Consider the following 56,750-nt stretch of genomic DNA (forward strand, 5'->3'; position numbering starts at 1 on the left):
CACCGAACTCCACGACGCCTTCGTCTCCCTCGCCTGCAGCCTCATCTGCTGGCGACGCCTCAACAAACCCGAATCATGATCGTGTTACGAGCTCTATGGGGCGCCCCTTGCGATGCACAGCATCTGACGCCGTGCGCCTCGTGCATGGTTAGCGTGACGGGTAGCCGTCCCGCTCTTGGGGCTGCTCGTGGTGGGGGTTGGAGCACGCAGGATTCCCGCGTCCGATCACGGGACTCTCAATGTCCGTGATCGCTGACCTGGTGGCGGAGTTGGGGCTCGTCTCGCAGCCCCAAGGAAGGCTGAGCTCTCGACCATCCACGCCGGCGGGCGGTTGGTGCGAGCGCGGAGTGCAGGCTGGTCTTCGTTGACCGGCTCCTCGCCAGGATGGTTCACCGGCGTCCCGGCGTGACACATGACGTCCTGGCCTGCTGGTTCCAGGTGGACCGCTCCACGATCACCCGCGGTCGCCGGGATCCGGCCTCTGCGCCGCCAACCGCGGCTGCCGCATCTAAGCAGGTCTGAGGCTTCGCACGCTTGCCAACGTCGTCACGCATCTCGGCGCCATAGGTCAAACCCCATTGATGGACGCCACCGAGATCCGGGCCCGCAGACCCTCGGCTCCGCAGCGGCCGGAGTCGATTCGGTCGGGAAGAGCCGTATCAAGGCGATGAGACTCCTGGTCATCAACGTTGGACGCGGCCAGCTACTGTTCTGCGAGGGCCGCCCCGCTCGAAGGACCTTCCGGCCTCGCTGGGCTGCTGACCGAAGGCGGGCTCGGCATCCACATGCAAACTCTGGAGTCGGTACTGGCGCGGCCACCTGATCCACCTCTGCTCGAACGGGTCCTGGCCGACCTCGTCGGCAACCGGTCCGCCACGCGCCCGCAGACCACCGGTGCTGGTGACGGCAAGCGCGCTTGCCGGGGCGCTCGGCGATCAGTAATCGCATCCCTGATGAACAGCCCTGCTCGCCATGGACGCGGACTTCAGCGCTGTCGACACAACACGCGGCGCCCTCTGGACCGACCTGGACGCCCTCGTCGTCGTGATCAGGCTGCCGCCACGCGTCTCCGCAAGCCTCTGCCTGCTGAGCGCCTGCGGACTACTCGTGGAGCACACCCGTCCGTACGAACTCCCTCGTCACGCTTTGGTGGTCCGCCGGGGTAGCCCAGCAGCTGCCCCTCCGAGACGAGACACGGGAGGGAAGCCAGGGCGAGATCGACCCGACCGTGCTGGTGCGCAATCCCGCGCTGTGAAGCCGCCCCGACAAGGACACGCCCACATCGTTGTGACTTCCGCATGCCCGGACATGGCCGCAGCGTGCTCGAGGTCAGCAACGCCGGGACACAATCGCGACCGATGCTGACTACTTGCTGACCCGGCCCCTGACAGCACGGCGCTGACCTGCGAAAATACCCAAATACTAGGTGTTGGACTTGAACATGGTACGAAACATGAAGAAGCTCCCGAAATGTCTGCTCCCTGCCTGCTTCCCGCAGGTCAAGGGCGTTCTCCGGAGCCTACAACGATTCGCATGTCCGGTCAGCTGTCCTCAAGTCTTTCAGGACCGATGCTGACCTACTGCTGACTGTTACGACGCATCGTCAGGCCGGTACCGTAGCTCTCCCGCAGCCTCCGACCCGCTGCCGGACGACGACCAGTCGAGATACTCGCGGCTGCGCGCCGAGTCCAAGACCCTCTCCTTCCTCGACGCCCTCCCTTAACGCCTCCGCGAGACCTTCGCCATGGACTCCGTGGCACTCCTGGAACGCAGCAGCGCGGTCGACTCCTGGACCACGGCGGCATCCGTGGGCGCCACCCCGCTTCGCCGTCCCGAGGACGCGGACGCCGACCTGCCCATCTACGTACGGCCCTGCTCGTCGGCATCAAGACTTCCGTCATCTCCCCGCGCTCCGACGAGTCGAAAGGTCCAAGACCGACAAGGCCGAGCTTCTCGCTCGAAGGCACAGAGGACGGCGCCGACCGCCTCGCCGCCTTGATCGGCATCGTCCCGAACATGTCCCGTCGGCGCCGCATCGGTGGGGGCGGGTGTCGCGATCACAGTGGCCGCCGCGGACACAGCCGGCATGCTCGGCCGGTCGACACGGCGGCACACGGCCGCTGTCATCTGCGTCGGGTGCGCGCCGCCGCGGATCCGGAACGGATCGTGATCTGCTCGGGCTACGCGCAGGACCTCGGTCGCCGCCTCGGCGAGCGTGTCCGCGATCCCCGTGCAGGCGTCGTACGACGATGCCAACGCTGTGCCTGCAGAGGCGTCCTCGCTCCAGGGCACGCACGGCCCTGGAGGCGGCGGAGGCCAGAGCTGGACGCCATGAACAGCAAGCTGCTGGATGCAGTCGATTCCATCCATTTGCAGTGTGCGTCATGGCGGTGATCGATCAACTATGGATCCAGATCGATCAACGGAGATTTCCGTTCCAGTCAAGGCCACCTGGCGTACCCGAACTGACTATGCTCGCCCCGCGTGTTGCGCTGCACTCACCGCGAGTCGAACGTCGCATTGCGCGCAGACGAAGCCCGGCCGCACTGTGGAGAGGCGTGACCACCAATGCGATCTCGAACCGGCCCGTCGGGCGCACCCATTGGAACATCTTTGCCCAGCCGAGCGAAGTCCCGACCGTTCTTGTCGTCGCACCGCATCACGCCCAGTCCACTAATTCCAGACTGTTTAGGGACCCTTCGATGGTTCGTGCAGGTTCAACCCCTAGAGCGCTGCCACGTGCAGTGGCTCCGGCATGGCTAATCCCCCCTGGTGTCCTGGCTGGGGCCTGCGTCGTGGCGCTGATCTGTGTTTCCGCGCAGATACGCACGCCGGTTGCCTGGTGCGGCCTCGTCGCGGTCGTCCTGACAGCCATCACTTCGGCTGAGACGGCGCGCCGGGCGCGCTCGGCAGAGGAGGCCCGCTACGCGCGGGCGAATGCCGAAGTACAGCGGTACTACGCGCAACGCGAGACCGTGCTGCTCGCGCGCCTGTCCGATCAGCGGGCCACCACTGTATGGCTCGCCGAAGAGCTCCTCCCCGCGGCTGTCGCCCGCTTGCAGAAGGGTGAGCCCCCTTCGGAGATCCTGCAGTCCGTCCCGTTCGGGGAACATCTCGACAGCGAGTTCGCCGAAGCGCTCCGGGCAGCTCTGCGGACGCTCCTGGAAGCCGTGGATGCCGAGGAACGCACACGGGACTCGTCGCAGCGGGCACTGGTGGCGATCGCCCGGCGGGTCCAGGCGATCGTGCATCAGCTCGCCAAGGACCTGCGCGACATGCAGATCCTGCATAGTACGGATGTAGTGGTCTCCCATGGCCTGCAGGACATCGACCATCGCAATGCCCTGATCGGGCGCCTTGCGGCCAGCATCGCGGTACTGGGTGACGCCCGGCCCGGTCGTCAGTGGTCGAAGGCGATCCCGCTCTACGACGTCGTGCGAGGAGCCATGTCCCGCATCGTGGACTACCCCCGCGTGAAGCTGCAGTCGGTGACAGAGGTGGCTGTGATCGGCCCGGGAGCCGAGCCGCTGATCCACCTGCTCGCCGAGTTGCTCGACAACGCCACGACCTTCTCACCGCCGCACGCCCCGGTCGAGGTGACCGCGAGCGAGGTGCCCTCTGGTGTCGCGATCGAGATCGAGGACCGTGGGGTCGGGCTCACCGAAGAGGCCCGCCAGCGCATCGACCGCGTCATGGCTCAGGCATCATCCGGCATGGATCTGGCCGACCTGGGCGAGGCAACGCAGCTCGGCCTGCCCGTCGTCAGCAGGCTGGCCCGCGAGCACGGCCTCGACGTCGACTTGCGCACCTCCGCGTACGGAGGCGTGCGGGCCGTCGTGCTCGTTCCGCGGCGCCTGATCACCACAGTTCAGCAGCCTGCCTCGAAAGTCCAACCGTTCGCGCCGAGGCCCACGGGCGCACCGGCCGTGCCGAGGCCGAGGCCGACGATGACGCGCGATGCCGCAGCAGATTCTGTCGAGGCCGAAAAGACGGTGAACGGACTGCCTCAACGACGACGCGAGTCGCCCGTCCCGACACCGGTCGTCCGCACGACCCCCCATCCCCCGGCCGCTCCGGCCGCCACCCCGGGAACGGCCGACGCACCTCGGCTGCCGGGCCTGATGTGGGAGGCGTTCAGCGGCGAAAAGAGACCGAGTACGGGCCCTTCCATTCGAACCAACGAGCCATCAGACGAGGGTGAGTAACCGTGCCGCCACTGCCCAACATGGACTGGATGCTCAAGGAGCTCGCAGCCAGCGTCCCGTACGTGCGACACGTGGTCGTGTTGTCGTCGGACGGTCTGTGCATCGGTCAAGCGAACACGGAGTCCGACACCGCTGACGCGATCGCCGCTGCCTGCTCGGGCATCCAAAGCCTGGCGAAGGCCATCGCACAGAAGTTCCCGCACGGAGACGGCTCGACCCACATGGTCGGGATCGAAGTCGACGGCGGGTACTTCTCCCTCATGGCGGCCGGTCCCGGGGCCTATCTCGCGGTGCTGGCCGATGCGGAGGTGGACGCGGGGTTGCTGGGCGACCGCATGCGTACGCTGGTGGTCCGGATCGGCCAGCACATGACCAGCCCGCCTCGTGAGGACGTCGGGCAGGCGATGTGACGTCACAGAACCAGGACGCATGGGACGAAGGCAGTCCCGTGCCGCTTTATGTCATCTCCGGTGGCCCAGGTTCCTCAGCCAAAGCCTTCAACCTGGTCACCCTCATCGCATCGAGGTCCGCACCCGAACCCGGTATGCAGCCCGAGCAGGCAGCCATCCTCACCATGTGCCAATACCCGCTGTCGGTGGCCGAGATTTCCGCGTATCTCAGCCTGCCGTTCAGCGTCATCACGGTGCTGCTCTCCAAGCTCGTGGACAACGAGCGAGTTCAGGCTACTGCTCCCGTTCCTGTCGCGGCGGTCCCCGAACTTGGCCTTCTGGAGGCGGTGATCCATGGACTACGTAGGCTCTGATGCACCCGCCGTCAGCCCCCGCCGCTCGGACGTGCTGCTGCCGCACGGCGCCAGGGGAGTCAAGGTCGTGATTGTCGGCGGCTTCGGGGTGGGCAAGACGACCATGGTCGGGGCGGTGAGCGAGATCCCGCCCCTGACCACCGAAGAAACCATGACTCAGGCCGGCGTCGGGATCGACCACAATCCCGGTGCGGACGGTAAGAACACCACGACCGTTGCTCTGGACTTCGGCCGCATCAGCATCAACGAGGAGCTGATCCTCTATCTCTTCGGGACGCCGGGACAGGAGCGCTTCTGGTTCCTGTGGAACGGCATCTTCGAAGGCGCGCTCGGTGCCGTGGTCCTCGTCGACACCCGGAGGATCGAAGTCTGTTTCGAGATCATCACCCGTCTGGAAGACCGCCGCGTCCCCTTCGTCGTGGCCGTCAACACCTTCCCCGAGGCGCCGCAGCACCCGGTACCAGCCCTGCGTACTGCTCTGGCGCTCAACGAATCGGTGCCCATCATCACCTGTGACGCACGCGACCGGTCGTCCAGCCGCGACGCCCTGCTCTCGCTGATGGGCTACCTGTGCACCCTCGCCGCCGCTCAGGAGACCGTATGACCGTCCCACCCGCTGACCACACCACCACGGAACCAGGGCTCACCCCGCCCCCGGGTTGTCCGGCCCACACCGCCACGGGACTCGACGCAGCGACCCCGCTCTGGGGCGCCGCTGCCGAGACCGACCCCATGGGCCTGTACGAAAAGTTGCGTGCCGCCCATGGTCCGGTGGCGCCCGTCCTGCTCGACGGGGACGTACGGGCCTGGCTCGTCCTGGGATACCTCGAGAACCGTGATGTGGCCAGCCGCTCCACCCAGTTCTCCCGCGACCCCCGCACCTGGCACGGCTGGAAGAGTGGCGAGATCGACGCCACCACCTCGCCGCTGGTGCCGATGATCGGCTGGCGACCCGACTGCGTATGTGCGGACGGCGAAGAGCACCAGCGCCTGCGCGGCGCGGTCACGGCCGGCCTCAACCAGTTCGACCAACGGGGAATCCGCCGCCACATCACCCGCTTCGCGCACCAGCTGGTCGATGAGTTCTGCGAAACGGGCAACGCGGAGCTGGTCGGTCAGTTCACCGAGCACCTGCCCATGCTCGTTCTCACCCACCTGCTCGGAATGCCGGACGAGTACGGCCCCAAGCTCGTGCACGCCGCCCGGGACCTCTTCAAGGGCACTGAAACGTCGCTCGCGAGCAACGCCTATGTGCTGGAGACCCTCGAACAGCTTGTCGTCGCCAAGCGCGCCCTGCCCGGGCAGGACATCGCATCCGTACTGATGGCCCACCCGGCCGGCCTCACGGACGAGGAGGTTCAGCACCACCTGCGTCTCATCCTGCTCGCGGGCTATGAGACGACCGCCAACCTCATGTCCAACGTGCTGCGGATGGTGGTCACCGACCCGCGGTTCCGCGGGTCGTTGGCCGGCGGACAGATGACCTTGCCGGAAGCAGTGGAGCAAGTGCTCTGGGACGAGCCACCGCTGATGGTGTGCCCGGGCCGCTGGGCTACCGGTGACACCTCCCTCGGCGGACAGGAGATCAAGGCGGGAGACATGCTCCTGTTGGGCCTGGCCGCCGGGAACGTAGATCAGGCGGTCCGCCCGGAACCCTCGACACGGGTGCACCACAACCGCGCGCACCTGTCCTTCAGCGCCGGCGCCCATGAGTGCCCCGGCCAGGACATTGGTCGTGTCATTGCCGACACCGGCATCGACATCCTGCTCACCCGGCTTCCCGACATCAGCCTGGCCGTGCCCGAAGGAGAGCTCACCTGGCGCTCCTCCACCTGGTCGCGGCATCTGACGGCACTACCCGTGAAGTTCGCGTCCCGCAGTCCGGAAGCCCATGATGTGCTGCCACCGCTTCCGGCCGCGCCCCCGCCGAGTACCGGCATGCCGGCCGTGCCCCAATGGCCGCTATCCGAACCGGAATTGTTGCGCCCGACCGAACCCCGCGTCTCGTGGCGAGCGCGGCTTAAGCAGTTTCTGCGGAGGCTGTAGTCCTCGCAGCTCACATCAAGAGCCGAGCACTACAGCCGAGGAGGCTGCCGGACGGCACGGGTCGGCAGCCTCCCCACAGCTGGGCGGGCACCAACCGAGTGCTCGTACCGTCGGGTGTGACTCCTGAGTCGGCAGGCTGTGCAGGAAGAGCAGGTCGTCCGCGGCCCCCGACCCAGGCGTTCGGCGTCTGCAGCCGGGCCGGGCTCGTCGTAGGGCGCCCATCACTCGTGCGTCGGGGGTCGTGAGGCCTCATGACGCTGAGACGCACTGCTCGCCGACGGGCACGGCGGCGGTGGAAGTCCGTTGCTCTTGAAACGGACCGTCTGCGCGGGCGTAGCGGGGCGCTCCGGTGTACCACGCATGGAGGCCGGACAGGAAACTGCAAGCTCCCCGGAGCCACGCCTCCAGCTCGATCCGTTCGTCGTGGTTCAAACCGGCTCGTCGGACGACCGCGGGCAGTTCGCTCCGCGTGAGGTGCTCGAAGTGGCGCAGTCGGGCGGTCACCAGATCGGCGGCCGCATGCATCGCTTCCTGGACGGTGATGCGCAGGGATGTTTGGAGGACTATGACGAGGTTGTTGACGTCGTGTTCGTCATGGATTTCCCGCTGATAGGAAGCAATGTCGTTCGCCATTCCCATGTAGTCCATGAAGGCGTCGAGCAATGCGCAGAAGGCTCGGCTGTGCCGGATTTGCTCAGGGATCCGTGCACCAGTGGAGAGTTCGACGGAGTACGGGGCGGTATAGGCGGCAAAGCTTTCACGGCGGAACTGGGCATATTCTATGAGGTCCGGGACACGCCCGGCACGGCTGTTGGCCAGTTCCTGAACTCCCGCGTCGATGTACCTTGCCAGGGCACGGTTGAGTCCCTGCTGCCAGTGCGCCATTCTCGGGGGGAACAGCCGTTGCTGGAGGTCGGCCATGCCCCTTTCGACGGCATTGGTCGGCTCCGGCAACCGAGCGCCCGGCTCCGACGGCAGGAAGGCATGGAGGCGGGCGGTGAAGGCTTTTGCGCCTGTGAGGTCGCCCGTCCGTTTGAAGGCGGAGGCGAAGTAGTCGTCCCAGGCCAGAGCCCAGAGGTTGAACCGGTGATTGAGCCGGAGGCCGGTGAATGAGGCGTCAGGAAGAGCCCAGGCGGTCAGCTGGTCAACGGCCATGGCGTGGAACTGGGACCGGCTCCAGATCGCCCGGCGAGCCGACGGCGCTTCCTCGCTGTCCAGCATGCCCATCTCTCGCGCCCACGTCTCGGTCTCCTGACGCAGGGCCAGGAGGTACGGGTTCACCCGCACCGGGTACGGCATCCGCAGTATGGGCAGCTTGATGGCCTGCACTGTCATGAGATCCCCGCTTCCCTTCCGGCGTGCATCGGTGCTGCGTGTCGCCCCCGCGCACCCTGAGCAGATGCAGGGGCCGGCAGAACCCGCGTGCAGTGGGCGAGGAAGCGAACGTGCAGCAAGAGCACGGCGAGCAGACCACCAGAGTCCCGACATCGCGCCATGCGAACCGGTGACGCCCCGTCACGAGCTCGAGATCAACCCGTGGCGGGTCTCTGGCGCGTCCGGGCCATACCCCTTGATCAGGGACGGGACGAGGATCGCGAATGGCGGTTCCTGGGGCATGGTTTCTCCCTCCGAGACGGCCTACAGGCTGACGATCCACTACTGAGACGGGGACGGACGCCGAACCGTTCCCACCCTTTGGTGCTCCAAAACGTGCGCCCACCCCGGCCAATCCGCAACCCCGCGTAGCCGTCCTCGGCCTGCGATTGAGGCCGGTTCGCGTGGAATGAAACGATCCTTCCGGGTCAACTTGGCTCAAATTCGATCCCAAAGCAAGCCATGATCAACCAACGCTCGTCAGTCGGCCAGCGCGAGCGTGCAGTCCCGAGATGGATCCGCGCGGTATGGGGGCCCGCCGCTCGTCCGTTCGCGGCGACCCATTTCGGCACAAAGTGGCTGCGCGAATGGGAGCAGCTTCGCGTCGACTCTGCGTTCCCATCGGATGGCGAGTCGTTTTGAACTGGTGGATCAGGGCAAAGGTCTGCTCCACGACGCAGCGGGGCTGGCCCTTCCCCCTTCGCGTTTGCCAGTGCCGTGCGCACAACGCACACGAGGGTCTGCGTCGGAGAGGGACGGACGTACGTTCCGTCAAGCCACTGCGGTGCCAACGTCCTGGACGGTGGGTGGGGACACCGACAGCCGGCGTCGCACTGCGGGAGCAACCCCATCTCACCCGTGGGCTCTCTTGGGCATCATGAGGGGTGCACGGCGGCAACCTTCGGAACGGAACGGGAAGGACGAGGCTTCATGGCGCGAAAGCCGCGGAAGTCTGGAACGCAGCACCCGGTGGACAGAATCATCCTGCCCGTCGAGCGTGGAGCCACGCCGTCGGGCGGCGGCTCGCCCGCCACCCCCGCGTCGCCGGGCCCCCGGCCCCGTACCGAGGTGCCGGCGCCGCAGAAGATCCGGCCCCCGCAGGAGAAACCGCTCCCACCGGGCAGGCCACTCCAGAAGCAGACGGAAGGCGTCCGCCCGAAGAAGGAGACGCCGCGCCCGCCCGCACCCAAGGCACCTTCGAGCGTACCCGTCCATCGCACACCCCTCCCGGGCTCGGCCATCGACCAGGCGGAGCACCTGCGGAGCGTCATGCGGGAGGGCAATCGGCAACTGCTGCGGCGTGACATCTCGCGACTCTTCAGAAGCGGGCCCGCGCGGACCGCGAAGGTCATGAAGAACCTCCGGACCCGGCAGGACCGCCAACTGCTCGTATCGACCGTCCACCAGGCCGCCGAAGACCTCGACGGGGCGCTGGACCTCTACGACCATCTCCGCGTGCGCCGCCTGGAACACTGCGCCGTCGCGGTGCTCTTCGCCGCCGTGGAAGGGCGCCCCGGACGCCTGCCGGACATCCTCCGGCAGCTGCGGCGGAAACAGCGGAGCAGGGACGCCGAGCTGCTCCGCTCCGCGACCGCTGTCCTTCCGTACGGTCACGCGACTGCCCGGATGGACGAGCAGGTGGCCCGAGTCCTGCAGTACACCTCGTACAAGGTGGCAGCGGACAGGGAGTTGTACCGCGCCAGGCGGCTGAGGAGGACGGAGCGGGCACAGCGGGAGACCGCCGCGACGTCTCCCGTGCTCGGCGCGGAAGACGGACGGTCGACGTGGCGGCGGCTCCTGCGCTGGGTCGTGGCGCTGTTCCGGCAGCGAGCCTAGGCGAGTCCGCTCGACCGGTGGCGGTCGGTCAAGTCACCAGCCCTGCTGTACGACACCAAGCACGCCCGCTGGCGCGGACGACGCAGGGGCGGCAGGGGCGGCCGGCCCGACGGGGGAGGGAGCGGGCTCCCCCTGGCCGGGCGGCGGGGAGATCAGCAGTTCGAGGACTTCGCTCAGCATCCCCTCCAGGTTGCCGAGGAGGCCTCCCTGCAGCCGCTGCCAGCCCTCAGCGTCCTCCTCGCCCACCGCGTACATCCCTGTGTGTTTCAAGAGCACTTCGCCGACCTGGCGGTTCTTCTCCTCAGTCCGCTTCTCGTGTTCCGGGGTGTGGAGGAAGAAGTTGCGCAGTCCGTGCACCTCTCCCAACCGCCCGTCCCACAAAGGCTCCGCGAGGGCGGGCAAGGGGAGTTTCGCCACGTACTTCGGGTCCTGCCTGGGGAAACGGACGGATGTGTGGATGCGCTCGTGGAACACCTTGTCGGCGGCCGCCAGCCAAGCGGTGAAGTCCATGTGGCTCACGGTGATCCGGCGCAGCCGCTGCAGATCGACCGGCGGCGCCGCGTCGAACAGCGCGTAACCGAGCCGGGGCACCGACGCCGCGCAGATCTCCGAGTAGAGCCCGAGGACGGTCTCCACCCGCGCCTCCCAGCGCTCCCGCCGGGAGGGGTCGACCATCGGCCGGCCGGGCGCGGCGACGGCGCCGGGGTCGAGCTGTAGCGTGGGCAGCCGTCTCTGCGCCGGGGAGCCGACCGACCTGACGACGCCGCTGCCCAGCTCCGCGAAGTACTCCTCCAGCACTTCCACCCCGCCGATGCGGTGCCGGTCGCCGCCGGCGACGTCGGCCAGCTGCTGGAGCAGTTCGTGGTTGGGGACCAGGTGCTGGGGCGGCTCGACACGTACCTTCTGCTGCTTGCAGTAGTCCTCCCACCAACGGCCGAAGAGCGTCTGGTCGCTGATCCCCACCGCGTGGAGCCGGATACCGAGCTCCGTGTGGAGTTCCTCCATCGTCGACACCGGGTCTTCCGTACCGACGACCGACTCGCCGCTGCGGTCCTCGCTCATCGGCGCCCAGTGCGCACCGTCGCTCACGAGGACGATGAGCTTGTCGTTGTCGGGGACGCCGTGCCGGTAGAGCAGCTCCCCGGCCCGGTGCAGGGCCTTTCCGATGTCGGTGGGCTGGTCACCGTGTTTGAGTAGGGTGACGGCACCGCGCAGCTGCTCCAGACTCCGGTCGCCGGAAGCGGTCGTCACCTCGGCCATGCCGTCCCGGCCGGGGAAGAGCACCTGGGTGGTGAGGTCGAACCGCACGAGGGCGAACCGCGTGACCAGGCCGTCCACCTGAGCCCGCGCGTCGATCATGGTGCGCAGGGCCCTCTTGAGTGCTTCCATCCGGGTCACTCGGAGGTCTCTGCGGATGCGGAAGCCTTCCCGCGCATCGGGGATGTCGTTGGCCCCCATGGAGCCGCTGCAGTCGGCCAGCACCACGATGTCGACAGCGCTCCGCACCCCCGGGGCGAACACGCTGATCCTCGTCTGCGCGCCGATGCTGACCAGTCCGTTCAGCGCCTGGCCGGACCGATCGGCAACGGAGCGCACCCGGAAGGGGTGCCCGTCGACGTCGATCCACTCGTCCGCGTGTCCCTGACCGTCCCCGTGTACGAAGACGTGGCCGGACAGCAGCGTCGAATTCTGTACGCGTCGGGTGGCCTCGTCCAGGGAGAGTTCGGCCGGTGACTCCAGCTCCACCGTCGCCGGCACCGCCGCTTCCACCGGCCTCAGTTTCCACGGCGCCTCTGCCAGCCCGTACTCCAGGGCCAGCTGTTCCGGAACGACCAGCACGTCCTCGGGCAGCTGGGGTACGGGGACCAGCCGTACGGCCACGGACCGGTCGGAGCCGACGCCGCGCGCCAGGAGCACACCCGCGGTCTCCGCCGGGAGCCGGCGCACGGACAGGGCCAGCCGGTTGCCTGCCACGAGCCCCTGCCCGGTCGCCGTGATCAGCCGCGTGTTGTCCGGCGCAAAACCAGGGAGACTCATTCCCGCTCCAATTGGATGTTGATACCGAGCCGCGTCCGCAGTTCCTGCACCACCGCGCCGCCGGTGCCGATGAACCGGCTGCGCATTTCCTGGGGGACCCGTACGAAGAGGATGTTGCTCTTGCGCCTGTAGTCGGAGAACGTGACGGCATCCGCGAGCTCGTGCTTCCCGGACTGCTGTAGCAGCGTCCGCAGCCGTGCGAAGTGCCCCCGTCCTTCTTCGTGGCTGTCGCGGAACCGCTGCACGTCCTCGCGGCGTGACGCCGCCTGTTCGTCGAGCAGGCGCAGAGCCGTCTGTACGAGGTTGCCGCCGTCCCGGCCGCCGCGGCGCCGCAGATCGTCCTGGAGCCGTACGAACAGGGCGTCAACGGCCCCCATGTCGAGGACGCGCTGGCAGGTGTTGATGAAGATGTGCCGGACGATGCCGATCCGCGGCAGGAACGCCGCCCTGCGTCCGCCGAACCGGTTGCCACGGCGAGCCTGGGAACGCGCCACGGTACCCGCCACGACGAGGGCGACCAGGGCCTCGGGAGCGGAACCGCGCAAGTCCCTGTGGTGCCGGCCGCACAGCGCGAGCCCCTTGCTCCGCGATCCGTAGATCTGCCACCGCATGACGTGCTCGCCACAGACGCGACGGCCGCAGGCGCGCGCGTCGTCCAGGCCGAGGTGCTCGCAGCGGATGTGACCCGTGGCCGGGCAACCGGGCCGTTCGCAGGCGGGGAAGCGGTCGGCGTGGCAGTCCACGCAGTAGGCCAGCGAGGCATCCCCGGGGTGCGGCACGAGGTGGTCGTCGCACCACGCCCGCCCCGAACGGCAGCGCGGGCCCCCGCACCAGCCGCGGCCCGGCCGGCCGCACCGGCAGGTGGGTTCGTGCCGGACGCAGGACGCCCGGAGGCTGCCTTCCAGGAAGACCGCGTGAGCGTCGCACACCCGGCCGGGCTTCTCCTTGGTGCCGCAGCCGGTGCAGGTGAAAGGGGCATAGGTGGTCGTTCCGGAGGCCCGGCACGTGTCGCAGACGTACCTGACCCTCGGCGGCTCCAGAACTCCGCGTACGGCGAAGGGGGTCGCCGCGCTGAACGGCACGGGCGCCGTGGCCGGGCTGAGGAACCAGACCCCGACCTCTCCCTCCTCCCCGAGGTCGAGCCGCACCCGCGGTCCCGACCGGGGGTCGAGCGTCACCAGGACGGGCTCCAGCAGCTCCCACAACGCCATGTAGCCATCGGGCGATCCGGGCACCTTCCGGTAGGCGCGCAGATCCAGCATGACGGGCACGGCGGCCGCGACATGTGCCGTGGTCATCGGGTGGCCTCCTCGGTGGCGTCGGTCCTGTCGTCTCCCGCCGGTGCGACCAGCAGGAGCTCCACCGTGCCGCGGCGTTCCTTCGCCTTTCCGGTGTACGTGGTGTCGGTGAGCAGGACGGATCTGATGCCGCCCGGCGGCCGGCCGAGAGCCCGGAGTCCCGCCCGTACCCGCGGACGGTCGGCTTCGGACACGTCCCAGTGCAGGAGCGCGAGACCCGACTCGCCTGCGCTGTTCAGCGCACGACCGGCCGCGGGTTCGTCCCACGACGACAACGGGGTGTCGCAGCTGACCTGCTGGGCGCGCCGCGGGCGCAGCACACGACGCAGGGCCTTCGCCTCCTCGCGGTCCCGCTGCCGCAAGGGCCGGGTGAGGTCGGCCTCGGTGGCCGAGCGGCAGTACGCGCGCAGCGCCTCGACGATCTCGGCGGGTGTCCTGTCCACACCCGCCACCAGGTCGAGGAGCCGGTCGGCGGACAGACCGGGGTGGGGCCCGCGGCGTCCGTCCGAACGGGGTGCCGGGCGGCCGGCCGCCGCGGCCGGCCGGCGCTGCCCCGGCGTCCCGGTGGCGTTCTGCCGGTCCGGCACGGCCCGTGCGGGGGCCAGCTGTCCGGCCAGCCAGACGCGGGCGGCCGAGGTACTGCCCGCCGCACGCTCCAGGTTGGCGGCGCTGACATGGTCCTTGATCAGCCACTCGGGTGACCTCAGCCCCTGCGCCAGCCGGTCGGCCGCGAGCAGGCCGGTGTCCTGCTCGTGCCACCTGGCGAGGAGGTCGTTCTCGTTGCGCACGAAGCCGTCGGAAGACGCGTCGGCGGTGAGTTCCAGACCCAGGAAGATCTGGGAGAGCTCCTGGGGGTGCGTGTCGAGCTGGCGGAAGTACGGCAGGAGTTCGGCGAGCATCGCCGACGCCGCCTGCCCTGCCGTGACCATGGCGGTCGTGCTCGTCCGAGCACCGTTCGGCTTCGCCGGTCCGCCGGCCGACGACCGCTGCTCGACGTCGAACTGTGCCGCCAGACCGTGGGCGATCGCCCGTGAGCGGTTGCGCTCCAGTACGGGCTGCGGGACGGAGCGCACCCGCTGGCCCGTTCGTTCCAGGTCCCGGACCCGCATGGCGATCGCCTGCACGACGAGCGCGTGTGTCATGGCCGAGGAGATGGACATCTGGGCGTCGAAGAGGCGGAGGGCCACGTCGCCCTCCGCCGCCAGGCTCGCCTCACCCAGCGGGTTGACGTCCATCGCCTCAAGCCGGGCCAGCCGCTCGTTGCGCTTCAGCCCCGCCCGCACACGGTCGAGGTGCTGAGGGGAGAAGGAGGCGATGTAGCGCGTCGCGACCTGGTCGGTGGCCCGGGAGAGGCGGGCGGAACCCCGGGCCGAGGCGTACGCGGGACCGTGGAGCTGGCGTGCGGTCAGGGAGATCAAGGAAGGCGAGTACTCACGGATCAGGTTGCAGAGGAGTTCGCGCTGCACGTCACTGACCACCTCAAGGGAATGCAGGTCCGCACACAGCCCTCCCGCCGGATCGTCACCTCCGCCGGGAACCCATCCGCTCGGCACCAGGACACCGCCGGCCTTCTGCGTCTCTCCGGCCACGACGGCGACGGCCTCGGCCAACGCCCCGGCCACGGCCCTGCGCATGGCCTGGTCGTGCAGCACGACCTGCCCCGTGTCGATCCACAGCGCGGCCGGGGCCCGGGGGATGCCACGCAGCGTCAAGGGCACACCGGTGGGCAGGACGGGTAAGCGTGGCGGCTTGGCCAGCAGCCGTGCCATGATCGCCGCCCGGGTCTCCAGGCCGTAACGGTCCCGGTCGCGGGACCGGCCGATCACCGTGTACCCCTTGGCCAACCGCTGCCTGAGCGGTCCCGAACGGTAAAGCGTGACGAGCACGGGAAATCAGTCCTCCGGCCTTCGAAGTTCGGCGGACGCGAGCCCGCGTACGGCAGGGATCGCGAGGAACAGCACGACCGTTATCACGAGCGCCGCGAGCGTGCTGAACAGCAGCGTCTTCGGCCCGGGCTCCCCCCATAGCGCCCCTGCCGCATAGGCGACGGCGAACGGTAGCCCGATGGTGGACAGCAGCCCGACGGCGAGGCCGCTGCGCCGGGCACGGGCGGTCTCCACGTAGCGGGCGGCATCGGCGAGCGCCGTCCCGGCCTGTGCGAGGAGTCCGGGGAGCTGGTGCTGTTCCTGGAAGCGCTCCAGGAGCGTGTTGGCGTTGCCGTGCACGGTGATGTGTGAGGACCACAGCGCCCGCCGCAGTTCGATCTGCTTGCGCTCCAGGTCGAGCAGGCGACGGGCCTCCGCCGGCCGCGCTGGCAGCCGGGCCAGGGAATTGGCCAGGAAGTTGACGCCCAGCACCTGCCAACGCCCGAGGAGGAACGCATCGAGGTAGATGGTGTGGACGAGCGACGCGGCCGTGGGGTGGAAGCTGGCGTCGTCGCCTGAGTCCGGTGAGGTGCCGACGAAGGCCGCGCCGTCCCGTAAAATCAGCGCCTGCCAGTCCGCGGAGAGCCGGACCCTCCCGGCGAACAGCCCGTCGTCCTCCGGATCGGGCGGGAAGCGATCGACCGGCGTAGCGGACGCCGACAGCCACAGCCATTGGTCACGGGCGCCCCACCCCCCGTACGGCGGCGGCATCACTTCGGGCAGGGCTCCGTCGTCGAACGTGACGTGCGACAGGACCCATGCCTTGCGCGCGGATTCGAGGGGCCGGACCCCGGCGGGCAGCAGTCCCGCGTACTCTGCGCGCATCGCCGTCAGGTCGCGGAGCCGCGGAAGGTCGTTCAGCGGATCGCCGGACAGCCGCATGTGCAGGACGACGACGGCCCGCCGTGGCGCGTCCGAGGCCAGGACCGGAGGCAGGCGCAGCATCTCCATCGCCTCCACCACCGGCGCGGCGGGCGTCCCGCCGGGGGTATGAGGGAGAGGGGCAATGGAACGGTGCCAGCGGGAAGGGTGGCCGGTCGCCCCGTAGAGGGACTCTCCGACGCGAGGCTCGAAGTACGTCATCCGCCGGTCCCGATCGGCCACTCCTGCGGCTAAGCGCACCGGCAGGGGACCCTCCGCCCAGTCAGTCGGCGGTGGTCCGTCCCCTAGCCCCTCGACATCGAAAACGACACACGCCGTTCCCCGTTGTACGGACATGTACCCCCCACCGTCGGTCGCGGCTCCTGTGAGGCATGCTACTGCCGTTCCTGACATCTGTTCTGCGGATCAGATCAGAGGCGGTCAGTGCGAATCGTTACGCCAACGGCGCGGCCAACCACACGGGTTGGGACCCTCGGCTGTCCGGCTGCGATCCGCCGGTCAGGACCTGGGCCGGGGCAGAGCTTGGGCGGGACCGTTCGGCACGGTGTAGGAGATGTGGACGCGGGTCAAGTCCTTCGCGGCTGGAGACCATCGATCTGCGCGCCGCCCTGTCCGTGGCCGCCAACGCGTTGCACCTCGCCAACCACCATGCCGACGTCTGACCCAATGACGCGCCTCACACACCGAGGTACAGCCGCAGCCGCACCACGCCAAAGTCGCTCGGACCCGCGCTTCCCGGCCCGGCCAGGCAGGGCGAGGGGGCGGCCGACGTCGTCGGCGTGCCAGCAGTGTCGGTGGCTCTCACAGACGGCCCCTTTGACAGTGCGCGGCACTTCACTTGCGATTCCGGGGGATCCCGTAGATTTCCGACGTGCCCATGCCACGAGCGAGCTGTCGAGCCACGGCCGGGAACATTCCGGTAAGGCCGGGGGCCACGGGCCCGGCGCCCGTGGTCGCGTCTGGAGTCAGCATCATCGGGACGCGATCCGGACCCATGCTGAGCGCTTGCTGACCCGGCCCTGGACACCACGACTCCGACCTGCACAGTTGTTCAGGTGCTGGATCTAGGACTTGAACATGGTACGAAGCATCGGAAAACTCCCGGTTTGTCTGCTCCCTGCCTGCTCATTGCAGGTCAAGGGCGTTCTCGGCAGCGTACAACGTTCGCATGTTCGGTCAGCTGTCCTCAGGTGTTTCAGGACTCACCCTGGCGCCGCCCTACGAAGTCTTCGGTCAGACCGCGAGCACGGTTCCATGGTCAGGCGGGAGCTCGATGTGGCGGGAAAGGCCTGAGTATGCCGAGGCGCTGCAGTTCGACGATGTGCTCTGCCGCGCGCCGCGGTGCTTCACCGCCGGTCACCAGTACACCCGCCTCGATATTGCGCCGAGCAGCGGATTCGGTCAGGTTGGCGCTGCCGAGCAAGAGCGTGCGACGGTCGGCGACCGCCAGCTTGGCGTGCTGGCGTGAGCGGCCCCGATCGGCCGGGTCCCGTGCCCACGCCCACAGCAGCAGGCCGGGCACCGAGGCGAACGCTTCGGCCGGCTCCCTGCCCGAGAGCAGGCCGCCTGCGCCGGCCAGCGTTTCGACCACGACGTGCGTCCGCACGCCCCTGCCCGCAGCGTCTGTCAGGGCCTTCGTCAGGGTGGGATACGGACGAGCCGCGTACGTCATCGCCAGCAGTTCGTGCTGCGCCTCGTTGATGACCTCGATCAGCACCTGGGCTGTGGCACGCACCGGTACGGCCGGTGTCGACGGCCCGCTCCACACGGTGCGGACCCGGACCGTGTCCCTTGCCTGCAGCCGGGCGGCGACATAGCCGCGTACATAGGCAGCCGCCTCGGAGGCAGGCACCGACTCCGACTCCATGGCGTCGTGCAGTGCTGCGACGGCCTCGATGACTCCAGGTGTCGCCAGTTCGGTCAGTATTCGTTCCCTCGTACGTCCTTGGGCGAGCAGGCCGGCGAGGTCCTTGCTGCGCGAGAGGCCGAGGGCCGTGACGGCCTCCTCTGCTGCGCCTTCGAACGCGGGTCGGCTCACGGCAGCAGACCGACCGGCGTCAACACCGGCTCCTGATCGCCGGTCAGCGGAACGAGGAATCGACGGTCCAGGAAGCGGTTTCCGCGTTCGCACGTGGTTTCCGACACGAACAGACAGACGTGACAGGCGGCTCCGTGGAGGAAGTCGGCCGGGTCCTGCGGGAGGCGCTCCGCGCACAGCGGGTCGGCAGAGCAGTGGCGGGCGTCGGTCAGGGCCCGGCGCACGATCCGGTCGAATTCCCGCTCCTCGGCCAGTGAGACAAGACCACCCAAGGTGCCCTCGGAGTCCGGGACGGCGGTGTAGATGAGGATGCCTGTCCTCGGATCCTGTTCCTCCCCCGCGTAGATTCGCTCGGCGAGCGAGGCGGAGTTGTAGCCGCACTCGAGGGCGATGGTGCGGATCAGCAGATGGGAGAGGGTGTGCAGGGCGATGTACCGCGCTCCGGGCCAGCCGTGGTAAGGGTCGAAGTCACTGGTCTTGCGGTCCGATTTCCGGTTGGTGCGGAACCGTGCGTACGCCTGTCTGTGCGCCTCCATCTGCGGTGACTTCTCCATACGAGCGGTCCATTCGGCCATCAGACCGTCCCGCACGCGCAGGAAGATTCCCTCGCCGCGCACCTCACTGGCCGGTACCCAGTTCCGGATCCCGCGCGACAGCTCGACGCGCGTGGCGATCTCCGGTGATTCGGGGTCGGGCGCGTCGAGCCGGGTGAACCCGATCAGCGCCCGTGCCTCGCGCAGCCGCTCCACCTGCCTGATGTCGGCGAAGAACTCGGTCAGGCGGACCGGCACGGGCATCTGCCGCAGTGCGAAATCGTCGCTGGGCGTGGGAACGGGACCGGAGAGCGCGTCCCATTCCGGTCCGAAGAGGTCGGCCTGGACGTCGGGGGCGGAGGGGGCGAGGCCGGTGGCTCCCTGCTTGCGAGCGGTGATCGCCGCGAGCACTGCGTCGGCGTCGAACTCCTTGAGGAAGGCGAATTTGGGCATGCGCGCCATGAAGTCGAACTGTCCTCGGTCCTCGAGCAGTTCGAGGTCGGGCCAGTGGTCCTCCAGGAGCTTGCCGATGTCTCCCCCCTGCGCCTTGGGCAGTGCCAGGGCACTGAGGGTGAGCGGAAACCACTGGTTGGAAGCGCCCGCCACCATCAGGACCGGCTCCTGGGCGCAGCCGTTCGTCTCGTAGGTGCCGAGATGCGGATGCCGTCCACGGCACCGGGGCAGGTTGCGCCGACCTCGTTCGCCCATGGCTTCCCGGATGTTGCGCTTCACGCCGCAGGCGACGCATTCGATGGTGACGTTGGCGGCCTGGTTGCCGCCATGGTCCTTCATGCGCAGCTTCGGGCGCGGTGTCTTCCCGCAGGCCTGCCCACGGTGTACGTAGGCGGTGTACGGGAATTCGTCGAGGTGGCCGGCGGTGCACACGAGGGTGAAACGGGCCGCCACGGCCAGCGGCTTGCTCCGCTTGCAGTCGTGGACGAATTTCGCTTCGTGTGGTGTCCGTGGGTTTGCGTTGACGAAGGCGAACTCGCCCGAGTCGATCGCGGCCAGCACATTGCACGCGGTGCAGCGCAGCCACTGCGGGAACGGCGTGACAGGCACTCCGATCCCTTGTGCTGCCCAGCCCTTCGGGTCCGTATCGGCGCCCTCGAGCCAGGGGGCGGCGCGCAACTGTTCGACCTGGCCGCGTCCGTAGCGCTGGAGCGACCGGTTGACGGCGGCACGCAGTCGGGGTTCGTCGATGTCGTAGTCGGTGACACCGGAGTGACTCCAGGAGTCGATTCCCCGGATCAGGACGGAGAAGTTGGGCAGGTCGACGAGGGCGCCGACTCCGGCGGTGAACATGAGGTGGCTGGGCCGTACGGCGCCGACCCTGCGGTTGCTGCCCTGACTGCTCATCGCTGTGCCTTCCTGACCGTGCCGGCCGTGACGGGCCCGTACTCGTCGCTGTCCACGGTGCTCGCCGTGTCCGGGTCGGTGTCGAAGTCGGTTCCGGAAGCGCCGAACGTCCAGTCCGGACCGTCGCCCGAGGGTTCTTCAAGGAAGACGCCGCCGCCGGGGAGGAGCAGGTTGATCTCGTTCTCCGTTTCGCGCATCGACATGCCGACGGTCAGCTCGGTCCACCGGGATCCGTCCGCCCGTCGGAGCAGACCGTTCACGACGGTCGTCTTGTGTTTCTCCTTGCGGTAGCCGAGTGCCGAGCTGCTCTCGTCACGTTTGCGGCGCCATTCGTCCTTGAGCCGGTCCAGACGTTCGCTCAGGTACTGGCGGGGCCGGTCGCCTCCCACGCGTTCGGCGCGTTCGAGCAGCCGCCGTTCGACGTCTTGGGCGAGTGGTCCGTCGAGCTCGACGTGGTGGGCGTCGAGGTTGCGGGAGGATTCGTAGGTTGCGTGGCGCAGGGCGGCCACATAGGTGGCGGCGACACCGCGGTCGAGCGCGCGGCGCGTGTACGGGGTGACGGACAGAGCTTCCACCTGACGGTAGAACGTCGCGTGGTAGTGCTCGAAGTCCTCGTAGTGGGCGAGGTCGCGGGGGCGCGACCAGTTGTAGAGGGTCACCACGAGGCCCGGACGCGCGGCGTCACGGCCGACCCGCGAGGACGCCTGGATGTACTCGGCGGTGTTCTTGGGCTGGCCCACGACGAGCATCAGGCCGAACCGGGAGACGTCAACACCGACCTGCAGCATCGAGGTCGCGAGGACGACGTCGACGGCCTGCCGAACGGACGGTGTCATGGAGGCGCGGGGTTCGCGCTTGTCGTTCCTGGCGGCGGCGTACTCGCGCAGGAAGGCTCGCCTGCGGACCGAGGTGTCCCGCTCCGGGTCGAACTCGATCTCCAGCCGCTTCAGGGCCGCGCCGATGTCCGACGAGGAGATGCGTGAGGTCAGTTCCTGGATGCTGAGCATCCCTGCTCTGCTCACGATGCGGTCCGACAGGGTGTCCTGGCCCTTGCGGCTGCCGTTGGACCGCACCCGGGTGGTGATGTCGTCGTCCATGTACCGGCGCATGCCCGCGAGTTCACGGGTCGCGTTGAAATAGCCGACGAGGGTCATGTACGGGTCCGCCGGACTGCCGTAGTCGTCGAAGAGCTGCTGCGCCGCGAGCAGCAGGATCTCCGCGACGCGGATCTCGGCGGCCTTGAGGCGGGTACCGTGCGCGCACACGCCGAGGTAGCGGCGGCCGGGATTCTCCCGGCTCAGTTCCACCTGCCGGGAGAAGAAGGTGTCGCCGACGTCCAGGACCTGCGGCGGGAAGACGGCGACCTTGCGGCCGAAGACTCCGAGCACCTGGTCGGCAGCCCGTTTCGTGGTCGCGGTGGAGGCGACGATCTTGGGGCCGACTTCGTGACGTCGTCCGTGAACGTCGGTGAAGCGCCACGTGCACAACTGGTCCACGGCGGCTTCGAAGAGGCCCACGGTGGTGCCCAGGGCTCCGGAGATCAGGTGGAGCTCGTCCTGGATGATCAGGTCCGGAGGTCGCAGGCGGGTGACGGGCTGGGCGGTGACGCCGGGCAGGTCCCCCCTGGCGTTGTGTCGGCCGCCGCAGCCGGTCCTGGCATCCAGGTCGTCGTGGCGGTAGCCGTGGCGAGGGCACAGTTCGGTGACCCTGCCGAAAAGCAGGCCGGAGTAGCCGTTCCACGGGAGCTGGGCGAACTTGTCGACCGTGGCGATCAGCAGCGAGGGTGCCAGCCGGTAGATCTCTTCGTCGACGGTGAGCACGGGGATGCCCTCGCCGGGCGCTTCGCGACGGGAGAAGGGGCAGCGCTCCTCCCCTTCGGCGCGAGGACAGTACAGCAGGACTCTGCGGCGGCCTTCGTCGTACTCCATGTTCGAGCGGGCGGTCAGCCCACTGCCGCACCAGGGGCAGGTGAGGACTTGCAGGACCCGCGCATGCTTGTCGCTGGCGTTCTCTTTGGCTTCGGCGATCTGTTCCTTGGCCTCGTCGAACCAGTTGGGTGAGACGGAGGTACCCACCCAGAGCCCGATGCGGAACGGGGTGGGCCCCCAGCGCCGGTCCCGCGCGAACTCCTCGCGGCGCAGGACTTCGCAGGCGCTCACCAGGGCGGCTGCCCGCTGGAACTGCTGGGCGGTCAGCAGCCGCAGGGTGTAGCGCATGAGAACGCCCACGCCCGCCTCACCGCTCCGGGCCTCCGAACCCGAGCCGAGGGTGCCTTGGAGGCGCCTCAGTGCGAAGGTGTAGGCGGCGAGTCCGAGATATGCCTCGGTCTTTCCGCCACCGGTCGGGAAGAAGAGCAGGTCGACGAGAGCTTCACGGCCCGTACCGCGGTGCGGGTGCCCGGGCTGGGTGAGGGAGTCGATGTTCAGCAGGACGAAGGCGAGCTGGAACGGACGCCAGCTGGCTGCCGCCTTGCCCTTGCCGTGCACCTCGTCAAAGGCCTCCTGGTAGGACCGGGAATCGTTCTCGCGGCCGGTGCGGGCGGCCGCGATGGCCGTATTGCGACGCTGCAGGGCCATGGCCCGGTTGGCGAACCGGAAGGCCAGCAGGGCCGTCTCATCGGCGGCGAGCCGGTCGATGCCGAGGGTGATGCGGTCGCAGACCTCGAGCGCCTGGTCGATCGCGGTCTCGGCCGCCTCTCGCAGGTCTTCGGGGAGTGAGGCGGCACTGCGGCGCTGCTGCTCCAGCCACACGCCGTAGCCGTCGGCCAAGGGAGCGAGGGCGGTGCTGAGTTCGGCCCGGCGGCCGGGCACGGCGAGTGCCGCCAGTTCGTCCATGCCCAGCTCCAGCCCCTCCAGGAGGTCCTGGTCCTCGAGGGCCGGCGCGGTGGTCGCCCGGACGTCGTACTCCGGAAGCCAGACGGTGGTCAGGCGGTGCGCGTTGCGCTCTCCGTCGCGGACATGGGCGTGAACGGCGACGTTACGGCCTTTGGTGTGGCTGAGGCTGTCCCGGTAGAGGAGGCGCAGTTTCCGCTCCTCGGCGTCCTCGGGCGCGTGGTCGTGGCTCGCCGGGTCGAGGGGGTCGTCGACCGGCAGGAAGACGGCCGCCTGGTCGTCGGGGAAGGCGGTGACGTCGATCTCGGTCTGGAAGAGCCAGTGCGCGTCGCGTGCGTCCGCGCTGTCCGGCTGCCGGTTCACCAGGGCCAGCTCGACTATGCGCAGGTCCTCGCCGCCCGTGTGGCCGGTGTGCCGGCGTACCTGCACGTCGAGGACGACGGTGTCGCCATCGAGTCGGACGGTGCGGTCGGCCCCGTCGGTCACGTCGATGTCCACCAGGTGCTCGACCGGCTCGCGTGACCAGACCCTGCGCGTCGTACCCCGCTCGGTGGCCTCGTCCGACTGGGTGTAGCGGCCCCACCGGACGGTGGCGCTGAGCGTGCCGACGGAGGCCGGCGCGGTGAAGGACAGTCCCATGGACGATGCCCAGATGTGGCCGGCGGCCTGGGGACTCAGCCGGTCCTGCAGATCGCTGTCGTCACCCTCCTGCTCGTCACCGGACTCCCCTTCCGCGCCCTGGGCGGCCGCACGGGCGATCCGGTCCGCGGTGACCGCCTGGGGGCGTGGACCGAGCATGCCGACCAGGTACCGGTCACGGGGACCGGAGGAGGCGCTCGGAAGTGTTTCCGTCTCGCCGTCCCAGGGGCCCAGCAGATCCCGGCGGATGTAGTGCACGAGTGCGTCGCGCACCGCGTAGGAGTCCCCGGCACGGAACGTCTGGGGAACTTCGTCGAGCGGATGCGGAACTGCGGCCTGGGCGGGCTGGGCCGGCATGCGAGGGTCCTTTCGGACAGGGCCGTTGGAGCAGGGACGTGCACCGGTGGTGCGGCAGCCCGAGAAATATAGACCCGTTGACTCAGTTCACACAACGAATATGGGGGGTCCGTCGCTCAGCCTGGTGTCAGTCTCTAGGCTGGTGTCCGCCTGCCGCCTGCCCGCGACCCGAGGACTCCCATGCCCCGCCTCGCCCTCTCCGACGACTTCGTTGCGGATCTGATCTCCCTGCAGAGACCTGTCCAGAAGGAAGTCAACGGCATGATCCAGATGTTCCGAAGCCTGACCGTGCCTCAGCTCCATGCCAGCAAGGGAATGCATCTGGAGAAGCTCGAGGGGGCACGTGACCCGCGGATCCGTACGATCCGGGTCACCCGGTTCTACCGCGGGGTCCTCCTCGCCCCGGACGACGGCAGCGAGCTGTTCACCCTGCTCAGAGTGGCACCGCACGACGAGGCCATCAACTGGGCCTGCAAGCGCGCCTATTCGGTCAACGGTGCCACCGGAGGCCTGGAGGTGCGCAACGTCGAGGCACTCGAACAGATGGAGACCTACTTCGAGACGAAGGCGGTCCAGACCCCGACCCGGCTCTTCGCGCACCACTCCGACACCGTGCTGCGTGACCTCGGCATCGACGAGCAGGTCCTGCGACTGGCGCGCGTGTGCGTCACGGCAGACGACCTGACGGTCATGGCGCCTCCCATGATGCCTGCCGACCAGTACGAGGTGCTGGAGTACCTGGCGGCCGACTGCTCGCCCCAGGACGTCTGGGAGCAGCTGATCGCCCCGCGCGGGCAGACGGTGCGCACGGCGGAGGACCGGCCGGCCGTCACGCTCAGCGAGGCGATCCTCAACACGCCCAACCGCATCGTGGAGGTCACCGGCCCCGATGAGCTGGAGCGGATCCTCACCGAGGACTTCGTCCGCTGGCGCGTCTTCCTGCATCCGGCACAGCGCCGGTACGCCTACCACCCGGTCTTCAACGGACCTGCTCAGGTGACCGGCGGTCCTGGCACCGGCAAGACCGTCGTCGCCCTGCACCGGGTACGGCACCTGCTGCGCACCGGACGCGAGGGCGACCGGATTCTTCTCACCACCTTCACCAACGCCATGGCAGCCGCCCTGCGGGACAGCCTGGCCCTCCTGCTCGGCGACGCCGACGCGCATCTGCTCGACCGCGTGGACGTCACGACGGTGGACTCGCTGGCCGCCCGGGTCATCCGGGAATCCAGGGGCAGCTCGCCGAAACCGCTGTCGGCGGCAGCGGAGAAGAGCGCGTGGGCCCGCGCCGCCGCGGGCGAGGACCTGCCCTGGTCGGAGCGCTTCCTGTCCCAGGAGTTCCGCAACGTCGTCCTGGCTCAGGGTCTGCGGACGCCCGAGGAGTACCTGAGGTGTGTGCGCAGGGGACGCGGCACACAGGTGGGGCGGGTGCAACGGGCCCGGCTGTGGCGGGTCATGGAACGGTTCACGGGGGATCTGGCCTCGCGCGACTGCGCGACGTACACCATGGTGTGCGACCAGGCCGCCCGGGTTCTGACCGAGCGGGGGCCGCGCTACCGCCACGTCGTGGTGGATGAGGCACAGGACCTGCACCCGGCCCAGTGGCGGGTGCTGCGTGCCTGTGTGGCCGAGCAGGCCGACGACCTGTTCCTCGTGGGTGATCCCCATCAGCGCATCTACGACTCCCGGGTCTCGCTGCGGTCCCTGGGCGTCAACGTGCGAGGACGAACGTCCCGGCTGCGCCTCAACTACCGGAGCACGGAGGAGATCCTGCGCTGGTCCGCGTCCCTCCTGGACGGTCAGCCGGTGGGCCGGCTCGGTGAGGACGACGAGGACGAGGGCGGCCAGGACTCGCTGCGCGGCTACCGCTCCGAGCTGCACGGCCGCGTTCCCGTGGCCCGCGGCCATGGAAACCAGGACGACGAACTGCGCGCTCTGGTGGACCAGATCCGCACGTGGGTCGACCAGGACGGTGTGAAGCCCTCGGAAGTGGCGGTGTGCGCCCGGTTCAACACACTGGTCGACGCGGTCATCGCCCGCCTGCGCCGGGAGGGCATCCCCGCCGTCGCGGTCAAGGACGACCCGGGGCCCACGGCGTCGGGTGTGCGCGTGGCGACGATGCACGCCATGAAGGGACTGGAGTTCCGCTGTGTGGCCGTCGTCGGCGTGACGTCCAGCGTGCTGCCGTTCGCTCCGCAGGTGACGCCGGCCGACGAGGACGCCGTGCAGCACCGTTCAGATCTCCTGGCCGAGCACTGTCTGCTCTTCGTGGCCTGTACGCGGGCGCGCGACGCGCTGGCGATCTCCTGGAACGGTGAGCGGAGCCGCATGCTGGACCCGGTCGCCGGCTGAGCCGCGCCGGGCTCTGTCCCGCGGACCGAAAGGCGGGTCCGCGGGACAGGGCCCCTCGTCTCACAGCGCCGTTACCTCGATCAGACGCGGATCTCCCGCACGACGACCGTGCGGATCTTGCCCTGGGAGGCGTCGTACGAGATCTCGCGTCCTCTCGGCTGCCAGGTCAGGGCGTGCCCGAGCGGAGAGGACGGAGACACGATGTCCGCCTCCTCGGTGGGCAGTTCGGCGATCGTGTACAGCGTGGCCTCGTCCACCTGGCCGTCGAACTCCAGGCGGAGCAGCGCGCCGGGGATCACGACATCGGGGACAGCCCCTTCCCGCCCTACGCTGACGGCGTCGAGGAAGGTCCGCAGGAAGGCGAGGCGCTTGGTGCGCCGGTCGCGCTGCTCGGCCTGGGTCTTCCTGAGGAAGACCAGCTGGGCCGCGTCCGCTCCTTCGGGGGTCTCGTAGGAAGCATCGACTGCCGCCTGCAATTGCTGCACTTCGCGAACCAGCCGCTGGAACGCGGCGGCGGGTATCTCTCGAACCGGCAGGTGACTCGGCGCGGTCGTGCCGGTCGGCCGTGCGGAGGGTGCGGGCGCGGGCTCGGGCACCGCCGCCCCAGCCGCCCGTGTGGCAGCCACCCTGCCGTCCGCGGTGGAGCGCGGCCGCGTTGAGGTAGGCGTCGCCCGTCGCGCCGGACCACTCAGGGACGCGCGCGGGTCCGTGGCTCTGGGCGCGGGCACCGCCTCCGGAGCCGCCGCCGTTGCGGTCGGCGCTTGTGCTCGCGCCGTGTCCCGGCGCCCCGCCCCACGGCTCGGTGCGCCCCACGGCTCGGCGGGCACGCCGTCACCCACCACCGCACCGTCACCGGCCCCTGTCCCGGCAACGTCACCGGTCTCGACCAGGCGCTCCGCCTCGGGTACGTCATCGCCGGTCGCTGCCGCACCGCCGGTCGTCGCGTTGCCGATCGGCTCCGTGCCGTCGGGCGCGGCATCGTCTGCGGTACCGGAGTCTTCCGGCTCTCGTCCGACCGGTTCGATGCCCAGCCGTTCCAGCGCGGCCCACAGCGGGGCCAGCGACTGCTCGCGGTCGAGGTGGAAGCGACTGCCCCGGATCCGGACGAACGTCCAGTCGACACGTTCCAGGTCCCGCTGTCTCGCGGCCGCGGTGGAGGCGTCTTCACCCTCGGCGAAGGCGTCACCGTCGCAGGCGACCGCGAGGCGACGCGATCCGCCCTCCACGACGAGGTCGAGGGTGTGACGGCCGACCCTGTATCCCGGACGGACCCGGTGGCCCCGCGCCGTCAGTTCCAGGTACACCTTCTGCTGGAACAGACTGTCGAACGATTCGTGCCGGACGTCGGACAGGACCTCGCCCTCGACCGCGATGCCGTCCTCCTCCACGGGACGGGAGAGGTGATCGAGCCACCGCCGGCGCAGGTCGTTCTCGTGGAACTGTTCGGCCCGCGCGCTGTGGAACACCCACACCTGGTCCTGGGCGCGTGAGGCCGCCACGTTGATGCGCTGCTCGTAGGTCTTGCCGTTGAAGCCGCCCGGGACCGTTCCGGCGGCCGTGGTCGCCGAGTTGACGAACGAGACGAACATGATGTGCCGCTCGTCGCCCTGGAAGTCCTCGGCGTCACCGACCCGGATGCGCCGCTCCTCGCGCTGCTCGTAGTCGAGGCGCTCGGCCAGCAGGTTCTCCAACAGCGTCAGGTGTCCCTTGCTGGCGCGGAGGCTGATGACGCCCATCGTCTTCCCGTCGTACGCGGGGTCGGCACAGCAGCGCACGATCGCGTCGACGAGGGCCTCTGCCTCGGCGACGTTGGCCAGCCGGGTGTTGGCACCGATGGCTTCGCCGGTCTCCACGTACACCGTGCGGACCGGGGGCAGGCGGTCGGCGCCGTACTGCCGCAGGGGCAAGAGATCACGGTTGTAGCAAAGGTCGTTGGAGAAGGAGATGATCTCCGGCATGCACCGGAAGTGCTCCTTGAGCATGAGTGTGCCGCGGCCCGCCGAGAGTGCTTCCGTGAGGTCGAAGAAGCTGGACTCGGGGCCGAACAGGCTGCGGACGTCCGGTTCCAGCGCGGTGAGCAGACGGTCCCTGAGGTGGAAGTACTCGTCCTGCTTGAGGCCGACGTTGGACGGGCTGACCTGCTTGCTGTCGCCGACGACCACCATCCGGTCGGCGAGCCAGCTCAGCAGCATGGCCTCCAGGCCGGACTGGCTGGCCTCGTCGACGATGACGACGTCGAACAGGCCCGGCCTGTCCATGGGTACGGTCTCCGCGACCTGGTGCAGGGGCATGATCCAGGCCGGCACCGCCGTCTGCGCCTTCCGCAGGGCGGCCTGTGCGTCCCGCCGGTAACGATGCTGGTACTTGCCCTTGCTGCGCCGGGCGGCCTGCTGGTAGGCGCTGAGGGCCCGGGACTGATCGCCGGTGAGCAGGCCGAGGCAACGGTGCCAGGCGCGGGCGGAGGCGAGCCGCGCGAGCATGATGCGGGCCTCGTCATCGGCCTCCGTCAGCCGTCGGCGCAGTGCCCGCTCGGCGTCGGGGTCGGTCAGCCGCTCCATGCGGTCGCGCCAGGCGGTCCAGGCCCAAGCCCCTTCGAGCGAAGGCAGCCTGGCGTCCCAGGCGGTGTCTGCGTGCGTGCCGCAGATCCGCTCGGCAAGAGCCGGGAACGCCTCACGGACACGAGCGAGGGCCAAGTCCTGTTCGGCTCGAAGCCGAGCGGCCTCGCGTACCTCGGCCATCTCGTCGCTGAACGAGCGGTAGCCCTCGGGGTCCCGGTCGCGGACGGCGCCGAGGGCGCGCACCACGGCGGGCGACACTCCGGACCGGTCACCCCAGGCACGCAGGGGTTCCTCGGTGTCCGCGATCACCTTGCGCGACTGCTCGGCCGCTCGCAGGGTGGTCGATGCGCGCAGCAGGACGCGTACGGCGTTCTCCACGGACGGGTCGTGCCAGCCGGCGACCGCGAGTGCGGGGGAGGTGGCCGCGGCGGTCAGGACGTCCGTGCGGGCGGCGGCGACGGCGAGCAGCGCGTCCAGTGCCTCCGCGTCCTGCCGCAGCCGCGCGAGTCGGGGACCGTGCCCCTGCCAGGCGGTAACGGGCGTGCCCCACTCGGACTCCACCTGGGCCAGGCGCAGTTCCAGCTGGACGCGGGCGAGGACGACTGCCGACGTCGCGACGTCCTCCGGCGCCCGTCCGTCGACCCGTACGCTCTCCACGAACGCGCCGACCGTCTTCGCCAGCTTCGAGCGCATGCCCAGGGGCCCGCGCAGCTTCTGCCCCTGGCCGAGACCGTCGTGCAATGCGGTGGCGTGGGCGAGCGCCGTGGCCGGGTCGTACTGCTCCAGCCCGCTGACCATGGCCGTGCCCAGGATGGCGCGCGAGCTGTCGACGGCCGCCAGGGTGTCGGAGACGGCGGCGCGCCGGCTGCGTGCCTGCCAGTCCTGCCCCTCGGTCACCTGACTCAGGAGCAATGCGGCCCAGTCACCGGTTGCGACGGCGAGAGCCGCGGCGCGGGCCCGGGTGGTGGAGAAGGCGTCCAGCGCGGAGGACAGCCGGTGTTGTTCACCCTCACCCAGGCTCCTCACGGCCGTGTCGTACTCCGCGCACAGCGAGTCCTCGCGGGCAGCCGCATGTGCTTCCTCGGCCGACCGTACGATGCGCACGGCCTCCTCGAAGTCCCCGGGGGGCGGCAGTTCGGAGGGGCCCGGCACGTCGGCCGCCAGGGCCCGGTGGTGCGGTGTGTACGCACGGGTGGTGTGCAGCAGGCGCAGGGCCTCATCGGCGCTGAGGGCGGGCTGTTCCTGCGGGACCGGGCCCAGCCAGTCGTACCGCTCCCCCTCTGCGGTGAGACGCTCGGCGATCTCCAGCAGGGTGCCGGTGTAGTCGCCTATCTCCGCCTCGAAGCGGTGGGTCTCCTGTTCGCGCAGTGCGGCCAGGTCGCGCAGCATGGCCTGCTGGGCGGCGCGGGCTTGGGCGAGGCGGGACTGGAGCGTCCGGATTCCCTTGCCGGAGGCTTTCGCGTCATAGCCGGCGTACTCGCCGAGGATCCGCTGTACGGACGCCTCCAGTTCCCGCTGGGCCGCCGCGCCGTCCTCGGTGCGGCTCACGCACAGGTCACGGATGGACTCCGGCAGCTTGTCCCGCAGCACGCGCAGGGCGCGCGGGGTGTGGCTGGTGATGAGGACCCGCTTGCCCTGTGCGAGCAGGTCGGTGACCAGGTTGGCGATGGTGTGCGTCTTGCCGGTGCCGGGCGGCCCCTGGACGACGACGAGCCGGTTGGCGCGCAGGCGTTCGGCGATCGTCCGCTGCTCCTCGTTTGCAGGCAGTGCGAAGTACATCTCGTCGCCGGCCTGCGGCGTTCCGTCGTCCTCCGCCGCCGCGAGATCCGCCGCGGTCAGCGCGCCGTCCCGGCCCGCGATGTAGCCGAGCAGTGCGGTGGGCGGCGTGCCCGCGTCGATCTGCCGGGCGATGGCCTTGAGGGCGTCCATGGTGGAGCGGCGGCTGCGCTCGCGCAGGACGAGTGCGGGGGCGAGTCCCACCTGTGGGACGTCGAGAGTGCGGGGCTTGGCGCGCTCAACGGTCGGCGCATAGCTTCCCGCGCTGTGGGCGGCGTTGATCCAGCTGCGCAGGGCGGTGTGTACGGCATCGAGATGTTCGGGGTCGGTCACGTCGGAGGCACCCTCCAGCACCTCGACAATCGTCTCGCGCACGGCGCCCGGCACGTGCTGGGCCCCTTCGAGCATGCCTTCTTCGAGTTCCAGGCCCGCACCGGTGGGGTCGGGAGAGGCGGTGAGAGTGCCGGTGGACGGATCGAGCCGGATGGCTGCCCGGTGCGTGATGAGGTGCCGTTCCACCCGCTGGCCGGAGGTCGTCTGCCAGGTGAGCCGACCGAGCCCGAGCACGAGTTCGTACGCCTCACCGAGGTTCGCGGCGTCCTCGTGCATCTTGTGCAGCCGGTCGTACAGCCTGACCACGGGGTCGATCGCGCGCCGCCGTTCCGCCCAGGCGAGCCATTCCTGTTCCCAGGCGGCGTACAGCTTCTCGATCTGCTCCCGCTGGGGGTGTTCGTCCAGCTCGTGGTAGGTCTTGTCGAGGGGGATGCCCCGGGACCAGTCGGGGAACTGGGGGTCGATACGCCGACGCAGGTGCGGGGCGCGACGCTCTTTGAAGTCACGGATGCGGGTCTCGTCCACCCAGGGCGCGAGCAGAGCCTTCGGGTGTGGCGCGTCCTCACGTTCGGGGCGAGCGACGGTCAGCCAGGCCGGGTCGTCCCCGGCAAGAACGCCGTCGATCATCACCTCGACGCCGTCGTCGTCCGGCAACTCGTCGAACCACACGGTGCCGGCCGCCCCGTCGAGCGTGCGCACGGGGCGTGTCTTCGATTCCTCGGCCTCGGCGAGGAACCGGAAGACCTGCCGGACGCGAGCGGCGTCGAGACCCTCGGTGGAGTCTTCCGGGATCAGTGATCGGGTGCTTCGACGTCCGGGGCCGGTCGGCTGGGGCGGGACGACCTCGGGCACGGCCGGTGCGCTCGCTCGCTGCTCTCCTGCGGCCGAGACCGCGCGCCCGGCACCGTTGACGGTCTGCGGGGCGTCGTCCGGCTCCGCGAACAACGATTGCTGCTGCTCGCCGAAGAGGACGGACTGGTCGTACGCCATCGGCACGGGGGGCTCGCCGGCCACCGTGCCGGCGGCCGACGCCGTGCTGAACGTGACGCTCTCCCGGTCACGCCCCGGGAAGCGGACCTCGACGTCCAGGTCACCGGCGGTGCCGGCCGGTATGCTGTAGGCCCACGTGGCGGAGGCCCTGCGCCCCGCACGCAGGGTGCCCTTGAGCCCTTCGTCGAGCACGTCACTGCGGTAGTCCTCCACCTGACGGCCCGTCTTGCCGTACGGCCCTCCCCGCACCAGGAGGGTGACGCCGTCGAGATCGAGCGGCCGCCCGGTGCCGTTGCTCAGGTACACGGTGCAGCGCACCAGATCGTCACCCTGCCGGTACCCGTGACTGTCCTCGACATCCGTCAGTACGTAGGGCACGACGTCGTCCACCCGCACATACAGGTCGTCGTCGTACCGGTAGACGGAACCGACCGGTCGCAGACCCTCGCTCAGGCCGCCCTCATCCTGACTCACACGCCCCACCCCACTGCTGCTGAGGGCCATCCGGTGGCCCGTCCGGTCATGCCGCCCCGACCACCACGAGCCCGATCACGAGGACCCCCGGCGCGCGGAATTGAGTGTGAACTGAGCACACATGGCGAGCGTATCAGCAAAGCCGGCCGTCCAGTCCGCCATGACCGCATCCGCACCGATCGCCGCCCACGAGCGTCCTCGACGACGCCGACCAGCCTGCAAAACCCTCGGAATGTTCCGCCAGCGAAACACGTTGACTTAGTTCACAGGATTACCGCAAGCTATCCTCGACGTCACCCCGAAGGAAGGTAGAAGTGCCATGCACATGCAAGTGGTCGACGTATCGCCGCAGTTGGCGGCGCAGTGGCTCACCCGCAACACCAGCAACCGGCCGCTCAGCAAGAGCACGGTGCAGCAGTTGGCCGGGCAGATCCAGCGCGGGGAATGGCAGTTGACGCACCAGGGCATCGCCTTCGACGAGGACGACGTTCTCATCGACGGACAGCATCGCCTGGCCGCCATCGTCAAGGCGGGTGCCACCGTCCCCCTGACCGTCACGCATGGCGTGCCGCGCACCGCGTTCACCGTGATGGACACGGGCCGTAAGCGCACCGGCCGGGACGCGCTGACCCTCGCGGGTGAGGCCAACGCGACCCACCTGGCGGCAGCCCTCCGCGGACTGCACCTGTACCGCAACGCACCCAACTCCGCGTGGAGCGGCGGATCGTCGGTCACGAGCAACGACCAGCTCCTGAACCTGCTCGGCGAACACCCCGGGATCCGCGACGCCCTGCACCACGGCATCGCGCTGAACCGGGGCTGTCGTATCACCGTCACTGCCGCGACGATCGGCTGGTACGTCACCAGCGAGGCCCGCCCCGACATCGACCAGTCCTCCTGGGAGGCGGGCGTCGTGACCGGTGCCCGACTGGAGCCGGGCGACCCGCGCCTGACGCTGCGCAACACCATGCTCAACCTGGCCCTGGGCAACGCGCTCCGCCGCCGCGACGACTCGCGCGAGCACCTGCTCTACTACCTCAAGGCGTGGAACGCGTGGGTAGAGGGCCGCACCATCAAACTGCTGCGCCGCTCCCCCAACGAGACGATGCCCCGCATCTCCAACCGTTCGTCCTTGGGACCGGCGGACAACGACGCCTGAAAAAGCATAGATTCAAACGGACAACTGTCCCTGGTCCGCGAGAGACATCGGACGTCAACGGGTTGGGCCTGTACACCCGTCAGGGGTGCCGTAGCAAAAGGAGGCGCATGCGCGCCCAGGAGATCACCTTCCTGAAGCTCGTCCAAGGGGACAAGCAGTTCCAGGTGCCGCTCTACCAGCGCACGTACAGCTGGGGCAGGGAACAGCTCCAGCGGCTGTGGGAGGACATCGGGGAACTCGTCGCACAGCACCTGGCCGGCGAGCCGGCCGCGCCGCACTTCCTCGGCTCCGTGGTGCTCGCACCCGGCCAGATTCAGGCGGGCGGAGTGCAGAGATGGCTGGTGGTGGACGGGCAACAGCGGCTGACCACGCTGATGCTGGCGTTCACCGCGCTGCGCGATCACCTGAAGGACACGGGTGACGCGCGCGGGGTGGACCGGGTGCACCGCCAGATACTGGTCAACGAGTTCCACGAGGGCGCGGACCACTATCGATTGCTGCCCACACAGGCGGACCGGATCGCGTACACCGCCTGTGTCCAGTCCCGGGCGGACGCCGGCGGAGGCGACAACATCGGGGCTGCCTACCGGTTCTTCCGCGGTGCGCTCACCGAGGGCCACGAGACGGGCGACGCGCAGTGGGCCGCCACGGTCGAGACGGTGCTCAAGGACCTGCTCTCCATCGTGGAGATCACCGCCGAGCCGGGCGACAACGTGTACCGGATCTTCGAGTCGATCAACAACACGGGCGTCGGGCTCAGTCAGAGCGACCTGTTGCGCAACTACGTGTTCATGCTGCTGCCCAAGCGAGGCGAGCGGATCTACCAGGAACTCTGGCTGCCCATGCAGCAGAGCCTCGGCCCGAAGAACCTCGAACTCCTCGTCTGGCTCGACCTGGTGGTACGCGGGCACCACAAGACCAAGCAGAGTGAGATCTACCGCGAGCAGCAAAAACGCCTCCTGCCGCTGGCCGGCGACGAGGAGGCGCTGCAGCGCTGGATCGAGCAACTGGCCGAGCGCGCGAGGCGGTTCCTACGCATCGTCGAACCCGCCCGCGAGCAGTCTCCCGTCCTCCGCGCGGTCCTGGAGCGCCTGGCCTCCTGGGGCGGCCAGACGCACTACCCGCTCGGGCTGCACCTTCTGGACCTCCTCGCGGTCGGCAGGACGACGCCCGAGGACGCGGCGCGGGCGCTGGGCTACGTAGAGTCCTATCTGGTGCGACGCCTGATCTGTCAGACGCCGACGAGCGGCCTCAACCGAATCTTCATGGACGCGCCGAAGGAGCTCGAGACCGACCGGTCGGCCGCCGAGGCGGTGAGGCGTTTCCTGTCCGGTCGGCGACGGCGTTGGCCGAGCGACGAGGAACTGCGCGAGGCGGTCCGCGCCAAACCGTTCTACTGGTCCGGACGCCCTCCACAACGCAGCTTCATCCTGCGCCGCCTGGAGGAGAGCTACCGCGCCTCCGAACCCGTGGACTTCGTCAAGGCATCCCTCAGTGTGGAGCACGTCCTTCCGCAGCGCCCCGCTCCCGCGTGGTTCGACCTCCTCGCAGAGGAGACGGAGCCCGACCAATCTCCGCAGGAGCTGCACGACCTGCTGGTGCACACGCTCGGAAACCTGACGCTGACCGGTGACAACGCCAAACTTTCCAATCATCCCTTCGAGCGAAAGCAGCAGATCCTCGACTCCAGTGCCCTGCGCATGAACCTCGAGATCGCCTCGGCACAGCGCTGGGGCAAGGCGCAGATCCTGGAGCGTGCCGACCGTCTGGCCGACCGCGCCGTGGAACTGTGGCCCGGTCCGATCGGTGGGGTCAAGCCGAGCGGTGAGGAATCGGCGGGCTGGACAGAGCTGCGGGCCGCTCTGGTGGCGATGCCGAGCGGCACCTGGACGACGTACGGCGATGTCGCCGAGCTGATCGGCAGCCACCCGGTGCCCGTCGGGGCCTACCTGGGCGCCAACACGAGCGTGCTCGGCGCCTACCGTGTCCTCACCGTCGAGGGCAGGGTCTCCCCGTCGTTCCGCTGGGCGGACGGCAGTGACCGGCCGCCGCCGCAGGAGCTGCTGGCGAGCGAGGGAGTGCGCTTCGACTCCCTCGGGCGGGCCCACCCCTCCCAGCGGCTGTCCGCCGCCGAGCTGGCCACCCTGCTCGGCAGAGAGGTGACGCAGCCCGCCGCACACGACCCGCTCCCCGAGGGGGAGGATGCGGCGGCGGCCGAGCGGTTCCGCGCGCAGTTGCGGGAGAACTGGCCTGCCGCGTACGCCGGAGTCGAGGCGGTCCTCGATTTCTGGCGCCGCCAGGGTGGTCATGTCACGTACGGCCGGTACGAGGAGACGAGCTGCTTCCCCATGCTGGACCTCGGTACCAGCCGTCGGCCGCACGTGATGTGGCCGGTGGGGATCTACCCCGTCAGCGGAACGGTGGAGGTGGTCTTCCAGTACCTGAAGACTCGCAGCCCCTTCGACGACACGGAGCAGCGCCGGGAACTCCTGAACCGCCTGAACAAGATCGACGGCGTCGACCTGCCCGAGGCGAAACTGGAGCTACGCCCGTCCTTCCCGGTCAGGGTCTTCGCGGAGCACGGCGACGAGATCCGCGAAGTGCTGGACTGGTTCATCGGGGTGGCTGCGCTGGATCTGGCGCGGAGGAACTGAAGACCGGCGCTGCTCGCAGCGGGCTGTCGTCGCGTGCCCCGCTCCGTCGGCTTCGGCCGACAGACCCACCGGTGGGGCGCACACCACCACCCTCCGCCCAACCCTGCACACCCCTGCCCATGAAGGACGTTGCTGTCCCATACTTCACAGGAGGGGCTGGTCCCGTATCTGGTGCGGGGCCAGGGATGGGGGGACGATCCATGGCTGACGCACGTCTTCAGTGGCTCCAGGGGGCCGTTTCCGTCTTCGGCGCCGAATGCCAACGGAACCTTGCCGGCCCAGGTGACCGCGAGGCGGCCATCCGCAGCCCCCTTGAGCAGCTGTTCCGCACGATCGCCGCGCACCATGCCCGCCCCGAGATCGGCTGGCACCCGGAGACCCGTATCCCGCACCTGGGGGTACGACCCGACTATGCCGTGCGCGTCAACCGGGACGTGATCGGCTACATCGAGGTCAAGCGGCCCGGAAAGAGCATCGATCCCGACTCCTTCACCGGTCATGACAAGAGGCAGTGGGAACGTCTGCGCGACCTCCCCAACCTGCTCTACACCAACGGCACCCACTGGCGGGTGTTCCAGTACGGCACCCAGGTCGGTCAGGAGGTCGTGCTGTCGGGCACCTTGAAGAGTGCCGGGGAGAAACTGACAGCCGGCGACCTCGCCGCGTTCGACGCACTGGTGCAGGCCGTGCTGTGCTGGGAACCGCCGGAGATCCGTCGCGTTTCCGTACTCGTCCAGCACATCGCTCCGCTGTGCCGCCTGCTGCGCGAGGCCGTACGGGAACAATTACGGGCCGAGGCCGGCCTGAACGCGGCCGATGCCGCCGACGACCGCCCGTTCACCGGCCTCAGGAGCGACTGGCGCCGGCTCCTCTTCCCCACCGCGGACGACGCGACCTTCGCCGACGGCTACGCCCAGACGGTCACCTTCGCGCTGCTTCTCGCCCGTACCGAGCACATCCCGGTCACCCATACGAGCTTCCACGAGATCGGCCGACGCCTCAACGCGGGCCACGCCCTGATGGGCAAAGCCCTCCAGCTGCTCACCGACAACGTCAACGAGCGGTTCGAAGTGACCTTGAACCTCCTCGCCCGTACCGTCGCGGCCGTCGACTGGGAGACCATCCGGCAGGGCAACCGGGATGCCTACCTCCACCTCTACGAGTCGTTCCTCTCCGTCTACGACGACAGCCTCCGCCAGCGCAGCGGCTCGTACTACACGCCGCACCAGGTCGTCGAGGAGATGGTCCGGATCGCCGAAGAGGTACTGCGCACCCGCCTGGGCAAGACGCGCGGCTACGGCGACGAGAGCGTGCACATCGTCGACCCGGCGATGGGCACCGGCACTTACCTGCACACCGTCATCGAGCGGGTGGCACGGCAGGCGGCCGAGCGGCACGGCGACGCCATGGCACCCGATGCGATCGGCCGGCTCGCCCGGCGGCTGTACGGCTTCGAGCTCCAGATGGGCCCGTTCGCCGTCGCCGAACTCCGGGCGGCCGACCTGCTCAAGAAGCACGGCGCCCCACTCCCGCCGGGGGGCCTCAACCTCCACGTCACGGACACGCTCGACGACCCCTACGTCCAGGAGGAACAGCTCGCCTCGACGTACGCGGCCCTCTCCGTGTCGCGCGCCCGAGCCAACCACGTCAAGGCCAACATCCCCGTCACCGTGGTCATCTCCAATCCGCCGTACGACGACAAGGCGGAGAACCGCGGCGGTTGGATCGAAAAGCGGGTGAAAGGCCAGGGCCGTGCTCCTCTGGACGACTTCCGGTTTCCGGGCAACGGCCGCTACGAGCACGCGCTGAAGAACCTGTACGTCTACTTCTGGCGCTGGGCCACGTGGAAGGTCTTCGACGCCCATGCGGAGGACCGGCACGGCGTCGTCTGTTTCATCACCCCGTCGGCGTTCGCCACCGGTCCCGCCGGGCGGGGCATGCGCGACTATCTGCGCAGGACGTGCGACGAGGGGTGGGTCATCAACCTGTCGCCGGAGGGGCAGCGGTCGGAGGCAGCCACCCGCGTGTTCCCGCATGTCGCCCAACCGTTGTCGATCTGCGTGTTCGTACGGCGGGCGGATCACGATCCCGGGCGGCCGGCGCGCGTCCACTACCGGGCTCTGCAGGGCAGGCGGGCGGACAAGTTCGCTCAGCTCCGGGGGGTGAGTCTGGATGACGGGGGCTGGCGGGACGCTCATGCGCAGGGGGTGCGGCCGTTCACTCCGGCCACCTTGTCGGGGTGGGACGACTATCCGGCGCTGGATGAGGTGTTCCCGTGGGGAAGCCTTGGCATCACGTCGAACAGGTCCTGGGTGAGCTCTCCTGCAGTGGAGGTTCTTGAACGTCGGTGGGCTCGTCTCATCGGTGAGACGGACCCGGAGGCCAAGGCGCTCCTGTTCAAGGAGACTGATAGCCGCAGTCACAATTCGCGGCTGGCTAGCCTGCCAGGGTTTCCGCATCCCGACCGGCCCCTGCTCGATGAGCTTCAGACCAGTCCGCGGCTTCTACGAATCGGGCTCCGGAGTTTCGACCGCCAGTGGCTCGTCGCAGACCATCGCGTCATCGACCGGCCTCGGCCCGACCTGTGGGAGTCCCTGCAGCTGGGGCAGGTGTTCCTCAATCAGCAGAGCAGCCACGAGATAAGCAGCGGTCCCGCGCTGGTGGCGACCGCGCTGTTACCGGACACCCATCACTTCAACGGCCGAGGCGGAAGGGTGCACCCCGTGCTCCATCCCGACGGCAGCGCCAACGTGCCCGGCGGGCTGCTCCGGTACCTGGCCGGCACCCTCGGCACGGACGACCTGACCGTGCACGACCTCGCCGCCTACGCCGTGGCCGTCGCCGGACACAGCGCCTTCACGGAGCACTTCGCCGAGGAACTGCTCACCCCTGGTGTCCGGTTGCCCCTCACCCGCGACCCGGTGCTGTGGGCCGAAGCGGTCCGGGTCGGCCGCGAATTCCTGTGGGCGGCGACCTACGGCGACGTCGGCGCCCCTCCCGCCGGGCAGGAGTCAGGCCAGGAGGGCATCACCTTCCCGGCGGGAGACCCACGGCAGGTGCGGTACGAGACCGGGATCGGCACGACCGTGCCCGACACGCTGGCCTACGACGCGGAGACCGGCACCCTGCGCGTGGGGCCGGGAGCCTTCACAGGTGTCCCGCGCGAAGTCTGGAACTACGAAGTCGGCGGCATGAACGTCGTCAAGAAGTGGTTCGGTTACCGGAAGGCCTCGCCCACCAGCCGGAAGACCAGCCCGCTCGACGACATCCACGTCACGTCCTGGCCGAGGGAATGGACGGAGGAGCTGATCGACCTGCTGTCGCTCCTGCGGCGGTTGGTCGACCTCGCACCCGCGCAGGAGGCGCTCACCGCGAAGATCGTGGGTTCGCCGGTCATCACCGTCACCGACCTCACCTCGGCGGGCGTGCTCCCGCCACAGCCAGGGGTGACTCGCGCGCGTCGCCGCGTCGTCCTGGACTTCGGCCAACCGGACGGGTCATGAGCGGTCGGCGCCCGTCTCACCCGTGCGGACGAAGGACTTCGCCTGCTCCAGAGTCCACGTCCCCTCCGCGAGCCGCCGCAGGGCGAGCCCGGCGGTGCGGGGGGCCGCGCCCGCGGATACGGTGTCGGCGAAGGACGCCACCGCGCTCAGGCGAGCCGTCAGCTCGTCGCACTCCGCCGCGCGCAGGGCCGCCGCTCCGAGCGGGGTGAGGGCGAGGATCCCGAGGTCGCCACCCCGCCGCTCGACCAGTCCGGCCCACAACAGGGCGGGCAGGGCATCCCTGATCTCGTCCGTGTCAAGGCCGCGGGCCAGGTAGGACTCCGGTGCCCTTTCAGGAGCCGGGAGGTCGCACAGCTCCAGCTCCTGCAACAGTTGTTGTTGGGGCGGCGTGAGTTGGCCGCTGGTAACGAGCATGCCCCCAGTATGGCCCGCGTCGTGTGGGCGCCGATGACGACGGCCAGAACCACGCGGGAACGCTCACTTTGGCCTATCCTCCGCTGGAGCGTCGCCTACCCCGGGCAGCGGGCGGGCACCTACAGCGAGTCACTCGGGATGCGCACGTGGCTGACGGCCGGCGCTCACTCGGCCTGCTCGCCCCGTTCCTCCTCGTCTCCCCGCCGGCGGCGCACCCGCTCGGCGATCCCGCTGGAGAGTTTGTCCTTCACCGAGCCGGCCCGGTCGAGGGTCTCGCTGCCGAGACTTTTGGCGGCATCGACGCCCTTCACTCCTGTCTCGAGCGCCTTGTCCCTCACCTCCGCGGCCGCATCCACCCATCGTCGCGCCTCCGATGATCCGCGGCCGGCATCCAGCCCGAGCCGCCCGTGGAAGTCGTGGACGCCGGACGCGACCTGATTGCTCGACTGAACCACAGCGGGGGACTTGGACGGGTGCAGCAGCACCTTCGCATTGGCCGTGCCGGCAACAGCATTCATCCGGGCCACCAGGCGCTCGGTGCTCCGTGAGATGAGTTCCAGCCGGTCCTGCCGGGCAGCCTTCAGCCCGAGGCGGTGCCCGTCCAGCTCCTCGGGAGACGCGTCCAGCACCCGGTCGAGCTCGAGCACGGCGATCGCGTCCTGCAGTTGGAAGCAGCGAGCCAGAACGGCGAGCCACTCCCGAACCGCCGGCTCGGCTTCCTTGGCCGTCGCGGCGAGATCACCGATCTTGGTCTTGCGTTCCATCTTCTCCGCGATTGCGTCTAGTTGACGCAATGCGTACACCTGGGTTTCCGCGATCGTGGCCGGCGCGCCCTGCACCTTCGACCACATGACCTCATCGACCCTGCCCCTCTTCTCTCGGATGGTCATGGTCTCGTCGATGACGAAGCCCTCTCCGATCATGCGGGCCAACACGACGTCCTTCTGGGCGCGCAACACGTCGTCGACCTTCTCGTCGATCGTGGCGAGATAGTCGGTGATCTCGTCCATGGTCTGTTGCATCGCAACCTGCGACATGAGCTTCGCGGCATTGGCGAGAACCGCCGGGTTGGACAGAAGCGACCGGGGCTTCCTCGCGAACTCCACGAATCCCCTGATCTGGCCCTTCTGCCCCTTCACCACACCCGTGCTGAGACCGGTCTTCGAACTTTCCCTCAGCCCGTACTTCTTGACGAGCTGTGCCGATTTCGGAGTCAGCTTCACCCAGCGACCGGACTCGGCGGCCATGTCCGAACCGGCCTGCGCGACTGCGGCCCCCGCACCGAACGCGGACTTGAGCCTTTGCAGTCCGAGGTCCTTCGACGACAGTCCCTCCGAGATGAGGAAGCGGTCGACGTCCGCCGCACTCCCGATGACCGCCAGTCCGTCACCGTCACTGATCAGCTGAATCTCGTTGTCCATCGCCCGCTCCTGAAGTGGCTTGTCGCGTCGTGGTAGACGGGTTGCGCGCGGCGATCCCCGGGCAGGGGCCGAGGCTTCCCATGACGGGAGGTCGAGGTGCCGGCCCGGATGCCGGCCTAACGCCGGCGCAAGGGAAGTGCGCCCGGGCCCCCTTCTACCGCCTGGGCGCGCACAGGCGGAAGTCGACGCCGTCTCCCGGCGTATTCCCCCCGGCCCCCCACACCTGCCCGCCGAGAAGGCGGGCGACGGTTGTCGCCCTCAGTATGTGACCCATGTACTCAGTTCACAAGGGGCGGGCGTCCTGTTCGGGTATTTGAACAGCGGCTGCCCCGCCGGTGGCATAGGTTGCGACCGTCGCCGGAATCCGAGGTCGGGAGGGCACATGCAGAAGGGCACGCTGGAGTACGAACAGGCTCTGGACGCCGTGGTCGAGATCCTGCGGGCGCGGGCACGCCAGGGCGCAACGCCCATTCCGTACGGTGATCTGAGCATCGAACTGGCACGGCTGGGACATCACGTCCCGGCCCACGAAGGCCCCATGCCCTACCTCCTGGAGGACGCCTCGGTCCGGGAAAGCCCGGACGGATCCCTGCCCCTGCTGTCGGCGCTCGTGGTGCTGAAGGGCAGCGGCTGGCCGTCCGGCGGCTTCTTCAAGCTGGCCCGGCGTGCACCGTACAGGCGGCCGGGCGACGACATGATGCTCTGGACCCGGGAGATGGAGAGGCTGGCGGAGCACTACGCGGATCGCTAGCCCGCAGTGCGGAGCTGCACTTCCGCCCAGACGGTCTTCGTGTACGCGTCGCGAACCGTGCATCCCCACTGGTCTGCGTACGCCTGGACGAGGAGCAGTCCGCGGCCCGAGGTCTCATCGGCGGGCGGTGGCGTCGCTGGCGGTGGCAGGCGTTCGGGGCGGGTGTCCGTCACCTCGACGCGGAAGCGGTCGGGCAGGAGGAACAGCCCCAACCGGAAGTCTCGACCGGGGAGCCGGCCGTGGCGGACCGCGTTGGACGCCAGCTCGGCCGTGACGAGGGCGACGGCGCGGGCTGGTTCGGAGTCGTACGGGAGATCGGTCCACTCGGTGAACTGCTGCACGGCGAGATGGCGGGCGAGGTGGGCGCGACGTGGGGTGCTGCTGAAGCGGACGGTCAGGTGGCGGGCGGGAGCGGGAGGCGGCTCGGCCTCGTCGGTGCGGTGATGGTCGGTCACGGTGTCAGCGTGGTGGGCTCCTGGCCCACTGACCAGGTATGACGGCCGTACGTCGTCCTCGTCGTATGGAGCGGGCAGTCGGCTCTGGGCTTGTTGTACGGGGCTTGTACGGGCGTTGGACGGGTCCGGGACGTGTCCCGTTTCCCACGCGTCGCGTTGGACATGAACCGGTGGCGAGGGCGGCCGTGAGCGGGGCGCGGAGCGGGATGGGAAGGGCGTGGGACCGTGAGGACGGTAGGGGACGTACGGGACACAGCGGCGGGGCGGGGCGCAAAGACCAAGGAAGAGGGCCCCGATGTGCCGGGCGTGTGGTCGGCCTACGGGGTGCTGTTGCAGTACCTGCGGAAGCGGGCCGGGCTGAACCAGCAGCAGCTGGGGGAAGCCATCGGCTACTCGCTGGAGCAGGTCGCCTCTGTGGAGCAGGGGCGCCGGCCGGCGAAGGCGGCGTTCACGGCGGCGGCGGAGCGGGTGCTGGAGGCGGGCGGGGTTCTGCAGGCGCTTCAGGGGGAGGTGGATCGGGCGAAGTTGCCTCGGTTCTTCCGTAACTTCGCGTTGATCGAGGCGGAGGTGGTGAGCCGGTTCTCGTACGATCCGCTGCTGGTGCCGGGGCTGTTGCAGACGGAGGAGTATGCGCGGGCAGTTTTCGCCGGGCACTGCCCTCCGCTCAGCGAGGAGATCACCGACCAGCGCACTGAGGCGCGGCTGAGTCGGCAGAAGCTGCTCACGCGGGTGCCGCTCGCCGAGTTGTCCTTCATCATCAGTGAGGAGGCGTTGCGCGATCCGGTGGGTGGCCCGGAGGTGATGCGCGCACAGTGGCAACGGCTGCTGTACGTGGGCGCGTTGCGGAATGTAGATGTCCAGGTCATGCCCGCCCGGCGGGGCTTCCATCCGGGTAAGAACGGTCCGTTCGTGGTGGTGGAGACGCACGAGCACAAGCATCTCGGGTACCTCGAGTCCCAAGGTGTGGGGTGCGTCGCCGGCGAGCCCACCGAGGTCAGTGCCTTCGCCATGCGATATGGCAAGCTGCGATCGCAGGCCTTGAACGTCGAGGAGTCCGCGCGACTCATCGAACGGATGGTGGGAGAAACATGAGCGTGGAGCAGATGGCCGAGCACGTGGACGGGCTGCACTGGTTCAAGAGCAGCTACAGCGGATCGGACGGCGGCGACTGCGTGGAGGTAGCCGCCGGCTTGGACGCCGTGTATGTACGGGACTCGAAGGCCGCGGGTGGCGGGCCGGTGTTGCGGGTCGGCCGGGGCGAGTGGGCGGCGTTCGTGGCGCTCGCGGTGGTGTAGGGCCGACTACAGCTTCAGAGGCGGAACAACGGGCTCGCTCGCGTCACTGGAGGTGACGGGAGCGAGCCCGTTGTCATGCCGACGGCTCAGAACAGGGCGCCCTCAGCCTCACCGAAATCCGACCCACCTCGCGCGGCAAGCTGCTCCTTGCGCTTCCGGACAGCCTCGGGCGACGGCGGGGGCAGGTCGGGGTGCTTCTCCCTCATCCTACTTTCCGGCTCCTTATGCAGCCCGAGATGTACTTCATCGACGTATACCTGATGGTTCGTTTCCAGAAGTCTACTCAGCACTTCCTCCCGCACCCCAGGAGAGAATGTGAAGCGGGCACCGTGTCTTCCTGGATGACAGGCGTGGCCCAAGCCAGCGGCAATCAAATCTTCCCACCCATAAAGCCGCAGGACACACTCATCAATTTCCTTCAGCAAACTCCTGAGGTTTGAGACATCAGGGGCATCGAAAGTAGAATCACCAATGAGGTGATAAAGGCTCGTTAGACCTACCCCCCTCGACAGTAGCGCCCGCTTCACTTCTCGATCAAACTCGACACCCAAAGACCTTAGATCCGCCGACAACATCGGCCTAGGGAAGGTGTCGAAAACATCAGAGGAGTTATACCGGGGATCTCCCTTAATGGTAGATCCATGCTTAATCGCCCACCAGTAGTGGACGGAACTACACAGGAGCGCAAACAACGCTTCATCATCCTGCGCGATGACGACTACGGCATCACTAAATACTTGCCGAGCCGAAACACGTACAGGGGCCAAGGTTTCACTATGCCGAACCACCGCCATTACAGTTTCAAAACGGGAAATCGCACGGTAGAGATCGAGTGTAGGCCGCTTGTACTGCCACCAGAACGTTCGCAGCCTCTTGTCTGAGTGATTCACGCGCGAAGGTTTTACATTGTGAACCACATGCGCGAAGGGAGTTGCGTAGCCCGCCGCCTTCTCCTCAGCCCAATCCTTGAAGTTGATCACCCAACGATCCGCGTCAAGAGACGGTCGCTGATTCAGCTCGCCGCCCAGATATGGGAATACTACTCGCGCATCACGGGGGTCAGCATCCACCATGGATTGCGCCATCTCGTAGCTCAGAGTAAAACCCATACTGTGAATATACGTACCGTAATAGGAAAGCCTGCCACCTCGCATCAAAGGAAATGGATTACCCGCAACTCTTCCCTCAGCATCCAATGACGGAGAAATTTTGGACACCCGCTTCCCGTCGGCCACCAGGGCAGCGCCCTCGCCTAGGCCAGCGCACGACATCCATACCACACAGTTCTCAACTGCCGCTGACTTGGTCGCCCATTTCATACTCTTGATGGACCGACGGATGGTAGCCCCGCGGTTGACAATTTGATCAAGGCTCACCAAGCGCGTACGACCTTGACTAAGCGTATTGGTTGCAATTACCCCAAATTGCCCATTGGGGTTCAGCAAGTCATGACAGCGAAGCGTGAAGTAGCCAACAAGGTCACTATTCCCGGTAACCCCACCAGCAATATACTGAACGAGGCATTCCCGATAAGCGCTTCCATTGGCGCCACTGATGTCAGACCCTGCCAGAAATGGCGGGTTCCCTACGATCGCGTCGAACCCGCGCCGCTTGGTAAAGACCTCCGGAAACACCAACGGCCAATGCACCGGCCGCCGCTCCAACGCCCCCTCCGGCAGCTCCGCCCCTAGCCACTCCTCCGCCGTAGCCCGAGCCTCCCGCACCACCTCGGAGTCGTCATCGACCCCGTCCTCCATGATCCGCTGCACGATCCACGCAGCCTGAGGGAACAGGTCTCGGACCCGCTCCCCGCCCTCCTGCTCATACCAAGGCACCCGCCCCGAGGCACACGTGGCCAGTGCCGCCCCGGCGAGCAGGTCGCCCACCAGCCGCAGCCGCCGCGAGTGCCGGTTGACCTCCTCCAGCCGCTCCCGCTTCTCCTGAAGCGCCGGCAGGTCCACACCCTTGATGGCCGTGATCGCCAACCGCTCCAGCGTGAGCTGGTCCACCATCTGCCGGGCCTGCTCGGCCAGGATGTCGGTCTGATGCCCCGGCTTCATGTGGACGGACTGGATCTGCTCCATGTTGTGCACGCCGAGCAGCGAGTCGCCCGCCACCAGCCGGTCGTCCAGGAAGGTGAACGGCCGCCCCGGGTCCATCGAGACCAACCAGAGCGACAGCTTGGCCATCTCCACGGCCATCGGATTGATGTCCACCCCGTACAGGCAGTGCTCGATGATCTGGCGGCGCGCCTCGACCACCACCGGGTCCTGCTCCGCGTCCGCCGCCGTCACCGCGTCCACGGCCCGGCCCGCCCGGTACGCCATCGCGTCCGCTCGGCCCTCGGATTCCCACGCCTCGATCAGACGGTCCGCCAGGTAGCGGCAGGCCGCCACCAGGAACGCCGCCGAGCCCATCGCAATGTCCGCGACCTTCAGGTCGAGGATCTGCTCCGCCGGCTTCAGGCGCCACTCCCCCGTGTCCGCCGTCTGGAGCGGGCCCGGTTCGTACACCAGCGGCTCCAGCGCGTGCAGCACGACCTCCTCCGCCAGGAAGCGGGGCGTGTAGTGCGTGCCCGTGTTCTTCCTCAGGGAGGACTCCGTGACGTACAGCGCGCCGTTCGGGATGACCGTCGGCAGACCCCGCAGATCGTCCCGCAGGATGCCGACGAACGGCAGGAGCCGCTCCGTCAGCGCCGGGTCCTTCGTCACCGCGTTCAGGCGGCGACGGGCCTCCGCCGACTCCTCCGCTCCGAGCGGAGCGAGCTTCTTCTCCAGCTGGCCCACCGTCGCCGGGGGCTTGGGGTCCTTCCACTTCTCGTGGATGGACGCGGCGAGCGTCTTCACGGAACCGCCGGCCTTCGCCGCCAGCGCTTCCAGCTCCCGCAGGGTGACCTCGTGTTCCAGGCCCTCGGGTCCGATCAGCCCCACCATGTGCTCGGTGGCCCTGCGTCCGTCGTACGACAGCAGGCCCTCGTACACATAGCCGATCTGCTCGACGTGCAGGGCACGGAAGCTGAGCGTACGGACTTCCCGGTCCTTGCCCTTGCCGACGCGGACTTCCTGTACGGCCTGGAGGATGTGGAGCACCGCGCGGTCGTCGATCGGGAGGAGCGGGGTGGTGCGCTCCAGCCACGGGTACGTGTCCGGGTCGAAGATCGAGCCGTCGTACGCGGGCAGGTGGAAGCCGGAACCGGGGTGGTCCACTCCGCCGTGCACGGCGTGGAAGAGGGCGATCAGACGGTGCCACGCGGAGGTCGTGTGCTCCAGCGACGTCTCGCCCTCCTCGTCCGCCCGCGCCTTCAGCTCGTCGCGCAGGAAGCGGGCGGAGTAGGAGCGGGCGTACACCTCGTTGTCCGCCGGGAGCAGGCCGCGCTCCTCCGCGAACAGCAGGAAGACGATGCGCATCATGACCGCCACCGCGCCGCGGTAGACCTCGCCCGCGCTGACGCCCGACGCGTGGAGGCCCGGTGCCCCGTGCTCGACCGCCCGCACGTCCGCGCGCCCTATGGCGTCCACGAGGAGTTCGACCGCCTGGCGGACCTGGACGCCCAGCGCCTCTGTGACGTCCTCACCCGCCGCGAGGCTCGCCTTGAGCAGGCCCACCAGCGTCTCGGCTTCTTCGTACTCGAAGAAGCGGCGGCGGCACAGCAGGGACACGAACGCGCGGACGACGTTGCGCTCTGCCCGCTCGTTCCAGCCGATGGAGTCGAAGACGGCCGTCGTCGTGACGCCGCCGAGCGGGGCCCAGACCAGGCACCACCAGCGACCGTCGCTGACCAGGCCGAGCGGTACGCCGTGGTGGCGCAGGAGGCGGGCCAGGCGGTCGGCGGGTGCCGCGGACCAGTCGCCGCCCCCTCCGGCGCGGGCCGTGGGCGCCGTGCCCGCCGGGACCGTCATGCCGAGCAGGCGTACCCGCTTGGCGGCGGCCTCGACGTCCGGTTCGACCGCGAGGTCCGTACCCGGTTCGACCAGCGCGAAGTCGGGGCGCACCTCGGTGTTGTGCTCCGCGACGCGCAGGGTGAGGCGGTCGAGGCCGTAGTGCTCGGAGTCGCCCTGGCGGAACGCCAGCGCGTCGTCCCAGCCCAGCAGGCGACCGAGCACGTAGGCCATCCACTCCTCGCGGCCCGCCGTCGTGTCGGTCTGCCAGTCGGCGTGGCGTGCGCGCAGCCGGGCGCGCTCGTCCTTCTCCAGGACGTCCAGCTGGGGCCAGGCCCTCAGCAGGACGGGCATGGTGAGGAAGGGGCCCGAGACCTCGGTGAGGTCGAGCCACTCCTGGTGCTGCCGGCGGCCGTCCAGGGCCTGGGCCTTGGCGGCGGCTACTCCGGAGCTCACGGGGCGGCGGGGGCTCATCGGCGGGCTTCCTTTGCGGGGATCACGAAGACGACGGCGGCGGGGAAGAGGTGGGAGCGGGGCTCGCGGTAGCGGGCGGCGATGGCGGCGAGTTCGCGTTCGCGTTCGGCGGCCAGGCCTTCGAGGCGTTCCTGCCAGCGGCGGCGGTCGTCCTCGAACTGGCGGCGCTCGTGGCCGGTCAGCTCGTGGGTGGACAGCAGCGCGAGCTGTTCGCCCTCGCCGTCGCCCTCCTGCTTGAGCTTGGTGCGCAGGGTGGCCTCGAAGCGGTCGAGGGTCGCGGTGATACGGCGTTCCTCCTCCGCCCGGCGGTCGGCGAGCCTGCTCTCCAGCTGGCGGCCGAGTTCGCCGGCGCGGGCCTCCAGGGACTTGTAGAGGGGATCGCGGAGTTTCGGCCAGGCATCGGTGAGTTCCTTGCGGAGGTGCGGGGCCGCCTCGACGCCGTCGGTGAGCGCGCGGGCGAGGACCCTGCCCTGCTCGTTCACCGACTCCCAGCGGCGGAAGCGGCCGGTGTCGCCGAACCAGCCGCCCGCGTACAGCACTTCCTCGTGCAGACGGGTGCCGTCCGCGCCGACGAGGACGTACCGCGCGTGGGCGGAGACGAGGGTCGTCGTCACGGCCGGGTCGTCGGACACGACGGCGGTGACGCGGTGCAGGCCGATCGAGTCCGCGTTCCACACGGCCGCGGTCAGCAGGCGGGTGGAGAGCGCCACGAGCGGGTGCTTGAGGTGGGCGAGGACCACGTCGTCCCTGCCCTGGGCGGCCACCGCCGGGGAGAAGGTGAGCGGGCGCTGCTCGCCCTCGCGGAGCTTGTGCGCGAGGCCGCGGGTGGCCCGCTCCCAGCTGCCGGACAGGGGCTGTACGTCGAAGAGGTCGCCCGGCTCGAAGTCCTCCGCTCGCAGCGGGGACGGCAGCAGGGGTGGCTGGTTGTCCAGCGCCAGCGCGGTGTCCACGACGCGCTTGACGTTGCCCGGGGTGAGGCCGAGCGCGCTCACCGTCTCGTCGTACTGGTCGGCGAGCCGCTTGGTCTGAGCCGTGACGTTCTGCTCGGGCGCGACCTCGCCGCCCGTGCGGCGGCCCTTGATCGGCTTGGGCCTTGCGTTCTCGATGTCGACCGGTGTGGTGTCACCGGTCATCCGGCGCTGTACGGCGTCGGCGAGGACGGCGTTGACGGAGCCGAGGTCGTGCTCCATGCGGGCGACCTTCTTGGCGACCCGGGAGAGGAACTCCAGATCGGCCTCGTACGAGCCGGCCTGCGCCTGCTGCCAGCCGGAGCCGATGAAGTGGGTGATCTCCGGGTCGTACTTCTGGCCCCAGCGGTCGATGCGGCCGATGCGCTGTTCGAGCTTGTTGGGGTTGAAGGGGATGTCGTAGTTGATCAAGCGGTGGCAGTGGTTCTGGAGGTCGATGCCCTCGCCGGCGGCGTCGGTGGCCAGGAGGATGCGGACCCTGCCCTCCGCGCGGGACGGCTCGGTCTGGAAGCCGAGGCGGATGCGCTCGCGCTCCTCGGCGGACAGGCCGCCGTGCAGGCGCTCGACGCGGCCTCCGTCGGTGAGTTCCTCCTGCTGGAGGAGGTCGTGGAGCCACTTCTGCGTGTCGCGGTACTCGGTGAAGACCACGACCCGTTCGTTGGTCCACTTCTTGCCGTCGGGTCGGCAGACGGCCTTGAGTTGGGCGATCAGCGCCTCGGCCTTGGAGTCGGGCGCGGCCTCGTGGGTGAGGGCCCAGCGCTCCATTTCCTGGAGCAGATCGAGTTCCTGGCCGTCCTCCGCCGGGGTGAGCGAGGTGGAGCGGGTCAGGGCGTCGTCCTCTGCGTCGACCAGGCCCGTGTCGTCGAGATCGGCGACGAGGTCGGCGAACTCCTCCAGCCACTCGGGGACTTCCGCGGCTGCCGTACGGCCGTGCGCGGGGCCGCTGTCCTCCAGGTGGGAGAGGTAGACCTGGACGGTGTGGAGGAAGGCCGCCGGGGAGGAGAACAGCCGCTTCTTCAACAGCAGGGTCACCAGGTCGGCGGCGCGGCGGCCGCCCCGGGCCTTCGGAGTCAGCTTCCTGCGCCGCAACTCGGCGAAGGATCCGAGCAGCTGGTGGATCTCACGTTCCTGCCGGGTGTAGTCGACGGAGAGTTCCAGGGTCTTGCGCATGCGGAAGCGGGGCGTGCCGTCGGCGTTGGTGACCGTCGACTTCAGGCGTCGTACGACGGTGTCCTTGAGAGCTTCCTTGTCCGGATCGACGCCGCGTGCGAAGCGCTGGTCGTCGATGAGTTCGAGGAGCGCCGTGTACGACTCGGGATAGCCGTTGTGCGGGGTGGCGGAGAGGAAGAGCCGGTGCTCGAAGTGCGGGACGAGGCGCCGGATCAGCTTCGTCTGCTGGGAGTCCACCGCGTACACCTGCTTGGGCGCGGCCGGCGCGACGTGGTGCGCCTCGTCGAGGACGAGCAGGTCGAAGAAGCGCTTGTGCTCGCCGTCGGGGCTCTGCTCCGGGGTGCCGATGACCTCGTCGAGGAGACGCTGGGCCTTTTGGCCGCGCAGCCAGGGCAGGGAGACGATGGTCAGCGGGTGGACGCGGAACGGGTTGGCGGCGGTGCCGTGGGTGCGGCGCAGGCGGGCGCAGTGCTCGGAGTCGACGATGGTGAACTCCAGGCCGAACTTCTCGGCCATCTCGTCGCGCCACTTGAGGGTGAGACCGGCAGGGCAGACGACCATGGTGCGGCGGGCCCGGCCGCGCAGCATGAGTTCCTGGACGACGAGGCCGGCCTCGATGGTCTTGCCGAGGCCGACGTCGTCGGCGAGGAGGAGGTTGACGCGGGGCGCGCCGACCGCCCGGGAGACCGGCTCCAGCTGGTACGGCTCGACGGCGACGCCGGAGCGGAACGGGGCCTGGAGGGTCCGGGCGTCCGCGGAGGCGACGGCGGACCAGCGGACGGCGTCGAGGAACGCGGCGAGGCGGTTCGGTGAGTCGTAGGAACCCGTGGAGGCGTCGGGCAGGGAGCCGGCGGGCAGGACGCGGCGACCGGGCTCGACCTCCCAGATCACCGAGAGGGTGTCGCCGAACCGGCCGTCGGCGACGGACTGGAGGTGGACCAGGGTCGCGGGGCGACGCCGGTTCTCCTCGTCGTCGGGGGCTGCCGGCGACGGCTCGACGCGGGCGACCACCCAGGACTGGCCGCGCACCTCGACCAGATTCCCTTCTTCGGGGAGCGCCTGCGCCCCTGTCCGCTCGGTCTCGCGCTGAGCTGCTGGCGTCATGGGCGCTGTTCCCCTCGGTGTTCACCTGCCGTCGTCCGTAGACAGTGTCCCGTGTCCTGTCTCCCCTCCGGAACGACGTGACGGCAGGTTAGCACGAGCCGTTTCCTGTGAACAGAGCTTACAAAGCATCGGCTCGGCGGTCGGGCTCACCGATCGCCCTCAGCCCATGCGGCGCAGCCGCTCCAGCAGCTTCCGGCTCCGTCCGTGCCCTGCGTCGGACTCGGGCAGGACCGTCTCCTCCTCGTCGGCCAGACGGCGCAGCAGCTCTTCGGCGGCGTGCCGTTCCCCGGTGCGGATCAGCAGGACGGCGATCTCGTAGCGGGTGTCCAGCAGGGCGGGGTGGCCGGGCCCGAGCAGGCTGCGCTGTTCGGCGAGGACGGACTTCAGCTCGCCCAGGGCTTCACGGGTGCGGCCGAGCGCTCCCGCGCACAGGGCGGCTCCGACCCGGGCGGCGAGCGTGCCCGCGCGGTCGAGGCCGGGGCCGGCCATCAGCTGGCGGTACTCCTCCAGGGCGCGGGCCGGACGGCCCGCCCGGCGCAGGGCGGCCAGCTCGGCGAGCCGTGGGTGAGCCGGCGTGGTGCCGGCGACGGGAGCCGGTCGAGGCGCCCACGCCCCGAGCAGGGCGGCCACCTCCTCGGCGGAGGCGGGCCGGTCCTCGGGCTTCTTCTCCAGCAGCCGCTCGACCAGCGTCCGCAGCCCGTCCGGTACGCCGGAACGGCGATCGGCCAGGGGCGGGACGGGGTCGTTGGCGTGCCGGTGGTAGAGCATGAAGGGGCTGGTGTCCGTGAAAGGGGGCGTGCCGGTGAGCAGTTCGTACAGGACGCACCCCAGCGAGTACAGATCGCCGGCGGGCACGGTCCGTCCGACGGCCTGTTCGGGCGCCATGTAGACGACAGTGCCGGGAGTGGCGTTGGCGGCGGTGAAACGGGTCTCGCCCGGCTGGGGCTCCAGCGCCGCGGCGACCCCGAAATCGAGCACCTTGATCGCCGCGTCGGGGGTCAGCATCAGGTTCGACGGCTTCAGATCGCGGTGCACGACCCCCTGGCCGTGGGCGTAGGAGAGCACTTCGGCCACCTGGCGGGCCACGTCCGCCGCCTGCTCGATGCGCAGGGGGCCGTCGTTCTTGAGGACCGCGTCCAGGGCCCGGCCCGGGACGAGATCCATGACGAGGTACAGCTCGCCCTCATGGTTGCCGTGGTCGTGGACGGCGGGGACGCCCGGGTGCCGCAGACGACCGGTCAGGCGGATCTCGCGCAGGAACCGGCGCTCCAGCGTGCTCGGTTCGGCGCCGCGGCCCCGCGTCGCGAGGAGCTTGACGGCGACCTCGCGGTCATGGTCGCGGTCGTGGGCCGCCCAGACGACGCCCATGCCGCCCCGGCCCAGCTCGTGCGTCAGCTGGTACCGCCCAAGGCTCCGCCGCATCGCGCCCCGCCCCCAGTTCCGGCGCCTGCCGCGCCCGCCGCCTCCCGTGACCGGGAGCCTCACGGCACCCCGCCGACCGGGCCATTCTGTCACCGGTCACGAGACTCCGGCGCCGCCTGTGACCGAAGAAGTGCGGGCTGCAACGATCAGTGCGCCCTCACCAGTGACACCGTCACTCACAGGGGCACGGGGCCCTGGGGGACCAGGAACGGCCGGCGGGGGTCCTCGGGCGGTGTCCGCCTGACGGCCAGCCCGGGATCCGGCTCCGGCAGGTGGGGCGCCAGGCGGGCGTAGACCTCGGCCGCCGACGCGGGACGGTCGTCCGGCCGCTTGGCCAGCAGGGCCGTGATGAGGTCTTGGAGATCGCCGGGCACACGCACCCCCGCGTCGGCGGCGAGGGGCGGGGGCGAGGTCAGATGATGGGAGGCCAGGAGCGCCGGCTGATCCGTGGGGAAGGGCGTTTCTCCGGTCACCATGTGGTGCAGCAGGCAGCCCACGGCGTACAGGTCACTGCGGCCGTCGAGCTGGTCCAGGCCCGCCAGCAGTTCAGGAGAGGCGCAGACGAGGTTGCCGATGCCCTCGCCGGTCGTCGTCAGCCGCGGGTCGGTGTCGCTGAGCAACTTGACCAGGCCGAAGTCGAGGATCTTCACGACCCCGTCGCGGCGGACCATCACGTTCTGCGTCTTGAGGTCACGGTGCACCAGGTCAGCCGCGTGGACCGCGGACAGCCCCGCGCACAGCTGGGCGGCGACGGCGGCGGCCGAGGGGACGTCGAACCGGCCGTCCTCCTGCTGGTCGAAGAGGTACTCGAGCGTGGTGCCGTCGATCAGCTCCATCACCAGACAGCACGTGTCATCCGTGACCGAGGCGTCGAAGACCGTGGCGACGTTCGCGTGATCGAGGCGCGCGGCCGCCCGGGTCTCCCTGCCGAACCGTGTCAGGGCGGCGTCACGGCTGCTCGCCACGGCCAGCAGCTCCGTGGCGACGGTCTTCACCGCGACGGCCCGGTCAAGAGGCAGGTCACGCCCCTGCCACACCTGCCCCATCACTCCCCGGCCCAGCACCGACTCCAGCCGATAGCGGTCACGGAGCACCATTCCCGGCGCGAGACTCCTCATGTGCCGACCTCCACATTCCCTGCACAACAGGTTGGAACGTACAGGCTGTGAACAAAGTCAATGAGGGTAGTAGCCTTCCATGCATGAACGGCCGCTGGGAACGCCGACCAGTCCAGCCGCCAAATACCTCGGAGACCGAACCATGAGTGCCCATGATGCCGTCCCGGTCAGCCTGGCCGAGATCGCCCGGATCGCGGGTGTCGGGCGAGCCGCAGTGAGCAACTGGCGCCGCCGCCACGAGTCCTTCCCCACCCGGATCGGCGGCACCGACGTCAGCCCGCAGTTCTCGCTGGCAGAGGTCGAGCAGTGGCTGCGGGACAACGGCAAGCTCAGCGACATCGGCGGCCGGGAACTCCTCTGGCCGCGCTTCGAGGCACTCGGCAACCGGAACGAGTCGGGGCTTGCCATCGCCGAGGCGGCCCGCCGGATGCGTTCCCCCAGGGCCCGGATCGCCCACCCCGAGCTCTCCGCGCAAGCCCGTGACCTGGTGGCCCAAGCGGCGAAAGCAGGCCGGGAGGAGGGACCGCGGGAGACCTTCGAGTTCCTGCTCCAACGGTGGCTGGAAACCCATGTCCGACAGCTCAGTACCACGCCGCCGCAACTCGCCGCGCTGATGGCCCGGATCGCACTCGCCGTTCGCCTCGGCCCGGCACAGGGCGGACTGACCCTCCTCGATCCCGCGTGCGGTACCGGACACCTGGCTGCAGCGGTCGTGCAGGAATACGACGGCCCTGGGCTGGAGATACTCGCGTGCGAACGGGACCCGGCCCAGGCCGCGTTGACGGCCGGCCGACTCGAGTTCCTCGCGGAGGGGCGCGACATCCGCACGCGGACCGCCACCGCCGACACACTGCGAGACGACCCCTTCGCCGAAGCCAAAGTCGACATCGCGCTGTGCAATCCCCCCTTCAACGAACGCGACTGGGGTTACGAGGAGCTCGCCACCGACCAGCGCTGGACACACGGCCTGCCGCCTCGCACCGAGCCCGAACTGGCCTGGGTGCAGCACCTGCTCTCCCGCCTCAAGCCGGGCGGGGCCGCCGTGGTCGTCCTTCCGCCGGCCGTCGCGTCACGCAAGGCGGGCCGCCGCATCCGGGGCTCGCTGCTGCGCACGGGAGCGCTCCGAGCGGTCGTTTCCCTGCCCCCCGGAAGCGCCCAACCACACAGCGTGTCACTCCAGTTGTGGGTCCTGCGCGCGGGGCCGGACGGCCCTGCGGCCACTCCCCCGAGCCAGAACGCCCTCCTGGTGGACGCCACACGTTTCGCGAGGTCGGGGACGCGCGAGCCGAGCCCCGACTGGGGCGGCCTCAGCTCGTTCGTACTCACGTCGATGGCGACCCTCGATCAAGTGGACCAGATGCCCCCGAAGGGCGCGGCGCGTGTCCCCCTGCTCGATCTTCTCGACGACGAGGTGGACGTCACTCCGGGGCGTTACACCGCGACGGTGGCCGAGCCCACCCGTAAGGAACTCGCCTGCAAATGGGAGGGGTTCGGGGCGTTGCTGACCGACCTGGCCGATCATGCGCGGCGTCTGTCCGCACTCGACTTCGAGGCCAGAACGTCACCCACCACAACGACCGTGGGGGAGCTCGTCAAAGCCGGGGCACTCACACTGCGCGCCGGTCAGCAGCCGCCGGAGCCGACCGCAACGGCCGACGGACCCGCCGTTCCGCTGCTCACCATCACCGACCTCCTGCACGACGGCACACCCAGGGGGGTGGTCCCGACCGGCTCGGCCCCGACCATCGCCGAGGAGGGCGACGTCGTGGTCGCCGGCGTGGCTCGAGCCTTCAAGGCATGGGTCCACGAAGGACAACCGATGGCCCTGGGCCCTCAGCTCTACATCTTGCGGGTGGATGCGGAGAAGCTGGAAGCCCACTTCCTCGCCGGCTGTCTGTGCGCGCCGGCCAACGGGCGCCAGGCAGGTACCCACGCTTCCAGTTCGTCCAGGGTCGACATCCGGCGTCTGCAGGTGCTCCAGCTTCCCCTGGAGAAGCAGACGGCGTATGCCGATACGTTCCGTCGCCTCCGGGCCTTCGAAGAGGCGCTCACCGCAGCCGACGGTTCGGGCAGGGGGTTGGTGAGCGACATGAGTGATCGACTTGCGGCGGGCAGGCTGACCACCTGACCTCCTCCGGCCCGGCCGGCGCCCCACACGACCGTTCGGCTTCGGGGACGTAGGGCCGTGCCGGGAAGAGCATCGCCGCGATCTGGACCGCCCGGACATCCCCGACGATCATCCGGACCCCGTACCGGGTCTGGGCCACGTCGTACAGATCGCCGCCGATCTGCGCGCCCGCTTCGGCCGCCAGGTACATGCTGGCCGCCCGTACGGGGCCCAGCCGGTCCGGCACCGGC

The 56,750-nt window shown here is 69.3% G+C and carries 31 protein-coding genes and 1 pseudogene; 15 read left to right on the forward strand and 17 right to left on the reverse strand.

Annotated features, from left to right (window positions below; translation table 11 throughout):
- Nucleotides 1–354: 354 nt before the first annotated feature.
- The 6 genes from AB0D48_RS29930 (at nucleotide 355) to AB0D48_RS29955 (ending at nucleotide 7,014) form a co-directional block, all read left to right on the forward strand.
- Nucleotides 355–522, forward strand: coding sequence for a transposase family protein (locus AB0D48_RS29930; RefSeq protein ID WP_362403835.1), 168 nt, complete (start codon nucleotides 355–357; stop codon nucleotides 520–522).
- 2,273 nt (nucleotides 523–2,795) lie between these two features.
- Entirely contained in the window at nucleotides 2,796–4,205 is a 1,410-nt protein-coding gene (locus AB0D48_RS29935; protein ID WP_362403753.1) for an ATP-binding protein, read from the forward strand.
- A gap of 20 nt (nucleotides 4,206–4,225) precedes the next feature.
- Entirely contained in the window at nucleotides 4,226–4,615 is a 390-nt protein-coding gene (locus AB0D48_RS29940) for a roadblock/LC7 domain-containing protein (protein WP_362403757.1), read from the forward strand.
- The gene (locus tag AB0D48_RS29945; protein WP_328619690.1) at nucleotides 4,612–4,968 is read left to right on the forward strand and encodes a DUF742 domain-containing protein; all 357 of its coding nucleotides are present in this window, start codon (nucleotides 4,612–4,614) and stop codon (nucleotides 4,966–4,968) included. Before AB0D48_RS29940 ends, AB0D48_RS29945 begins: the two co-directional genes overlap by 4 nt.
- Entirely contained in the window at nucleotides 4,949–5,572 is a 624-nt protein-coding gene (locus AB0D48_RS29950) for an ATP/GTP-binding protein (protein ID WP_362403760.1), read from the forward strand. Before AB0D48_RS29945 ends, AB0D48_RS29950 begins: the two co-directional genes overlap by 20 nt.
- Nucleotides 5,569–7,014, forward strand: coding sequence for a cytochrome P450 (locus AB0D48_RS29955; RefSeq protein ID WP_362403763.1), 1,446 nt, complete (start codon nucleotides 5,569–5,571; stop codon nucleotides 7,012–7,014). Before AB0D48_RS29950 ends, AB0D48_RS29955 begins: the two co-directional genes overlap by 4 nt.
- A gap of 249 nt (nucleotides 7,015–7,263) precedes the next feature.
- Here the strand turns inward: AB0D48_RS29955 and AB0D48_RS29960 are convergent, their stop codons facing one another.
- Nucleotides 7,264–8,349, reverse strand: coding sequence for a hypothetical protein (locus AB0D48_RS29960; protein WP_362403765.1), 1,086 nt, complete (start codon nucleotides 8,347–8,349; stop codon nucleotides 7,264–7,266).
- Nucleotides 8,350–9,738: 1,389 nt separating this feature from the next.
- On the opposite strand from AB0D48_RS29960, the gene AB0D48_RS29965 reads away from it, so the two are divergent.
- Nucleotides 9,739–10,224: a hypothetical protein gene (locus tag AB0D48_RS29965; protein ID WP_362403767.1), complete on the forward strand. Its 486-nt coding sequence runs from the start codon at nucleotides 9,739–9,741 to the stop codon at nucleotides 10,222–10,224.
- Between the two features lie 33 nt (nucleotides 10,225–10,257).
- Here the strand turns inward: AB0D48_RS29965 and AB0D48_RS29970 are convergent, their stop codons facing one another.
- From AB0D48_RS29970 to drmA, 7 genes are all read right to left on the reverse strand, one after another.
- Nucleotides 10,258–12,261, reverse strand: a complete 2,004-nt coding sequence (locus AB0D48_RS29970) for a vWA domain-containing protein (RefSeq protein ID WP_362403770.1) — start codon at nucleotides 12,259–12,261, stop codon at nucleotides 10,258–10,260.
- Nucleotides 12,258–13,559 (reverse strand): KH domain-containing protein, encoded by a 1,302-nt coding sequence (locus AB0D48_RS29975; RefSeq protein WP_362403772.1) that lies wholly within the window; start codon nucleotides 13,557–13,559, stop codon nucleotides 12,258–12,260. Before AB0D48_RS29975 ends, AB0D48_RS29970 begins: the two co-directional genes overlap by 4 nt.
- A complete protein-coding gene (locus AB0D48_RS29980; protein ID WP_362403775.1) occupies nucleotides 13,556–15,445 on the reverse strand; it encodes a hypothetical protein in 1,890 nt (629 codons plus the stop codon). Before AB0D48_RS29980 ends, AB0D48_RS29975 begins: the two co-directional genes overlap by 4 nt.
- A 6-nt stretch (nucleotides 15,446–15,451) precedes the next feature.
- Nucleotides 15,452–16,567, reverse strand: coding sequence for a hypothetical protein (locus tag AB0D48_RS29985; RefSeq protein WP_362403778.1), 1,116 nt, complete (start codon nucleotides 16,565–16,567; stop codon nucleotides 15,452–15,454).
- Between the two features lie 1,057 nt (nucleotides 16,568–17,624).
- Nucleotides 17,625–18,404, reverse strand: coding sequence for a DISARM system phospholipase D-like protein DrmC (gene drmC / locus AB0D48_RS29990; RefSeq protein WP_362403781.1), 780 nt, complete (start codon nucleotides 18,402–18,404; stop codon nucleotides 17,625–17,627).
- Nucleotides 18,401–20,296: a DUF1998 domain-containing protein gene (locus AB0D48_RS29995; RefSeq protein WP_362403784.1), complete on the reverse strand. Its 1,896-nt coding sequence runs from the start codon at nucleotides 20,294–20,296 to the stop codon at nucleotides 18,401–18,403. The genes drmC and AB0D48_RS29995 overlap by 4 nt, the downstream gene beginning before the upstream one ends.
- Nucleotides 20,293–24,123: a DISARM system helicase DrmA gene (drmA, locus tag AB0D48_RS30000; RefSeq protein WP_362403787.1), complete on the reverse strand. Its 3,831-nt coding sequence runs from the start codon at nucleotides 24,121–24,123 to the stop codon at nucleotides 20,293–20,295. The genes AB0D48_RS29995 and drmA overlap by 4 nt, the downstream gene beginning before the upstream one ends.
- A gap of 180 nt (nucleotides 24,124–24,303) precedes the next feature.
- Here drmA and AB0D48_RS30005 point away from each other — a divergent pair, with 180 nt between their 5' ends.
- The gene (locus AB0D48_RS30005; protein WP_362403790.1) at nucleotides 24,304–26,475 is read left to right on the forward strand and encodes a UvrD-helicase domain-containing protein; all 2,172 of its coding nucleotides are present in this window, start codon (nucleotides 24,304–24,306) and stop codon (nucleotides 26,473–26,475) included.
- An 80-nt stretch (nucleotides 26,476–26,555) separates the two neighbouring features.
- Here the strand turns inward: AB0D48_RS30005 and AB0D48_RS30010 are convergent, their stop codons facing one another.
- Entirely contained in the window at nucleotides 26,556–32,606 is a 6,051-nt protein-coding gene (locus tag AB0D48_RS30010) for an AAA domain-containing protein (RefSeq protein WP_362403792.1), read from the reverse strand.
- Nucleotides 32,607–32,925: 319 nt separating this feature from the next.
- On the opposite strand from AB0D48_RS30010, the gene AB0D48_RS30015 reads away from it, so the two are divergent.
- The 3 genes from AB0D48_RS30015 (at nucleotide 32,926) to AB0D48_RS30025 (ending at nucleotide 39,922) form a co-directional block, all read left to right on the forward strand.
- Nucleotides 32,926–33,765: a hypothetical protein gene (locus tag AB0D48_RS30015; RefSeq protein WP_362403794.1), complete on the forward strand. Its 840-nt coding sequence runs from the start codon at nucleotides 32,926–32,928 to the stop codon at nucleotides 33,763–33,765.
- A gap of 107 nt (nucleotides 33,766–33,872) precedes the next feature.
- Nucleotides 33,873–36,419 carry a DUF262 domain-containing protein gene (locus tag AB0D48_RS30020; RefSeq protein WP_362403797.1) on the forward strand — a complete coding sequence of 849 codons (2,547 nt, stop codon included), beginning with the start codon at nucleotides 33,873–33,875 and terminating at the stop codon, nucleotides 36,417–36,419.
- Nucleotides 36,420–36,619: 200 nt separating this feature from the next.
- Nucleotides 36,620–39,922, forward strand: a complete 3,303-nt coding sequence (locus AB0D48_RS30025) for a type ISP restriction/modification enzyme (protein ID WP_362403800.1) — start codon at nucleotides 36,620–36,622, stop codon at nucleotides 39,920–39,922.
- On the opposite strand, the gene AB0D48_RS30030 is transcribed toward AB0D48_RS30025, so the two are convergent.
- Together AB0D48_RS30030 and AB0D48_RS30035 are read right to left on the reverse strand one after the other, a co-directional pair.
- On the reverse strand, nucleotides 39,917–40,336 hold the full coding sequence (locus tag AB0D48_RS30030; RefSeq protein ID WP_362403802.1) for a hypothetical protein: 420 nt from the start codon (nucleotides 40,334–40,336) through the stop codon (nucleotides 39,917–39,919). The genes AB0D48_RS30025 and AB0D48_RS30030 overlap by 6 nt on opposite strands.
- A gap of 164 nt (nucleotides 40,337–40,500) precedes the next feature.
- Entirely contained in the window at nucleotides 40,501–41,757 is a 1,257-nt protein-coding gene (locus tag AB0D48_RS30035; protein WP_362403805.1) for a hypothetical protein, read from the reverse strand.
- Between the two features lie 382 nt (nucleotides 41,758–42,139).
- Here AB0D48_RS30035 and AB0D48_RS30040 point away from each other — a divergent pair, with 382 nt between their 5' ends.
- Nucleotides 42,140–42,508: a hypothetical protein gene (locus AB0D48_RS30040; protein WP_362403808.1), complete on the forward strand. Its 369-nt coding sequence runs from the start codon at nucleotides 42,140–42,142 to the stop codon at nucleotides 42,506–42,508.
- Here AB0D48_RS30040 and AB0D48_RS30045 read toward each other — a convergent pair.
- On the reverse strand, nucleotides 42,505–42,963 hold the full coding sequence (locus AB0D48_RS30045) for an ATP-binding protein (protein ID WP_362403810.1): 459 nt from the start codon (nucleotides 42,961–42,963) through the stop codon (nucleotides 42,505–42,507). The genes AB0D48_RS30040 and AB0D48_RS30045 overlap by 4 nt on opposite strands.
- 297 nt (nucleotides 42,964–43,260) lie before the next feature.
- Between AB0D48_RS30045 and AB0D48_RS30050 the strand changes: the two genes are divergently transcribed.
- Nucleotides 43,261–44,055 carry a helix-turn-helix transcriptional regulator gene (locus AB0D48_RS30050; protein ID WP_362403813.1) on the forward strand — a complete coding sequence of 265 codons (795 nt, stop codon included), beginning with the start codon at nucleotides 43,261–43,263 and terminating at the stop codon, nucleotides 44,053–44,055.
- On the forward strand, nucleotides 44,052–44,258 hold the full coding sequence (locus tag AB0D48_RS30055) for a DUF397 domain-containing protein (RefSeq protein ID WP_362403816.1): 207 nt from the start codon (nucleotides 44,052–44,054) through the stop codon (nucleotides 44,256–44,258). The genes AB0D48_RS30050 and AB0D48_RS30055 overlap by 4 nt, the downstream gene beginning before the upstream one ends.
- Nucleotides 44,259–44,344: 86 nt before the next feature.
- Here the strand turns inward: AB0D48_RS30055 and AB0D48_RS30060 are convergent, their stop codons facing one another.
- From AB0D48_RS30060 to AB0D48_RS30075, 4 genes are all read right to left on the reverse strand, one after another.
- Entirely contained in the window at nucleotides 44,345–48,610 is a 4,266-nt protein-coding gene (locus AB0D48_RS30060; protein ID WP_362403819.1) for a DNA methyltransferase, read from the reverse strand.
- Nucleotides 48,607–51,852, reverse strand: coding sequence for a DISARM system SNF2-like helicase DrmD (gene drmD / locus AB0D48_RS30065; protein ID WP_362403822.1), 3,246 nt, complete (start codon nucleotides 51,850–51,852; stop codon nucleotides 48,607–48,609). The genes AB0D48_RS30060 and drmD overlap by 4 nt, the downstream gene beginning before the upstream one ends.
- A 159-nt stretch (nucleotides 51,853–52,011) precedes the next feature.
- Nucleotides 52,012–53,274, reverse strand: coding sequence for a serine/threonine-protein kinase (locus tag AB0D48_RS30070; protein ID WP_362403825.1), 1,263 nt, complete (start codon nucleotides 53,272–53,274; stop codon nucleotides 52,012–52,014).
- Between the two features lie 176 nt (nucleotides 53,275–53,450).
- Nucleotides 53,451–54,392 carry a serine/threonine-protein kinase gene (locus tag AB0D48_RS30075; protein ID WP_362403828.1) on the reverse strand — a complete coding sequence of 314 codons (942 nt, stop codon included), beginning with the start codon at nucleotides 54,390–54,392 and terminating at the stop codon, nucleotides 53,451–53,453.
- 142 nt (nucleotides 54,393–54,534) lie between these two features.
- On the opposite strand from AB0D48_RS30075, the gene AB0D48_RS30080 reads away from it, so the two are divergent.
- Nucleotides 54,535–56,520 (forward strand): N-6 DNA methylase, encoded by a 1,986-nt coding sequence (locus AB0D48_RS30080; protein WP_362403832.1) that lies wholly within the window; start codon nucleotides 54,535–54,537, stop codon nucleotides 56,518–56,520.
- A gap of 70 nt (nucleotides 56,521–56,590) precedes the next feature.
- Here the strand turns inward: AB0D48_RS30080 and AB0D48_RS30085 are convergent.
- Nucleotides 56,591–56,750, reverse strand: a pseudogene (locus AB0D48_RS30085) (serine/threonine-protein phosphatase); the annotation flags it as partial.

The organism is Streptomyces sp. NPDC048269, assembly GCF_040652395.1.
In the GTDB taxonomy this organism is placed as follows: domain Bacteria; phylum Actinomycetota; class Actinomycetes; order Streptomycetales; family Streptomycetaceae; genus Streptomyces.

Coding starts and splice junctions, on each gene's coding strand:
- AB0D48_RS29955 (WP_362403763.1), top strand. CDS start 5,569: ATGACCGTCCCACCCGCTGACCACACCACCACGGAACCAGGGCTCACC.
- AB0D48_RS30040 (WP_362403808.1), top strand. CDS start 42,140: ATGCAGAAGGGCACGCTGGAGTACGAACAGGCTCTGGACGCCGTGGTC.
- AB0D48_RS30020 (WP_362403797.1), top strand. CDS start 33,873: ATGCGCGCCCAGGAGATCACCTTCCTGAAGCTCGTCCAAGGGGACAAG.
- AB0D48_RS29975 (WP_362403772.1), bottom strand. CDS start 13,559: ATGACCACGGCACATGTCGCGGCCGCCGTGCCCGTCATGCTGGATCTG.
- AB0D48_RS30030 (WP_362403802.1), bottom strand. CDS start 40,336: ATGCTCGTTACCAGCGGCCAACTCACGCCGCCCCAACAACAACTGTTG.
- AB0D48_RS30015 (WP_362403794.1), top strand. CDS start 32,926: ATGCACATGCAAGTGGTCGACGTATCGCCGCAGTTGGCGGCGCAGTGG.
- drmA (WP_362403787.1), bottom strand. CDS start 24,123: ATGCCGGCCCAGCCCGCCCAGGCCGCAGTTCCGCATCCGCTCGACGAA.
- AB0D48_RS30060 (WP_362403819.1), bottom strand. CDS start 48,610: ATGAGCCCCCGCCGCCCCGTGAGCTCCGGAGTAGCCGCCGCCAAGGCC.
- AB0D48_RS30025 (WP_362403800.1), top strand. CDS start 36,620: ATGGCTGACGCACGTCTTCAGTGGCTCCAGGGGGCCGTTTCCGTCTTC.
- AB0D48_RS30070 (WP_362403825.1), bottom strand. CDS start 53,274: ATGCGGCGGAGCCTTGGGCGGTACCAGCTGACGCACGAGCTGGGCCGG.
- AB0D48_RS29940 (WP_362403757.1), top strand. CDS start 4,226: ATGGACTGGATGCTCAAGGAGCTCGCAGCCAGCGTCCCGTACGTGCGA.
- AB0D48_RS30080 (WP_362403832.1), top strand. CDS start 54,535: ATGAGTGCCCATGATGCCGTCCCGGTCAGCCTGGCCGAGATCGCCCGG.
- AB0D48_RS29995 (WP_362403784.1), bottom strand. CDS start 20,296: ATGAGCAGTCAGGGCAGCAACCGCAGGGTCGGCGCCGTACGGCCCAGC.
- AB0D48_RS30075 (WP_362403828.1), bottom strand. CDS start 54,392: ATGAGGAGTCTCGCGCCGGGAATGGTGCTCCGTGACCGCTATCGGCTG.
- AB0D48_RS29960 (WP_362403765.1), bottom strand. CDS start 8,349: ATGACAGTGCAGGCCATCAAGCTGCCCATACTGCGGATGCCGTACCCG.
- AB0D48_RS30055 (WP_362403816.1), top strand. CDS start 44,052: ATGAGCGTGGAGCAGATGGCCGAGCACGTGGACGGGCTGCACTGGTTC.
- drmD (WP_362403822.1), bottom strand. CDS start 51,852: ATGACGCCAGCAGCTCAGCGCGAGACCGAGCGGACAGGGGCGCAGGCG.
- AB0D48_RS30005 (WP_362403790.1), top strand. CDS start 24,304: ATGCCCCGCCTCGCCCTCTCCGACGACTTCGTTGCGGATCTGATCTCC.
- AB0D48_RS29970 (WP_362403770.1), bottom strand. CDS start 12,261: ATGAGTCTCCCTGGTTTTGCGCCGGACAACACGCGGCTGATCACGGCG.
- AB0D48_RS29965 (WP_362403767.1), top strand. CDS start 9,739: ATGAAGAACCTCCGGACCCGGCAGGACCGCCAACTGCTCGTATCGACC.
- AB0D48_RS29950 (WP_362403760.1), top strand. CDS start 4,949: ATGGACTACGTAGGCTCTGATGCACCCGCCGTCAGCCCCCGCCGCTCG.
- AB0D48_RS29985 (WP_362403778.1), bottom strand. CDS start 16,567: ATGACGTACTTCGAGCCTCGCGTCGGAGAGTCCCTCTACGGGGCGACC.
- AB0D48_RS30035 (WP_362403805.1), bottom strand. CDS start 41,757: ATGGACAACGAGATTCAGCTGATCAGTGACGGTGACGGACTGGCGGTC.